The organism is Enhydrobacter sp. (assembly GCA_025808875.1).
Lineage (GTDB): Bacteria > Pseudomonadota > Alphaproteobacteria > Reyranellales > Reyranellaceae > Reyranella.
This window is the reverse complement of sequence record CP075528.1, coordinates 954,203-1,011,141: the sequence shown is the minus strand read 5'-3', so window position 1 is coordinate 1,011,141 and position 56,939 is coordinate 954,203. Positions and strand designations below refer to the sequence as shown.

The 56,939-nt window shown below is 66.5% G+C and carries 56 protein-coding genes and 1 pseudogene (2 of these 57 running past the window's edge); 35 read left to right on the top strand and 22 right to left on the bottom strand.

Going from position 1 to position 56,939, the window contains the following annotated elements; translation table 11 throughout:
• Positions 1-957, bottom strand: the 5' portion of a protein-coding gene (locus KIT25_05070) for a twin-arginine translocation pathway signal protein (protein ID UYN96316.1). The gene continues 18 nt to the left of window position 1, outside the view; 957 of the gene's 975 nt are visible here — the first part of the coding sequence; the start codon lies at positions 955-957; the stop codon falls past the left edge of the window.
• Positions 958-1,027: 70 nt separating this feature from the next.
• Between KIT25_05070 and KIT25_05065 the strand changes: the two genes are divergently transcribed.
• Positions 1,028-1,774, top strand: coding sequence for an SDR family oxidoreductase (locus KIT25_05065; protein ID UYN96315.1), 747 nt, complete (start codon positions 1,028-1,030; stop codon positions 1,772-1,774).
• A gap of 3 nt (positions 1,775-1,777) precedes the next feature.
• On the opposite strand, the gene KIT25_05060 is transcribed toward KIT25_05065, so the two are convergent.
• The 4 genes and pseudogenes from KIT25_05060 to uraD form a co-directional block, all read right to left on the bottom strand.
• Entirely contained in the window at positions 1,778-2,791 is a 1,014-nt protein-coding gene (locus KIT25_05060; GenBank protein ID UYN96314.1) for a tripartite tricarboxylate transporter substrate binding protein, read from the bottom strand.
• A 305-nt stretch (positions 2,792-3,096) separates the two neighbouring features.
• Complete coding sequence (locus KIT25_05055; GenBank protein ID UYN96313.1) at positions 3,097-4,536, bottom strand: NAD-dependent succinate-semialdehyde dehydrogenase; 1,440 nt, start codon at positions 4,534-4,536, stop codon at positions 3,097-3,099.
• A gap of 15 nt (positions 4,537-4,551) precedes the next feature.
• The gene (uraH, locus tag KIT25_05050) at positions 4,552-4,932 is read right to left on the bottom strand and encodes a hydroxyisourate hydrolase (GenBank protein UYN97826.1); all 381 of its coding nucleotides are present in this window, start codon (positions 4,930-4,932) and stop codon (positions 4,552-4,554) included.
• 9 nt (positions 4,933-4,941) lie between these two features.
• Positions 4,942-5,433: pseudogene (gene uraD, locus KIT25_05045) on the bottom strand (2-oxo-4-hydroxy-4-carboxy-5-ureidoimidazoline decarboxylase).
• Positions 5,434-5,500: 67 nt separating this feature from the next.
• Between uraD and KIT25_05040 the strand changes: the two are divergent.
• From KIT25_05040 to KIT25_05000, 9 genes are all read left to right on the top strand, one after another.
• Complete coding sequence (locus KIT25_05040) at positions 5,501-6,751, top strand: ABC transporter substrate-binding protein (GenBank protein ID UYN96312.1); 1,251 nt, start codon at positions 5,501-5,503, stop codon at positions 6,749-6,751.
• 73 nt (positions 6,752-6,824) lie between these two features.
• A complete protein-coding gene (locus KIT25_05035) occupies positions 6,825-7,649 on the top strand; it encodes a branched-chain amino acid ABC transporter permease (protein UYN97825.1) in 825 nt (274 codons plus the stop codon).
• Positions 7,646-8,647, top strand: coding sequence for a branched-chain amino acid ABC transporter permease (locus tag KIT25_05030; protein ID UYN96311.1), 1,002 nt, complete (start codon positions 7,646-7,648; stop codon positions 8,645-8,647). The genes KIT25_05035 and KIT25_05030 overlap by 4 nt, the downstream gene beginning before the upstream one ends.
• Positions 8,644-9,375 carry an ABC transporter ATP-binding protein gene (locus tag KIT25_05025; GenBank protein ID UYN96310.1) on the top strand — a complete coding sequence of 244 codons (732 nt, stop codon included), beginning with the start codon at positions 8,644-8,646 and terminating at the stop codon, positions 9,373-9,375. The genes KIT25_05030 and KIT25_05025 overlap by 4 nt, the downstream gene beginning before the upstream one ends.
• Entirely contained in the window at positions 9,372-10,088 is a 717-nt protein-coding gene (locus KIT25_05020; protein UYN96309.1) for an ABC transporter ATP-binding protein, read from the top strand. Before KIT25_05025 ends, KIT25_05020 begins: the two co-directional genes overlap by 4 nt.
• 154 nt (positions 10,089-10,242) lie before the next feature.
• Positions 10,243-11,337: a transglutaminase domain-containing protein gene (locus KIT25_05015; GenBank protein ID UYN96308.1), complete on the top strand. Its 1,095-nt coding sequence runs from the start codon at positions 10,243-10,245 to the stop codon at positions 11,335-11,337.
• 52 nt (positions 11,338-11,389) lie between these two features.
• Positions 11,390-12,901 carry an adenylate/guanylate cyclase domain-containing protein gene (locus KIT25_05010; GenBank protein ID UYN96307.1) on the top strand — a complete coding sequence of 504 codons (1,512 nt, stop codon included), beginning with the start codon at positions 11,390-11,392 and terminating at the stop codon, positions 12,899-12,901.
• Entirely contained in the window at positions 12,898-14,406 is a 1,509-nt protein-coding gene (locus KIT25_05005; GenBank protein UYN96306.1) for an adenylate/guanylate cyclase domain-containing protein, read from the top strand. The genes KIT25_05010 and KIT25_05005 overlap by 4 nt, the downstream gene beginning before the upstream one ends.
• 4 nt (positions 14,407-14,410) lie before the next feature.
• Entirely contained in the window at positions 14,411-15,601 is a 1,191-nt protein-coding gene (locus KIT25_05000; GenBank protein ID UYN96305.1) for an acyl-CoA dehydrogenase family protein, read from the top strand.
• Here KIT25_05000 and KIT25_04995 read toward each other — a convergent pair.
• Genes KIT25_04995 through KIT25_04985 form a run of 3 tightly spaced genes read right to left on the bottom strand, consistent with a single transcriptional unit; the run spans position 15,558 to position 17,064 of the window.
• Positions 15,558-16,241, bottom strand: a complete 684-nt coding sequence (locus KIT25_04995) for an HAD family phosphatase (GenBank protein UYN96304.1) — start codon at positions 16,239-16,241, stop codon at positions 15,558-15,560. The genes KIT25_05000 and KIT25_04995 overlap by 44 nt on opposite strands.
• A complete protein-coding gene (locus KIT25_04990; GenBank protein ID UYN96303.1) occupies positions 16,241-16,645 on the bottom strand; it encodes an Rrf2 family transcriptional regulator in 405 nt (134 codons plus the stop codon). Before KIT25_04990 ends, KIT25_04995 begins: the two co-directional genes overlap by 1 nt.
• Positions 16,642-17,064, bottom strand: coding sequence for a GNAT family N-acetyltransferase (locus tag KIT25_04985; protein UYN96302.1), 423 nt, complete (start codon positions 17,062-17,064; stop codon positions 16,642-16,644). Before KIT25_04985 ends, KIT25_04990 begins: the two co-directional genes overlap by 4 nt.
• A gap of 87 nt (positions 17,065-17,151) precedes the next feature.
• Here KIT25_04985 and boxC point away from each other — a divergent pair, with 87 nt between their 5' ends.
• The 13 genes from boxC to KIT25_04920 all read left to right on the top strand — a co-directional run bounded on the left by boxC (position 17,152) and on the right by KIT25_04920 (position 31,262).
• Positions 17,152-18,816, top strand: coding sequence for a 2,3-epoxybenzoyl-CoA dihydrolase (gene boxC / locus KIT25_04980; protein UYN96301.1), 1,665 nt, complete (start codon positions 17,152-17,154; stop codon positions 18,814-18,816).
• A gap of 8 nt (positions 18,817-18,824) precedes the next feature.
• Positions 18,825-20,246, top strand: a complete 1,422-nt coding sequence (boxB, locus tag KIT25_04975; protein ID UYN97824.1) for a benzoyl-CoA 2,3-epoxidase subunit BoxB — start codon at positions 18,825-18,827, stop codon at positions 20,244-20,246.
• Positions 20,247-20,314: 68 nt separating this feature from the next.
• A complete protein-coding gene (locus KIT25_04970) occupies positions 20,315-21,859 on the top strand; it encodes a benzoate-CoA ligase family protein (protein UYN96300.1) in 1,545 nt (514 codons plus the stop codon).
• A 45-nt stretch (positions 21,860-21,904) separates the two neighbouring features.
• Positions 21,905-23,083 (top strand): ABC transporter substrate-binding protein, encoded by a 1,179-nt coding sequence (locus KIT25_04965; GenBank protein UYN96299.1) that lies wholly within the window; start codon positions 21,905-21,907, stop codon positions 23,081-23,083.
• A 126-nt stretch (positions 23,084-23,209) separates the two neighbouring features.
• Positions 23,210-24,103, top strand: a complete 894-nt coding sequence (locus KIT25_04960; GenBank protein ID UYN97823.1) for a branched-chain amino acid ABC transporter permease — start codon at positions 23,210-23,212, stop codon at positions 24,101-24,103.
• 32 nt (positions 24,104-24,135) lie between these two features.
• Positions 24,136-25,053 (top strand): branched-chain amino acid ABC transporter permease, encoded by a 918-nt coding sequence (locus tag KIT25_04955; GenBank protein ID UYN97822.1) that lies wholly within the window; start codon positions 24,136-24,138, stop codon positions 25,051-25,053.
• On the top strand, positions 25,046-25,798 hold the full coding sequence (locus tag KIT25_04950; GenBank protein UYN96298.1) for an ABC transporter ATP-binding protein: 753 nt from the start codon (positions 25,046-25,048) through the stop codon (positions 25,796-25,798). Before KIT25_04955 ends, KIT25_04950 begins: the two co-directional genes overlap by 8 nt.
• Positions 25,798-26,499, top strand: coding sequence for an ABC transporter ATP-binding protein (locus tag KIT25_04945; GenBank protein UYN96297.1), 702 nt, complete (start codon positions 25,798-25,800; stop codon positions 26,497-26,499). Before KIT25_04950 ends, KIT25_04945 begins: the two co-directional genes overlap by 1 nt.
• Before the next feature lie 15 nt (positions 26,500-26,514).
• Complete coding sequence (locus KIT25_04940; protein UYN96296.1) at positions 26,515-27,594, top strand: polyamine ABC transporter substrate-binding protein; 1,080 nt, start codon at positions 26,515-26,517, stop codon at positions 27,592-27,594.
• On the top strand, positions 27,537-28,586 hold the full coding sequence (locus KIT25_04935) for an ABC transporter ATP-binding protein (protein UYN97821.1): 1,050 nt from the start codon (positions 27,537-27,539) through the stop codon (positions 28,584-28,586). The genes KIT25_04940 and KIT25_04935 overlap by 58 nt, the downstream gene beginning before the upstream one ends.
• A 4-nt stretch (positions 28,587-28,590) precedes the next feature.
• Positions 28,591-29,430, top strand: coding sequence for an ABC transporter permease subunit (locus KIT25_04930; GenBank protein ID UYN96295.1), 840 nt, complete (start codon positions 28,591-28,593; stop codon positions 29,428-29,430).
• Positions 29,427-30,215: an ABC transporter permease subunit gene (locus tag KIT25_04925; GenBank protein UYN96294.1), complete on the top strand. Its 789-nt coding sequence runs from the start codon at positions 29,427-29,429 to the stop codon at positions 30,213-30,215. Before KIT25_04930 ends, KIT25_04925 begins: the two co-directional genes overlap by 4 nt.
• 9 nt (positions 30,216-30,224) lie before the next feature.
• The gene (locus KIT25_04920) at positions 30,225-31,262 is read left to right on the top strand and encodes an LLM class F420-dependent oxidoreductase (GenBank protein UYN96293.1); all 1,038 of its coding nucleotides are present in this window, start codon (positions 30,225-30,227) and stop codon (positions 31,260-31,262) included.
• A gap of 14 nt (positions 31,263-31,276) precedes the next feature.
• Here the strand turns inward: KIT25_04920 and KIT25_04915 are convergent, their stop codons facing one another.
• Genes KIT25_04915 through KIT25_04890 form a run of 6 tightly spaced genes read right to left on the bottom strand, consistent with a single transcriptional unit; the run spans position 31,277 to position 36,535 of the window.
• Complete coding sequence (locus tag KIT25_04915; protein ID UYN96292.1) at positions 31,277-31,891, bottom strand: ATP-binding cassette domain-containing protein; 615 nt, start codon at positions 31,889-31,891, stop codon at positions 31,277-31,279.
• Complete coding sequence (locus tag KIT25_04910) at positions 31,888-32,589, bottom strand: ABC transporter ATP-binding protein (protein ID UYN96291.1); 702 nt, start codon at positions 32,587-32,589, stop codon at positions 31,888-31,890. Before KIT25_04910 ends, KIT25_04915 begins: the two co-directional genes overlap by 4 nt.
• Positions 32,589-33,332: an ABC transporter ATP-binding protein gene (locus tag KIT25_04905; GenBank protein UYN96290.1), complete on the bottom strand. Its 744-nt coding sequence runs from the start codon at positions 33,330-33,332 to the stop codon at positions 32,589-32,591. The genes KIT25_04910 and KIT25_04905 overlap by 1 nt, the downstream gene beginning before the upstream one ends.
• A gap of 2 nt (positions 33,333-33,334) precedes the next feature.
• Positions 33,335-34,300: a branched-chain amino acid ABC transporter permease gene (locus KIT25_04900; GenBank protein UYN96289.1), complete on the bottom strand. Its 966-nt coding sequence runs from the start codon at positions 34,298-34,300 to the stop codon at positions 33,335-33,337.
• Entirely contained in the window at positions 34,300-35,217 is a 918-nt protein-coding gene (locus KIT25_04895; protein ID UYN96288.1) for a branched-chain amino acid ABC transporter permease, read from the bottom strand. The genes KIT25_04900 and KIT25_04895 overlap by 1 nt, the downstream gene beginning before the upstream one ends.
• A 25-nt stretch (positions 35,218-35,242) precedes the next feature.
• Entirely contained in the window at positions 35,243-36,535 is a 1,293-nt protein-coding gene (locus KIT25_04890; protein ID UYN96287.1) for an ABC transporter substrate-binding protein, read from the bottom strand.
• A 96-nt stretch (positions 36,536-36,631) separates the two neighbouring features.
• Here KIT25_04890 and KIT25_04885 point away from each other — a divergent pair, with 96 nt between their 5' ends.
• Positions 36,632-37,507 carry a MurR/RpiR family transcriptional regulator gene (locus KIT25_04885; GenBank protein UYN96286.1) on the top strand — a complete coding sequence of 292 codons (876 nt, stop codon included), beginning with the start codon at positions 36,632-36,634 and terminating at the stop codon, positions 37,505-37,507.
• A 9-nt stretch (positions 37,508-37,516) separates the two neighbouring features.
• Here the strand turns inward: KIT25_04885 and KIT25_04880 are convergent, their stop codons facing one another.
• Together KIT25_04880 and KIT25_04875 are read right to left on the bottom strand one after the other, a co-directional pair.
• Positions 37,517-38,269: a DUF2182 domain-containing protein gene (locus KIT25_04880; protein UYN96285.1), complete on the bottom strand. Its 753-nt coding sequence runs from the start codon at positions 38,267-38,269 to the stop codon at positions 37,517-37,519.
• A complete protein-coding gene (locus tag KIT25_04875; protein ID UYN96284.1) occupies positions 38,253-38,876 on the bottom strand; it encodes a DUF1326 domain-containing protein in 624 nt (207 codons plus the stop codon). Before KIT25_04875 ends, KIT25_04880 begins: the two co-directional genes overlap by 17 nt.
• A gap of 80 nt (positions 38,877-38,956) precedes the next feature.
• On the opposite strand from KIT25_04875, the gene KIT25_04870 reads away from it, so the two are divergent.
• Both KIT25_04870 and KIT25_04865 read left to right on the top strand, forming a co-directional pair.
• Positions 38,957-40,198: a sulfite oxidase gene (locus tag KIT25_04870; GenBank protein ID UYN96283.1), complete on the top strand. Its 1,242-nt coding sequence runs from the start codon at positions 38,957-38,959 to the stop codon at positions 40,196-40,198.
• A complete protein-coding gene (locus KIT25_04865; GenBank protein ID UYN96282.1) occupies positions 40,195-40,629 on the top strand; it encodes a hypothetical protein in 435 nt (144 codons plus the stop codon). The genes KIT25_04870 and KIT25_04865 overlap by 4 nt, the downstream gene beginning before the upstream one ends.
• Here KIT25_04865 and KIT25_04860 read toward each other — a convergent pair.
• Complete coding sequence (locus tag KIT25_04860) at positions 40,622-40,933, bottom strand: helix-turn-helix transcriptional regulator (protein ID UYN96281.1); 312 nt, start codon at positions 40,931-40,933, stop codon at positions 40,622-40,624. The genes KIT25_04865 and KIT25_04860 overlap by 8 nt on opposite strands.
• Before the next feature lie 64 nt (positions 40,934-40,997).
• Here KIT25_04860 and KIT25_04855 point away from each other — a divergent pair, with 64 nt between their 5' ends.
• A complete protein-coding gene (locus KIT25_04855) occupies positions 40,998-41,543 on the top strand; it encodes a carboxymuconolactone decarboxylase family protein (GenBank protein UYN96280.1) in 546 nt (181 codons plus the stop codon).
• Positions 41,544-41,809: 266 nt separating this feature from the next.
• Here KIT25_04855 and KIT25_04850 read toward each other — a convergent pair whose 3' ends face one another.
• The 3 genes from KIT25_04850 to KIT25_04840 are packed head-to-tail and all read right to left on the bottom strand — an operon-like array spanning position 41,810 to position 45,110.
• On the bottom strand, positions 41,810-42,691 hold the full coding sequence (locus KIT25_04850; GenBank protein UYN96279.1) for an MBL fold metallo-hydrolase: 882 nt from the start codon (positions 42,689-42,691) through the stop codon (positions 41,810-41,812).
• Positions 42,692-42,720: 29 nt separating this feature from the next.
• Positions 42,721-43,875 carry a benzoate/H(+) symporter BenE family transporter gene (locus KIT25_04845; protein ID UYN96278.1) on the bottom strand — a complete coding sequence of 385 codons (1,155 nt, stop codon included), beginning with the start codon at positions 43,873-43,875 and terminating at the stop codon, positions 42,721-42,723.
• Entirely contained in the window at positions 43,872-45,110 is a 1,239-nt protein-coding gene (locus KIT25_04840) for a Zn-dependent hydrolase (GenBank protein ID UYN96277.1), read from the bottom strand. Before KIT25_04840 ends, KIT25_04845 begins: the two co-directional genes overlap by 4 nt.
• Positions 45,111-45,126: 16 nt before the next feature.
• Here KIT25_04840 and KIT25_04835 point away from each other — a divergent pair, with 16 nt between their 5' ends.
• The 3 genes from KIT25_04835 to KIT25_04825 are packed head-to-tail and all read left to right on the top strand — an operon-like array spanning position 45,127 to position 48,280.
• Positions 45,127-46,365 (top strand): CoA transferase, encoded by a 1,239-nt coding sequence (locus KIT25_04835; protein ID UYN96276.1) that lies wholly within the window; start codon positions 45,127-45,129, stop codon positions 46,363-46,365.
• A gap of 11 nt (positions 46,366-46,376) precedes the next feature.
• Positions 46,377-47,255 (top strand): dienelactone hydrolase family protein, encoded by an 879-nt coding sequence (locus tag KIT25_04830; protein UYN96275.1) that lies wholly within the window; start codon positions 46,377-46,379, stop codon positions 47,253-47,255.
• Positions 47,252-48,280, top strand: coding sequence for a histone deacetylase family protein (locus KIT25_04825; GenBank protein UYN96274.1), 1,029 nt, complete (start codon positions 47,252-47,254; stop codon positions 48,278-48,280). Before KIT25_04830 ends, KIT25_04825 begins: the two co-directional genes overlap by 4 nt.
• Before the next feature lie 39 nt (positions 48,281-48,319).
• Here the strand turns inward: KIT25_04825 and KIT25_04820 are convergent, their stop codons facing one another.
• The gene (locus KIT25_04820) at positions 48,320-49,135 is read right to left on the bottom strand and encodes an MBL fold metallo-hydrolase (GenBank protein UYN96273.1); all 816 of its coding nucleotides are present in this window, start codon (positions 49,133-49,135) and stop codon (positions 48,320-48,322) included.
• Positions 49,136-49,263: 128 nt separating this feature from the next.
• Here KIT25_04820 and KIT25_04815 point away from each other — a divergent pair, with 128 nt between their 5' ends.
• Entirely contained in the window at positions 49,264-50,640 is a 1,377-nt protein-coding gene (locus KIT25_04815; GenBank protein ID UYN96272.1) for an MmgE/PrpD family protein, read from the top strand.
• A gap of 21 nt (positions 50,641-50,661) precedes the next feature.
• On the opposite strand, the gene KIT25_04810 is transcribed toward KIT25_04815, so the two are convergent.
• Positions 50,662-51,360 (bottom strand): Crp/Fnr family transcriptional regulator, encoded by a 699-nt coding sequence (locus KIT25_04810; GenBank protein ID UYN96271.1) that lies wholly within the window; start codon positions 51,358-51,360, stop codon positions 50,662-50,664.
• A gap of 142 nt (positions 51,361-51,502) precedes the next feature.
• On the opposite strand from KIT25_04810, the gene KIT25_04805 reads away from it, so the two are divergent.
• From KIT25_04805 to KIT25_04790, 4 genes are all read left to right on the top strand, one after another.
• A complete protein-coding gene (locus tag KIT25_04805) occupies positions 51,503-51,655 on the top strand; it encodes a hypothetical protein (protein UYN96270.1) in 153 nt (50 codons plus the stop codon).
• 116 nt (positions 51,656-51,771) lie between these two features.
• On the top strand, positions 51,772-52,599 hold the full coding sequence (locus tag KIT25_04800) for a hypothetical protein (GenBank protein UYN96269.1): 828 nt from the start codon (positions 51,772-51,774) through the stop codon (positions 52,597-52,599).
• Positions 52,517-54,148, top strand: coding sequence for a DNA polymerase Y family protein (locus tag KIT25_04795; protein ID UYN96268.1), 1,632 nt, complete (start codon positions 52,517-52,519; stop codon positions 54,146-54,148). Before KIT25_04800 ends, KIT25_04795 begins: the two co-directional genes overlap by 83 nt.
• A 6-nt stretch (positions 54,149-54,154) precedes the next feature.
• Positions 54,155-56,939: the 5' portion of an error-prone DNA polymerase gene (locus KIT25_04790; GenBank protein ID UYN96267.1), read on the top strand. 512 nt of this gene lie beyond the right edge of the window; the window shows 2,785 of its 3,297 coding nt (coding positions 1-2,785); its start codon is at positions 54,155-54,157; its stop codon lies off the right edge, out of view.

Here is a 56,939-nt window from a genome sequence, read left to right as displayed (position 1 = left end):
GGCGGCGCGGGCGATGCGGTTCCAGCGCTCGACTTCCAGCCCGATGAAGCGCGCGAAATCGACCCGGCTTTCCAGCTCGACGCGCGCGCCCTGGGCCGCCCACATCTGCCTGATATCGTCGCGTGCGAGGGCCGTCTGCAGCGCACCGTGCAGACGGTCGAGCACCGGTGCCGGCGTGCGCTTCGGCGCGAAGAGGCCGTACCACGAGCTGACGCGGAAGTCGGCCAAACCCGATTCGTGAAAGGTCGGCGTATCGGGCAGCTGCGGATCGCGCCGTCGAGCGGCGATCGCCAGCGCCCGCAACCTGCCCGCCCTCACCTGGCTCACGACTCCGCTGATCGGCGCGAACAGCGCGTCGACGGTGCCGGCCAGGAGATCCTGCATGGCCGGCGCGCTGCCGCGATACGGCACATGGCTGAGCTTGATGCCGGCGCGCGCCTGCAGGAGCTCGACGGCGAGATGCGGCACCGTCCCCAGGCCGGCCGAGGCGATGTCGATCGCGCCCGGCCTGGCGCGCGCCCGCTCGAGGAACGTGGCCAGCGTCGCCCCGTCGAAACGCGCCGGATTGGCGACCAGCACCTGGGCGACGCGGCCGAAGGCGCTGACCGGTTCGAAGTCGCGGGCAAAGTCGAAGCCGGCCTTGGGGTAGATCGCGGGCGCATAGGTATGGCCGGTGTATCCGACGAGCAGCGTGTAGCCGTCCGGCGCCGCCCGCGCGACCGCCGCCGCGGCAAGCGTGCCGCCCGCCCCGCTGCGGCTGTCCATGATCATCGGCCGGCCGAGTTGGCTGGCGAGCTGCGCGCCGAGCGGTCGGGCGAATGCGTCGGTCGGTCCGCCCGGGGGAAACGGCAGGACCCAGACGACGGGGCGTTCGGGCCATTCTGCAGCCGACAGGCGCGTGGCGGCGACGGTCGTCAGGAAGCCGCCGAGGATCGCGCGACGCGGGGGATGGAGCATGTTGCCCACCCTATCTGATGCGTGGCGAGGGCGCTAATCTCGCGCCCTTTCGCGAGAGGAGACGACCGGGATGACGACGACAAGACGAGTGGCTCTGGTCACCGGCGCCGGCAAGAACATCGGCCGCGCCTGCGCGCTCGGCCTCGCCGAGGACGGCTTCGACGTCGCCATCAACGGCTCGAGCGACCGGGCCGCCTGCGAGGCCGTCGCCCGCGAGGCGGAGAAGTTCGGCGTGCAGGCGATCGTCGTCATGGGCGATGTCGGCGAGCCGGAGGAGTGTCGGCGCATCGCCGACGAGGCGATCGCCCGCTTCGGCGCCGTGGATGCGCTCCTGAACAACGCCGCGTTGCGACCGAACAAGCCGTTCCTCGACACGAGCGAGGCCGAATGGCGGCGCGTGCTCGCGGTCGATCTCGACGCCGCGGTGTGGCTGAGCCGTGCCTGCCTGCCCGGCATGGTGAAGAAGGGTTGGGGTCGCATCGTCAACTTCGCCGGCATGAACGCCATCCACGGCCATGCCGGCCGCGTGCCTGTCTCGGTCGCCAAGCACGGCGCCTGGGGCCTGACCAAGGCGCTCGCCATGGAGTTCGGCCCGCGCGGCGTCACCACCAACATCATCTCGCCCGGCCCGATCGCGCCCGACGCGCAGGAGCACAACGCCTCGGTGCAATCGCGCGCCGAGGCGCTGGCGCGGGTGCCGCTCGGCCGCATGGGCACGCCGGTCGAGGTCGCCGCCGCGGCGCGGCTGCTGGTCTCCGACTCGGGCGGCTACATCAACGGCCAGATGATCCAGGTGAACGGCGGTGGCGCGACCTGACGGCTATTCCAGCTTCACGTTGGCGGCACGGGCCATCTCGGTCCAGCGCCGGCTCTCACGCTGCACGAAGTCGACGAAGGCGGCGCGCGGCTCGGGCTCGACCCTCGCCGCCTGTTCGCGCCACAGGCGCTGGATCTCGGGATCGACCAGCGCGGCTTGCACGCCCTCGTGCAAGCGGTCGAGAATCGCCGCCGGCGTCTGGCGCGGCGCGAACACCCCGAACCAGATGGTGACGCGGAAATCTGGCAGGCCCGCTTCCGCCGTCGTCGGCACGTCGGGCAGCATGGGCTCGCGGCGGCGGTTGGCTATGGCGAGGCCGCGCAGGCGTCCGGCCTCGATATGGCCCGCCACCGTGCTGGCGAGGACGAAGGCGGCGCCGATCTGGCCCGACAGCAGGTCCTGCAGCATCGGCGCGCCGCCGCGATAGGGCACGTGGTTCAGCCGGACGCCGGCGCGCTTCTCGAGCAGGGTGATGGCGAGATGGGTGATGCTGCCGAGCCCGGTCGAGCCCATGTCGATGCCGCCCGGCGCCTTCCTCGCCGCCTCGAGGAACGCCTCGAGCGTCGGCACGTCCAGTCGTTTCGCATTGATCGCCAGCACGTAGGGCGCGCGGGCCAGCGCGCTGATCGGCGCGAAGTCGCGCACGAAGTCGTAGTCGGCGCTCGGATAGACGACCGGTGCGTACACCAGCCCGGTGTCGGCGAGCAGCAAGGTGTAGCCGTCGGCCGGCGATCGGGCGGCGACGACCGTGCCGATCGTGCCGCCGGCGCCGCTCCGGTTGTCGATCGGCATCGGCCGGCCGAAGCGCTCGGCGAGACGGGCCGCGATCGGGCGGGCGAACGTGTCGGAACCGCCGCCGGCCGGATACGGCACGATCCACTTGACCGGCCTGCTCGGCCAGTCGTCGGCGTGCGCCGCGCGTGACAATGCGACTGCAAACGTGGAGGCCAGCGCCGTCCGTCGCCCGAAGATGATCGTCACCTTGCCCTCCATCTTGCCCTCGTCGCCACGCGGCACGCGCTGCCGCGCTTCGGATCGCGAATTCCCGCATGCGCCGCAACCGCGGTCATGTACAGATCGCGCCGCGTTGGCGGTGAGTATTGTGGTGGAGGAAATCTCATGAAGAAAGGTGTTGTTGCCGCCTCGCCGGAGGCTCGTCCTCGCGGGCGTGATCGCGCTGTTGAAGGCCGACCCCGGCAAGTGCTCGTTCGCATCGTCGGGCGCCAAGGTCGATTAGAAATCGGCGGCGACGCCGTTGCGTCGTCCCAAACGCAAGAAGCGCCGGACGACCGGCGCTTCTTCTCGTTCCGGCCGCCGTCGGCCTACATGCCGAGCGTGCTGACGAACTTGGTGTTGAGGTAGGCCTCGAGCGCCTCGAGGCCGCCCTCCGAGCCGTAGCCCGAATCCTTGATGCCGCCGAACGGCACCTCCGGCAGGGCGAGCCCGTGGTGGTTGATCGACACCATGCCGCTCTCCAGCGCGGCGCCGACCTGCGCCATGGTCTTGGTGTTCTTCGTGTAGGCGTAGGCCGCGAGGCCCCACGGCAGGCGGTTCGCCTCCTTCATCACGCCGTCGAAATCCTTGAACGGCGTGATCGGCGCCAGCGGACCGAACGGCTCGTCGTTCATGATCTTGGCGTCGAGCGGCACGTCGGTCATCACGGTGGGCTCGTAGAAATAGCCCTTGTTGCCCTTGCGCTGGCCGCCGGTCTTGATCTTGGCGCCCTTGGAGATGGCATCGCTCACGAAAGTGTCCATCGCGTGCAGGCGGCGCTCGGCGACCAGCGGGCCCATCCTGGTGTCGGCCTCGAGTCCGTTGCCCACCTTCAAGTTCTTGGCGAAGGCGGTGAAGCGCTCCACGAACTCCGGGTAGACCTTCTCGTGCACCAGGAAGCGCGTCGGCGCGACGCAGACCTGGCCCGCGTTCCTGAACTTGTTGGCGCCCAGGATGTTGACCGCCTGTTCGAGGTCGGCGTCCTCGAACACGATGGCCGGCGCGTGCCCGCCGAGTTCCATGGTGACCCGCTTCATGTGCGCGCCGGCCAGCGCGGCGAGCTGCTTGCCGACCGGCGTCGAACCGGTGAAGGTCACCTTCTTGATGATCGGATGGGGGATCAGGTATTCGCTGATCTCCGACGGCACGCCGTAGACGAGCTGGATCACGCCCGCCGGGACGCCGGCGTCGACGAAGGCCTTGATGAGCTGGGCGCAGGAGCCGGGCGTGTCTTCCGGTCCCTTGACGATGATCGAGCAGCCGGTGGCGATCGCGGCCGATGCCTTGCGCACCACCTGGTTGATCGGGAAATTCCAGGGCGTGAAGGCGGCGACCGGGCCGACCGGCTCCTTCATGACGAGCTGATGCACGTTCTCGGCGCGCGCCGGCACGATGCGTCCGTAGGTGCGGCGGCCCTCCTCGGCCATCCAGTCGATGATGTCGGCGGCGAGGTTGGTCTCGACCTTGGCCTCGGCGAGCGGCTTGCCCTGCTCCATCGTCATCATGGCGGCGATGTCGTCGAGGCGCTGGCGCATCAGGTCGGCCGCCTTGCGCATGATCTTGTAGCGCTCGTAGGCCGAGACCTTCTTCCACTGTCTGAACGCCTTGTCGGCGGCGGCGAGCGCGCGATCGAGGTCGACCTTCTCGGCGTGGGCGAGCTGGCCGATCACTTCCTCGGTCGCCGGATTGACGATCGGGATCGTGCGGCCGTTGGCGCCCTTCGTCCAGGCACCGTCAATCATCAGGGAGACATCGCTGTAAGTGACCATCGTTTCCTCCGTTCGTCAGCTTCCACGATACGTCGAATAGCTCCACGGCGTACAGAGCAGCGGGACGTGGTAGTGCTCCTCCGGCTCGGCCACGGAAAAGCGCAGCGGCACGATGTCGAGGAACGACGGATCGCCGCGCTCGATGCCCCTGCTGCGGAAATGGTCACCGACGGCGAAACGCAATTCGTAGCGGCCGATTGGTACGGGCCGGCCGGCGATCAATGGCCGGTCGGTGCGGCCGTCGGCGTTGGTGACGGCGCTGGCGATGCGGTGCCAGCGTTCGCCCACGCCCTCGTAGAGCTCGATCGCCATGCCGGCAGCCGGCCGGCCGGCGTGGATGTCGAGCACGTGCGTGCTCAGCCGGCCGTCGACCTTGGGAACGTTCTCGCCCGTCACCTTGGCCACCACGCGCAGCCTCGTGATGCGAAAGACTTCCTGCAGGGCGGCGGCGAACTCGGTCGCGGCGTCGTTGCCCAGCCGCCGCTCGAACTGGGTCAGGATCGAATCGCGCGTGTGCCGGCGCACGCACACGATGAAGGGAAAGCCGAACTTCGCCCGGTAGGCGTCGTTCAGCCGATGGAAACGGGCGAACTCCTCCTCGCTCAGCGTGTCGAGGCCGACGCCCGCCTGCTCGCGGCGGGAATCGTCGGTCACGTCGCCCCGCCGCGCCGCCTTGCCGGCGAGGTCGGGATGTTCCCTCAGGAACGCAAGCTGCGCATCGCGCGGGGCGGCGTGGACGATGCTCATCATCGCCGCATGCAGCTCGCTCACCCCGGCAAAGGGACGCCGGCCGGCCACCGCCCGCGCCACCCAGGGCGCGCGCTCGAAGGTGTCGGCGACCGCGGCTTCGAAGTCCGCGGCCGCCAGCCGGTTTAGGTCAGCTATGCTTACCGTCATGTCTACGAACTAGCATGTCGCCGCAGCCCTCCCTATAGTTCGGTCAGAAAACACTGGGAGGGGTCGCATGACCAACCACAATCGGTACACCCGCCGTCGTTTCGGTCGCGCCGCGCTCGCCGGCGCCACGTTGCTCGGCGCACCGCTGCCGTTGCGTTACGCCCACGGCCAGACGCCGGCCAACCTCAAGGTCGCGCTGCTTCTGCCGACGTCGGGCATCCAGGCCCAGATCGGCCAGGCCTGCCGGCGTGGCGGCGACGTCGCCAACGACGTGTTCGCCGACATGAAGATGCCGGTGAAGCTCGAGATCATGAACTACGACACCGAATCCAAGCCCGATGTGGCGCGCATCCAGGCCGAGAAGGCGATCGACGCCGGCGCGCAGATGCTGGTCGGCGCCTTCGATTCGGGCCAGACGATCGCGATCGCGCAGGTCGCCGAGCAACGTGGCGTGCCGCTCGTCGTCAACATCGCGGCCGCCCCGCAGATCACCGAGCAGGGCTACAAGTTCGTCGTCCGCAACTTCCCGACCGCGCCGATGCTGATCACCGGTGCCCTGGCTTTGCACAAGGAGATATTCAAGGTCGGCGGCGCCACGCCCAAGACGGCGGTGCTGATGAGCATCAACGACACCTTCGGCACGGCGATGATGAACGGCATCAAGGGCCTCTTCCCGAGGATGGAGATGCCCTATCAGATCGTCGACACCATCTCCTACGATCCGGCGGCCAAGGATCTCGCCGTCGAGGTCGGCAAGGCCAAGGCGACCAAGGCCGACATGCTGATGCCGGTGACCCGGCTGAACGACGCCAAGCTCCTGGTCCAGGAACTGGTCAAGCAGCGCTGGGAGCCGATGGTGGTGATGAATCCCGGCGCGCCGGGCCTCTACGAGCAGGACTTCCTCAAGACCATGGGCAAGTACGGCGAGTTCCACATCTCGAACGTGCCGTGGCTCGATCCCAAGGCGGCGATGACGGCTTCGCTGGAGAAGCACCACACCGCCAAGTTCCCGGCCAACCAGCTCGACATCAACGCCGGCTTCACCTTCGAAGGGTTGCTGGTGGCGGCCCACGCCTGGCTGGCGGCCAAATCGACCAAGCCGGACGAGCTCATGGCCGCGTTGAAGGGCATCAAGATCGACCAGCACGTCATCATCGGCGGGCCGATCCAGTTCGATGCCAAGGGCCAGAACGTCAACATCAAGGCATCGGCCGTGCAGAACCTGAAGCGCAAGCCCACCGTCGTGCTGCCCAAGGAATCGGCGGCCGCCGAGCTGGTCTTCCCGATGCCGGGTTGGAACGACAAGCGGCGGACCTGACGATCCGGGCGCTTTGACCCCCGACCTTCTTCTCTCGCTCGCCCAGGCCGTCGCCAAGGGGCTGTTGACCGGCATGGTCTACGGCCTCATGGCGCTCGGCCTGTCGGTGATCTTCGGCGTCATGCGCGTGGTCAACTTTGCGCACGGCGAGATGATGGTGGTCGGCATGTTCCTGGCCTGGCTCGGTTTCGACCAGGCCGAGATCAACCCCATGCTCAGCCTGCCGGCGATCGCCCTGCTCTTCTTCGCCGCCGGCTATGCGCTGCAGCTCGGCGTGATCTCCCCCTTCATCAATCGGCCGGAGCATCAGCAGTTCCTCTTGCTGCTCGCCATCGCCATCCTGCTGGTCAATCTGTGCCTCGCCATCGCCGGGCCGGATGCCAGAGGCGTGCAGCTCGAGGCGCAGTTCGATTCCTACGAGCTCGGACCGCTGGTGTTCGACGCCGTGCGCCTGCATGCCGCCCTCGCCGCCGCGGGCATCACCCTGCTGCTGTGGCTCTTCTTCACGCGGACCCGCACCGGCAAGGCGATCCGCGCCTCGGCCGACAATCACATGGGCGCACTCGTGGTCGGCCTCGACGTGAAGCGCCTCTACGCCTTCACCTTCGGCATCGGCGCCGCCTGCGTCGGTGCCGCGGGAGCGCTCATGATCACGATCATTCCGGTGACGCCCTTCCTCGCCGCCGAATACACACTGCTCGCCTTCGTCATCGTCATCGTCGGCGGGCTCGGCAGCATGACCGGCGCCCTGCTTGGCGGCCTGCTGATCGGCGTCAGCGAGGCGGTGGCGGGCCTGCTGGTCGAGCCGTCGCTCAAGAGCATGTTCAGCTTCGGCCTGCTGATCGTCGTGTTGCTCCTTCGCCCGCAAGGTCTGCTCGGACGGCGGGAGATGCGATGACGCTGGTGCGCCGCCTGGTCGGCGACAGCCCGCCGCGGGCCCTGTGGGCGCTCGCGATCCTGCTTGGCCTGCTGCTGATCGCACCGGCGCTGGTCGGCAAATACGGCCTATCGGTCCTGATCCTGATCCTCTACTTCGCCTATATCGGTCAGGCTTGGAACATCCTGATGGGCTTCGCCGGCCAGCTCTCCCTCGGCCACGCGCTCTATGCCGGGCTGGGCGGCTATGTTGCGGCCGGCCTCTTCTTTCACTACGGCATCGGGCCGTGGATCGGCGTCCTGGCCGCCATCGCGGCGGCCGTCGCGGCCGGTGCGATCGTCGGCTATCTCGGCTTCCGCTTTTCACTGGCCGGCGTCTACTTCGCCCTGCTCACCATCGCCTTTGCCGAGTTCACGCGCATCGCCTTCGATCACTGGCAGTGGGCCGGCGGTTCGGCTGGCCTGTTCCTCAGAGTCGAGCGCGACGTCGTCGACCTCGCCAATCTGCGCGGCGGGCCGGTGCTCTTCTACTATGTGATCCTGGCGCTGGCCGTGGGCGCCTTCATCCTGTGCCGGGCTTTGCTGGAAAGCCGGCTCGGTCGCTATTGGCTGGCCATTCGCGAGGACGCCGAGGCGGCGCAGGCCGTCGGCGTGCCGGTCCTGCGCTGCAAGATGCTGGCGATGATGATCTCGGCGGGGCTGACGGCCGTGGCCGGCGTGTGGAACGCTTTCTACTACAACAACCTCTTTCCGGAGACCGCCTTCGCCATCGGCCGGTCGATCGAGATGACGCTGGCGCCGATCATCGGCGGCCTGGGGACGCTGTTCGGCCCGATCGTCGGCGCGGTGGTGCTCACCGGCCTCGGCGAGATCTTCACCGATGCCAGCGAGTATTTCCACATCCCCGGCATGAAGCAGATCTTCTATGGCCTCGCCCTGCTGGTGATCGTCATGTACCGGCCGGCCGGGATTTGGCCGTGGCTGGCCGGGAAGCTCGGCATGACGGAGCGCCGGCGATGAACGGTGCCCGGCTCGAACTCGCCGGCGTGGCCAAGAGTTTTCGCGGCCTGCGCGCGGTGCACGATGTCAGCTTCACCGTGCCGGACGGCGCCGTTCACGCCCTGATCGGCCCGAACGGCGCGGGCAAGACGACGATCTTCAACATGATCGCGGGCGTGTTCGCGCCGAACGCCGGGACGGTCATGCTCGACGGCCGGCGCATCTCGGGGCTGCGGCCCGACCGGGTCTGCGCCGCGGGTGTCGGCCGCACTTTCCAGATCGTCAAGCCGTTCAGGGGGCTGAGCGTGCTGGAGAACGTCACCGTGGGTGCATTGCACCACCTTCGGCGACTCGACGATGCGCGCACCAAGGCCGATGCCATCCTGGACAGGCTCGGCCTGCACGACCGTCGGCATCACCTCGCCGAAAGCCTCACCCTGCCCGACCGCAAGCGGCTCGAAGTGGCACGCGCCCTCGCCACCGAACCCAAGCTCCTGTTGCTGGACGAGGTGATGGCCGGACTTCGACCGACCGAGGTCGACGTCATGGTCGCCTTCCTGCGTGACCTCAATCGGCAGACCGGCATCACCATCCTGCTCATCGAGCACGTGATGCGCGCGGTCATGGCGCTCGCCGCCGAGATCGTGGTGGTGAGCTACGGCGAAAAGATCGCCGAAGGCACACCGCAGCAAATCTCGCGCAATCAGGCGGTGCTCGACGTGTATCTCGGCGACGAGGAGGCGCTGTGAACACGCCCCTTCTCCAGGTCGCCGACCTCGACCTCTACTATGGCGACGCCCAGGCGCTGGCCGGCGTCTCGCTCGACATCGCGTCCGGCGAGATCGTCGCCATTGTCGGGGCCAACGGCGCAGGCAAGAGCTCGCTGATCCGCGCCATCCATGGCATCGAGAAACCCAGGGTCGGGCGGGTCACGTTCGACGGCAGCGACATCACCGGCTGGCCGAGCCATCGTGTCTGCGAGGCGGGCATAGGCCATGTCGCCGAAGGCCGGCAGGTCTTCCCCAATCTCAGCGTCCTGGAGAACCTCGAGATGGGCGCCGTGCTCAAACGCTCGCGTGCCGCCGAGAAGGCCACGCTGGAGCGTGTGTTCGGGCTCTTTCCGCGGCTCGCCGAGCGGCGACGCCAGGCGGCGGGCACCCTCTCCGGGGGCGAGCAGCAGATGCTGGCCATCGGACGCTGCCTCATGGGGCAGCCGCGGCTCATCATGTTCGACGAGCCCTCGCTCGGCCTCGCCCCGACGATCGTGCACGAGGTCTTTCGCATCGTGCATCGGCTGAACGAGGAAGGGCTCACGCTGCTGCTGGTCGAGCAGAACGTGATGGCGTCGCTCAGGATCGCCAATCGCGGCTACGTGCTCGAGAACGGCCGCATCGAACTGTCCGGGCCGGGCGCGGAGTTGCTGGCCAACGATCGCGTGCGGCAGGCCTATCTCGGCCTGTGATCGGTTGACGACTCCGCCCTTCGTCTTCACTGTTCGCGTCTTCGGTACAGACCGCTGCCGCGTGCGGCGCGGGTCGGTCCGGGATGGACCCGAGGCAGCCCGACGCCGGTCTGCCTCAACCTCTCCGGTCGTTCGGGACTTCGGGAGGAACATTGTGAATCGTCGTGACATCCTGAAATCCGGCCTCGCCGCCGGCATGGTCGGCCTGGCCCCGCGCCTGGCCACCGCGCAATCCACCTTCGCGCCCACGCCTCGAGGCTGGCGCAGCTTCATCCTCACCGTACAGGTGGAGCCCGCCAATGGCGCGACCAAGGCATGGATACCCCTGCCGACCTTTGCCGCCGACGACTGGCAGCGCCCCGGCAAGGTGACGTGGACCAGCAACGCGCGCCTCGCCGAGCGGGTGCGCGACCCCAAGTACGGTGCCGAGATGCTGCGCGTCGAATGGGCCGCCGATCAGCAGTCGCCGCGGGTCGAGGTGACGACCGAAGTGCAGACGCAAGACCGTGCCGTGCGCCTGGGAGCACAACGTTCCGTACCCGCACTCGGCGAGGCGGAACGCAAGCTCAACCTGATGGCAACCGATCTGCTGCCGACCGACGGCATCGTGCGCGACACCGCGCGCGACATCGTCAAGGGCAAGCAGGGCGACCTCGCACAGGCGCGGGCGCTCTACGACTGGGTCGTCGAGCATACCTTTCGCAATCCGAAGGTACTGGGCTGCGGCATCGGCGACGTCGCGACAATGATCCGGACCGGCAATCTCAACGGCAAATGCGCCGACCTCAACGCGCTCTTCGTCGCCCTGGCGCGTTCGGTCGGCCTGCCGGCACGAGACGTCTACGGCATTCGCGTGGCGCCGTCGAAGTTCGGCTACAAGGCACTCGGCACCTCGGGCGCCGAGAACGTCACCAAGGCCCAGCACTGCCGCGCCGAGGTGTGGTTGGCGGGCAGCGGCTGGACGCCGGTCGATCCGGCGGACGTGCGCAAGGTCGTGCTCGAGGAGCCGCCGACCAATCTCGGCATGACCGATCCCAAGGTGGTCGCGGCGCGCAACGGACTGTTCGGCTCGTGGGAAGGCAACTGGCTCGCCTTCAACGTCGCACACGACCTGAAGCTGCCTGGCTCCAAGGAAGACCCCATTCCCTTCCTGATGTATCCCCAGGCCGAGAACCGCCGCGGCTTTCTCGATTCGCTCGATCCGGACAAGTTCAAGTACCGGATCGTGACGCGCGAAGTGGCCGCCTGAATCGCGCGGGCGGGGCATTCCGCCCCGCCCCGATCCGCTCTATACCCGCCGCATGACGGTGGCCGACATGTCGGGGGCGAAAGGGGCGATCGATTCGACGGCGCGCCGCATTCTCAACCGCTACTACCTCGCGATGGCGGTGCCGTTCGTCGTCGACCTGATCACCTCGACGGTCTACGCGACCGTTCATTCGCACCTGCCCGTTCTGCCGCCGATGATGGCGATGTCGGCCTTGTTCCTCGTCGCCGGGATCGGCGTTGGCGCCCATGTGCTGCTCCGCCCGGTGCACCGGTTCCTCGATGGCCGCGCTTCCTTCGCCGAGATCCAGGACCGGCTGGCCAGTCTGCCCCGCCATTCGGCGATCCTCGTCGCCGCATTCTTCGCTCCGATGCTCGCCCTGCGCCTGCTGTCGCCGCGCCTCGGCATCACCTTCGGCGCGACGATCGAGATTCCGGCCTGGATCGACGCCATCGCCACTTTCGTCGTGCTCACCAGCTTCAACGTCGTCCTGGTCTTCTTCGTCGTCAGTGCCTTTCTCGAAGGTCTGTGCGTACATCTCTTTCGCACCCGCGGCGTCAATCTCGACCGCTTCTCGGGATCGTTCAGCCGGAAGGTCGGCGTCGGCGTGCTGTTCCTCGCCTTCGCCGCGCTCATCCTGCTCGCCGCCGACGTCGCGAGTTACGACGGCGAGCGCCTCCTCAAGGAAGCGTCGGTCGACGTCGTCGCCTCGATCGTCGGGGCGGTCACCATCTACCTGTGGATCGCGCGCGCCCTGACGGCCGCCGTCGTGCGCCTCGATCACGGCATGAAGCGGGTCGCCGACGGGGACCTCGAGGTCAGGTTGCCGGTGACGTCGGACGACGAAGTCGGTCATGCGACCAGCGGCTTCAACCAGATGGTCACAGGGCTGGCCGAGCGGCAATATCTGCGCGACACGTTCGGCAAGTACGTGCACGAAAGCGTCGCGGCCGACATCCTGGGCAACCAGGAGCGGCGCGGGCGTGCCGCCGACCGGCTGGCCGAAGCGACGCTCATGTTCACCGACATCGAAGGATTCACCGGCCTTTCCGAAAGCCTCCCGCCGGAAGAGGTGGCGCGGGTCCTCAACATCTACTACGCGGCCATCGTTCCGGTGATCCATCGCCACAGGGGCGTGGTCAACAGTTGCATCGGCGACGGCCTGTTCGCGAGCTTCAACCTGCCGTTGCCGCTCGCCGACCATGCCGCCGCCGCGGTGCGCGCGGCAATCGAGATGCAGCAGGAGCTGGCCGGCGCCACATTCGCCTCGGGCCTTCGTATCCGTACCCGGATCGGCATCAACACCGGGCCAGTGATCGGTGTCACCATCGGCACGTCGGACTGGCTGAGCTACACGCTGCTGGGCGACGCGGTGAACGTCGCCTCGCGCGTCGAGCAGCTCAACAAGACCTTCGGCACGTCGATCCTCGTTACCGAGGGTGCGATGCGGGCGGCCGGCCAGGAATTCCGCTGGCGGCGTCACGGTGCAGCCGACGTGCGCGGCCATCAGGGCGACGTCGTGGTCTACTCCCCCGTGTCGCCATGACCGCACCCGCCGCCGACATCGCCGCCATCCGCCGGCGCTATCTCCTGACGGCGACGTCGTGCGCGTGGCTCGACCTCGTGTTCACATCGATCTTCATCGTGATGACGGCGGCATGGTGGTTCGCGCCGCGCTCGCTGGGCGGCGGGCTCCTGTTGCTGCTCGGCGTCAACTGGTTCGTTTCGTCGCTGCGCTTTCGGCCGATCGAGCGCTACCTCAAGGGCGAGACGAACTTCGAGGACGCGCAGCGACGCCTGACGCAGCTTCCGCTGCTGACGTCGCAGCATGTCTTCCTGCTCGTGCTGATTCTCACCCTGTTCCGGCTGGGGTCCAGCTACTTGCTCGAATTGCCTGACAGCCATGTGCCGCGCCCGGCGCTTGCCGACTTCATCGCCCTCACCGTCATCCTGCCGATCTTCTACTTCACCTATACCTACTTCGCGGTGAGCGACTATCTCGCCGACCTCTGCTCCTTCATCCTCGAACGCTACGGACGCAATCTGGGCCTGTTCTTCGGCCGCTACCGTTTCAAGCTGCTGGTCGGTCTGGGCGTAATCTCCATCGCGCCGCTGATCGCCATCATCGTCGATCTCTTTTCCTACGAGGGTGAGCGGCTACAGTTCGAGATCAGCAACAACGCCGCCGTCGCCCTGATGGGCGTGGCCATCACGGTGTTCTTCATCACCCGCTCGCTGCTGCGGCCGATCCGCAACCTGTCGGCCGCGATGGGCAAGGTGGCCGAAGGCGACCTGAGCCAACGCGTGCCCGTCACCTCCAACGACGAGGTCGGCCAGTTGACCGGCCAGTTCAACGACATGGTCGAGGGCCTGCGCGAGCGCGAGCGGATCCGCGAGACCTTCGGCCGATACGTCGACGAGAACGTGGCCGCCACCATCCTGCGTCGGCAGGGACAGGGTGTACTAGCCGGCGAGACCGGCGAGGCTACCATCCTGTTTACCGACATCGCGGGCTTCACGACCATCGCCGAGTATCTCGCCCCGCATGAACTGGTTGCAGGCCTCAACGAGTATCTCGAGACCGTCCTCGAGCCGATCCGCGCCCACGGCGGCGTGGTCAACACCTTCATCGGCGATGGCCTGTTCGCCTCGTTCAACATGCCTCTCGCCTGTGCCGATCACGCGACCTGCGCGGTGCGCGCCGCCATCGACATCCAGCGCGCCGTCGGCGGACGCACCTTCGGCGACCAAGGCGTCGCCTTCGCGACGCGTATCGGCATCAGCACCGGCGCCGTCATCGGCGGGTCGGTCGGCGCCGGTCAGCGGCTGAGCTTCACCCTGCTGGGCGACACCGTAAATCTCGCGGCGCGGCTGGAAGAGTTGAACAAGCAGCACGACACACGCATCCTGGTCTCCGAAAGCACGCGGGCGGCCTGCGGCGATGTTTTCGCGTTCATGCCGCTCGGCACGGTGCTGGTACGCGGACGCACCGACCAGGTCGCCATCTTCAGCATCGATCCCCTTCGCCAAGTCCCAGCCGCCAAGGAATGAGTTCATGAGCGTCTCCGCCCTCTCCGCCGACCAGATCAAGCTGCAGGCCCGCGTCCGCGAGCTCGCCAGCGGTCCCGTCGCCCGGCGTGCCGCCGAGGTCGACCGCACCGAGCAGTATCCCTGGGACAATGTCGAGCTGCTGAAGGATGCCGGGCTGCTCGGCCTCACGATCCCCCGGCAATATGGCGGCCAAGGCAAGACATGGCTCGACGCGGTACTGGTGATCGAGGCGCTGTCCGCCGCCTGCGCCGTCACCGGCCGCATCGCCGTCGAGACCAACATGGGCGCGATCAGCGCCGTCATGGCCTACGGCTCGGATGAGCAGAAGAAGCTCGCCGCCTCGATGGTGCTGGCGGGCGACAAGCCCGCCATCTGCATCACCGAGCCCGAGGCCGGTTCCGATGCCAACGGCATGACCACGCGCGCCGACAAGAAGGGCAACCGCTATGTCGTGAACGGCCGCAAGCACTGGATCACCGGCGGCGGCGTCTCGCGGCTGCATTTGATCTTCGCCAAGGTCTACGACGAGAAAGGCGATTTCGAGGGCATCGGCGGCTTCCTCGCCATTCGGGACGAGACACAAGGACTCAAGATCACCAAGCGCGAGCCGACCATGGGGCTGCGCGGCATTCCCGAGGCGGTGATCGACTTCGAGGAGATGGAGCTGCCGCCGTCGGCGCTCGTCATGCCGCCGCGCGGCCTCAAGAAGGGCTTCGCCGACCTGATGACCGCCTACAACAGCCAGCGCGTGGGCGCCGCCACCGTGGCTCTCGGCATCGCCGAGGGCGCCTATCGGCTGGCACTCGACTGGTCGGAGGAGCGCCGTCAATTCGGCAGGCCGATCAACGAGTTCCAGGGCCTGCAATGGAAGCTGGCCGACATGTCGATCAAACTCCGGGCCGCGCAGGCGCTGGTCTATGACGCCGCGCGCTCGGGCGAGGGCGGCTTTCCCGACATGCTGCTCGCCGCACAGGCAAAGGTCTTCACCTCCGAAAGCGCGATCCAGGTGGTGAATGACGCGCTGCAGTTCTTCGGCGCCCGTGGCTACAGCCGCGAGCTGCCGCTCGAGCGCATGGCGCGCGACGTGCGCATGTTCACGATCGGCGGCGGCACCGCGGAGGTGCTACGCAACGTCGTGGCCAGCGCCCTCCTCAAGAAGAAGCTGCCGCAGACGCGGGACGGCTGGACGAGATAAGCGCCACGACTTCGTGGAGGCTTGCCAGGATCAGGCACAGCCGGGCGATCTCCTGCGTCGGCCGGACGCGGTCGGGCACCATGACGGTCATCATGCCGGCCGCGGCGGCGGAACGAACGCCATTGGGAGAATCTTCCAGGGCAAGGCAATCGCGCGGATCGACTCCGAGTCTTTCCGCTACACGCAGGAAAGGCTCGGGTGCGGGTTTGCCCATGGCATAGTCGCCCTCGGCGACGATTGCGTGAAAACGGTCCCCGAGGCCGTGGGCGGCAAGATGATGGCGCACGGTGGCATGCGAGGACGATGTCGCGATGGCTCGCGGCAGGGCGAGTTCGTCCAGCCAGGTCAACAACTCGAGTGCGCCGGGCTTCAACGTCAGTTCGCGATCGGCGAGGAGCTTGAAATGGGCCACCCAGATCTCGACCAGTCGATCGGCCGGGTAGCCGGCGCCATACCGCCCGAGGAGGCGCCGTCGCGTGTCGGGCCACGGCGTGCCCACCATGGCCTGAAACGAGTCGGCATCCATCTCGCAACCGATCTCCGCCGCCGCGGTGAACAATGCCTTCTCGTAAAGCGATTCGGTGTCGAACAGCAGACCGTCCATGTCGAACACCACGGCCGCCACGGGACGGGACAACATCAAACCGACTTCCTGACGCTGGACAGCATCGTCTCCAGGCTGATCGATCGCAACGTCGCCTCGGCGATTTCGTCGATCTCGACCAGGACGAGCCGCAGGGCAGTGCCGATGTCGGTGTCCTCGCCCGCTTCCTTCGGCCGGCTGCCGGGAGCCGGCTCGAACAGGGCGACGATATCCATGAGCGTCGTGCGCTTGCGATTGCCCACGAATCGATATCCGCCCGAAGCTCCGCGCTCTCCTTCCAACAGGCCCGCACTGGCCAGCGTGCGCAGCACCTTGGCGAGGTGATGCGCCGAGACGTCGAAGCGGCTGGCAAGCTCGCCGACCGACAGTGTGCGCTTCGGATCGCGCGCCAATTCGAGCGCCGCGTAGAGACCCAACCGTGTCGCGGTCTGCAGCTTCACGAGACGTCCTTGTCGAGCTGCAGCGACGGGCCCGCCACCATGCCCTGGGCGCGGAAGAAGGACAGGATCAGATGATCCCGGCGATCGACCAGCGTGCGCACGCGCGTCACGCCCGCCGCCTTGAAGCGCTCGACCAGCGCGTCGAACAGCGCCGTGCCGACGCCCTTGAGGCGCTGCCTGGGCTCGATCTGGATGGCGAACACCCAGCCCGCCGCCGGCTGGCCGAACTCCCAGGCACGCACCTCGCCGGCAATGAATCCCGCGAGGACGCCCTTCTCTGTCTTTGCCACCAGGAAATGACGCTCGGGAACATCGAGCATGAACTGCCAGTAGTCGGGCTTGTCGGTCCCCGTCAGCCGGGCATCCAGGGCGGAAACGGCCGGCAAATCAGAGGCTTGGGCGGGACGAATGGCGACCATCGGCGTTGGATTAAGAATGCCCTTGCGACTCGGAAAGTAAATACGTATTTGAGTACCGAATTACTCGAATTCTAAACAGGAAACGCCATGGCTGAAGCCGCGCCCATCGACTTCCGCACATCGCCCGATCGCTACCGCCACTGGAAGCTCTCCTTCGAGGGACCGGTCGCCTATCTGACGATGGACGTGAACGAGGATGGCGGCCTGCGGCCCGGCTACAAGCTGAAACTCAACAGCTACGATCTCGGCGTCGACATCGAGCTCGCCGATGCGGTGCAGCGCCTGCGCTTCGAGCATCCGGAAATCGGCGCCGTGGTGATCCGCAGCCAGCGCGATCGCATCTTCTGCTCGGGCGCCAACATCAACATGCTCGGGCTGAGCTCGCATGACCACAAGGTGAACTTCTGCAAGTTCACCAACGAGACGCGGCTGGCCATCGAGGATGCCTCGCAGAACTCGGGGCAGAGCTACATCTGCTCTATCAACGGGATCGCCGCGGGCGGCGGCTACGAGCTGGCGCTGGCCTGCGAGCAGATCCTACTGGCCGACGACGGCTCGAGCGCCGTGTCGCTGCCCGAACTGCCGCTGCTCGCCGTGCTGCCGGGCACCGGCGGCCTGACGCGGCTGGTCGACAAGCGCCTGGTGCGGCGCGACCACGCCGACTTCTTCTGCACCACCGCAGAAGGCGTGCGCGGCAAGCGCGCCCAGCAGTGGCGGTTGATCGACAGGCTGGTGCCGCCCAGCAAGCTCGCTGACGAAACCAGGAAGATTGCCGAGGACATCGCGACCAAGTCGAAACGACCGAACGACGCCAAGGGGATCGCGCTGCCGCAGGTCGAACGCACGATCGACGGCGACGCCATCCGCTACGGCACGCTCAGCGTCGAGATTGACCGCACCCAGCGGGCCGCACGCCTGCGCGTGAATGGTCCCGCCGGAGCGCCACCCACCGACGCCGCCGGCATCCAGGCGCAAGGCGCGGCGTTCTGGCCGCTGGCGCTGGCGCGCGACCTTGACGATGCGATGATGCATCTGCGGCTCAACGAGACCGAGATCGGCACCTGGGTGCTGGCGAGCCAGGGCGACGTCGCGCTGGTCGAGGCCCATGACGCGCTGCTCGCCAGGGAGAGCGCGCACTGGCTGGTGCGCGAGATCGTGCTCTACTGGAAGCGCACGCTGAAGCGGCTCGATGTCAGCTCGCGTAGCCTGATCGCGCTGGTCGAGCCGGGTTCCTGCTTCGCCGGCTCGCTGTTCGAACTCGTGCTGGCGGCCGACCGTTCGTACATGCTGGACGGCACCTTCGCAGGCTCCAACCAGCCGGCGGCCGCCATTCGGTTGACCAGCATGAATTTCGGCCCCTACCCCATGGGCAACGGCCTGACGCGGCTCGCCACACGCTTCCTGGCCGAGCCCGCGCATGTCGACGAATTGAAGGAAGAGATCGGCGAAGCGCTCGACGCCGAAGCCGCGGAGGAACTCGGCCTCATCACTTTCATCCCCGACGACATCGACTGGGAGGACGAAGTGCGGCTCGCCATCGAGGAGCGCGCCGGCTTCTCGCCCGACGGCCTGATCGGCATGGAGGCGAACCTGCGCTTCGCCGGGCCGGAGACCATGGAGACCAAGATCTTCGCCCGCCTCTCGGCGTGGCAGAACTGGATCTTCCAGCGCCCCAACGCCACCGGCCCTGAGGGCGCGCTGAAGCTCTATGGCACGGGCAAGCAATCCAAATACGACCGGAAGCGGGCTTGAGGAGACCCATCATGGCCATCGACTACAGCCAACTCATCCCTAACAACGTCGACCTCGCCAGCGACCGCCGCCTGCAGCGCGCGCTGGAAAACTGGCAGCCGCGTTTCCTCGACTGGTGGAAGGGCATGGGACCGGACGGCACGTCGAACTTCGACGTCTACCTGCGCACCGCCGTGTCGGTCGACGCCAACGGCTGGGCCAATTTTGGCCACGTGAAGATGCCGGACTATCGCTGGGGCATCTTCCTCGCCGGGCAGGATCCCAACCGCCAGATCGCCTTCGGCGACAACAAGGGCCAGGCGGCATGGCAAGAGGTGCCGGGCGAACTGCGCTCGACCCTGCGCCGCCTGATCGTGACGCAGGGCGACACGGAGCCCGCGAGCGTCGAACAGCAGCGCCTGCTCGGCAAGACCGCGCCCTCGCTCTACGACCTGCGCAACCTCTTTCAGGTCAATGTCGAGGAGGGCCGGCACCTGTGGGCCATGGTCTACCTCCTGCACGCCTATTTCGGCCGCGACGGCCGCGAGGAGGCCGAGATGCTGCTGGAGCGCCATTCCGGCGATCCCGACAAGCCGCGCATCCTCGGCGCCTTCAACGAGCAGACGCCGGATTGGCTCTCCTTCTTCATGTTTACCTACTTCACCGACCGCGACGGCAAGTATCAGCTCGCGTCGCTCGCCGAGTCGGGCTTCGATCCGCTGGCGCGCTCCTGCCGCTTCATGCTGACCGAAGAAGCGCACCATATGTTCGTGGGCGAATCGGGCGTGCAGCGCATCGTCGAGCGCACCTGCCAGCTGATGAGGGAGCACAAGACCGACGACGTGCGCGCGCTGGGCGCCATCGATCTCGCGACCATCCAGAAGTATCTCAACTTCCACTTCTCGGTGTCGCTCGACCTGTTCGGCCAGGAAGCATCCACCAACGCCGCCAACTACTACACGATGGGGCTGAAGGGCCGATACCTCGAGACGCGCATCGAGGACGACCACCTGCTGACCAGCGCCGCTTACGAGATGGAGACGGTCGAGGATGGCCGCATCGTCCAGAAATCGGTGCCCGCACTGCAGGCGCTGAACGAGCGGCTGCGCCAGGATTATATCGACGACTGCGCGCGCGGCGTCCGGCGCTGGAACAAGGCCATCGAGAAGGCGGGCGTCGCCTTCGAGCTCAAGCTGCCGCACCGCGGCTTCGACCGGCAGATCGGCGCCTTCGCCGGCCTCAGGGTCTCGCCCGACGGCAGGCTGATCAGCGAGGCCGAGTGGACGGCCAACGAAGGCAAATGGCTGCCGACAGTCGAGGACCGCGCGTTCGTGACCTCGCTGATGGGGCCTGCCGTGACCGAGCCCGGCAAGTTCGCCAACTGGATCGCGCCCCCGGCCCGCGGCATCAATGGCCAAAGCGTTGATTTCGAGTACGTGCGGTTCAACTGAGTATGTCGTGGAACGTCACCACAAGAGCGACGGGCGAGAGCCGAAGGACAAAGGGAGGCGAAGGGACGATGACGACTGGCGTCTCGTTCGGTCCGGACCACAAGGTCCGGTTACCTGATCGTTTCAATGTCGCAGCGCCGTTCATCGATCGGCACGTGGGTGAGGGTCGCGGCGCCAAGGCTGCGATCGTCACCACGCAGGAGACGGTGACCTACGCCCAGCTTGCCGAGCGCGTGAACCGCGCCGGCAACGCGCTGCTGGCGTCCGGGCTCAAGCCCGGCGACCGCGTGCTGATGGTGGTGAAGGACTGTCCGGCGTTCTTCTATCTCTTCTGGGGAGCCATCAAGGCCGGGATCGTGCCGGCTCCCCTCAACACCCTGCTCCGTGCCGCCGACTATGCCTATATGTTCGAGGATTCGGGCTGCAAGCGCGTAATCTATTCGACCGAGTTTGCGGGCGAGGTCGAGCCGGCGCTGAAGCAGGCGCCGGTCGAGGCGCTCACCGTGGATTCGTTCCTCGCCGACCTCGCCAAGGCCTCATCGTCGCTTGAGGCCAGGCTTGCCGCGCCGACCGACGATTGCTTCTGGCTCTACTCTTCCGGCTCGACCGGGCGGCCCAAGGGCGCCGTGCACTGCCAGCGCGACATGGTGGTGACGAGCGAGATGTTCGGCGTGCGTGTGCTGGGCATCCGGGAAGACGATGTGAGCTTCTCCGTCGCCCGCCTGTTCTTTGCCTACGGCCTGGGCAACGCCATGACCTTCCCGCTGTGGACGGGCAGCACCGCGATCCTGGACGACCGCCGCATGACACCCGACGTCATTTTTGAGACGGTCGAACGTTTCAGGCCGACCGCCTTCTACTGCGCGCCGACCGTCTACGCCGGCATGCTGGCCACCCTGGAGAAACGCACCTGCGATTTCTCGAGTGTGCGCTTCTGCAGCTCCGCCGCCGAGGCCCTCCCGGCCGACATCTTCCGCCGCTGGAAGGAGAAGACCGGCACGATCATCCTCGACGGAATCGGCTCGACCGAGTGCCTGCACGTCTTCATTAGCAACCGCCTCGACGACTACCGGCCGGGCACGTCGGGCAAGCCGGTGCCGGGCTATGACGTCAAGATCGTCGACGAGAACGGCGCGCCGGTGCCGAAGGGCGAGCGCGGCCGCCTCTGGATCCGCTCGGAATCGGCGGCCAAGTACTACTGGAACAAGCCGGAGAAGACCGCCGAAACCATGGTCGGCGGCTGGCTGAACACCGGCGACACCTATCGCCAGGACGACGACGGCTATTTCATCTACGACGGCCGCAGCGACGACATGATGAAGGTGAGCGGCGTCTGGTGCTCGCCGATCGAGATCGAGAACTGCCTGATCGAGCACCCGGCGGTGTTCGAGGCCGCGGTCGTGCCCAAGGCCGACGAGCACGACCTGATCAAACCCAAGGCCTTCGTCGTGCTGAAACAGGGCGGCACCGGCAGCGCCGGGCTGACCGAGGAACTGATGGCGGTCTGCAAGAAGACCCTGGCGCCCTACAAATATCCGCGCTGGGTGGAGTACGTGACCGAGCTGCCCAAGACGGCGACCGGCAAGATCCAGCGCTTCAAATTGCGTGCGTAGGCGTTTTCAGCTTCTATACGGCAACGTGAACAGGGAGTGGGGCTCATGACCAGGATATTGTTTGGCATCGCAACGATCGCCGCTCTGGCGTTCGGACTGCAGCCGGCGATGGCGCAGCAAACCATCAAGATCGGCTTCATCAGCACTTTCTCGGGACCGCAGGCCGTGATCGGCGAGGACATGCGCCGCTCGGTCGAGCTCGCCAAGGAGCATCTCGGCGGGAAGATGGGCGGCAAGCCGTTCGAGATCATCTATGAGGACGACCAGTTCAAGCCCGATGTCGGCAAGGCGCGCTCCGAGAAGCTCGTCCAGCAGGACAAGGTGAACTTCGTTTCGGGCTACATCTGGTCGAACGTGCTGCTGGCTTCGCTCAAGACCGTGGTCGAGGAAGGCGATACCATCCTGATCGGCGCCAACGCCGGGCCCTCGCAGATCGCGGGCGATCTCTGCAACAAGAACTTCTTCTCGACCTCGTGGCAAAACGACCAGACGCCGATGGCGATGGGCGAATACCTGAACCAGAAGGGCGTGAAGAGCCTCTACGTGATGGCGCCCAACTATGCCGCCGGCAAGGACATGGCGGCGGGAGTCAAGCGCACCTTCAAGGGTAAGATCGTGGGCGAGGACTACACCAAGTGGCCCGACGGATTGGACTTTTCGGCCGAGCTCGCCAAGATCGGCGCCGTCAAGCCGGACGGCATCTTCATCTTCTACCCCGGCGCGCACGGCGTGCAGTTCCTGAAACAGTACGCGCAGTCGGGCCTCAAGGGCAAGATTCCGCTCTATCAGGTGTTCTCGATCGACGCGATAACCCTGCCGCAGCAGGGCGAGTTGGCGCTCGGGACTCTCGGCGCCCAGGAATGGGTGAACGACCTGCCGAACGAGCAGAACAAGCGCTATGTTGCCGACTTCAAGGCCAAGCACAAGGTCTACCCGTCATTCTACGGCGCGCAGAGCTACGATGCCATCATGCTGATGGCATCGGCGGCCGACGCTCTGAAGGGCGACCTTTCGGACAAGAACAAGGTGCGCGCCGAGCTCAAGAAGGCCAACTTCAAGTCGCTGCGCGGCGGCTTCAAGTTCAACACCAACCAGTTCCCGATCCAGAACTTCTACATTCAGGAGACGGTGAAGGACGCCGAGGGCATGATGACCGTCAAGACCATTGCCACCGCGGTCAAGGACGGCAAGGACTCGTTCTACGAGAAGTGCCCGATGAAGTGACACCGGCGCACCGGTATCAGCCCGAACGAAACGAGGGATCTTGCCCTGCCGGGAAAGATCCCTCGCCACGCTCGGCATGTCAGATCGTCCTTTGACTGACGGAACGTGGAATACTTTCTCATCCAGATGCTGAACGGCCTGCAGCTTGGACTGCTGATGTTCCTGCTCGCCGCCGGCCTGACGCTGACCTTCGGCATCATGGACCTGGTCAACCTGGCGCACGGTTCTCTCTACATGATGGGTGCCTATTTCGCCTGGACGTTGATCGGCTGGACCGATTCGTTCGTGCTCGGCGCGTTGCTCGCACTGCCCGCTGCCTTCCTGCTCGGCATCGTCGTCGAGATGGTGGTGGCGCGACGGCTCTATGCCCGCGATCACCTCGACCAGGTGCTGGCGACGTTCGGGCTCATCCTCTTCTTCAACGAGCTCGTGCGAGCGGTGTGGGGTCCGGCCGGCCAGAGCATCGCCGTGCCGCCGTTCCTCGCCCATACGATCGAGATCATGCCCGGCATGCTCTATCCAGCCTACCGATTCGCCCTGATCGTGGTAGGCGCGGCGGTGGCGATCATCCTGGCTTGGCTGGTGGCACGCACGCGCGTCGGCATGCTGATCCGGGCCGGCGCCTCGAACCGCCGCATGATCGCGGCCCTCGGCATCAACATCGAGCTGCTCTTCACGCTGGTGTTCGGGCTCGGCGCCGCTTTTGCCGGTCTCGCCGGCCTGATGGCCGCTCCGATCTCGTCGGTCAAGATCGGGATGGGTGACGACATCCTGATCCTCGCCTTCGTCATCATCGTCATCGGCGGCATCGGCTCGATCAAGGGCGCCTTCGTCGCTGCCCTTGTAGTCGGGCAGATCGACATCGTCGGGCGCGCCTTCCTCCCCGATCTGCTCAAGACCTTCCTCAGCGCCAATGCCGCCTCGACCGCCGCGCCGGCGATCTCGCAGGTCCTGGTCTACATCGTCATGGCCGGCGTGCTGGTGTGGCGGCCGACCGGCCTGTTCGGGCAACGGTCGTGACACCTCGCGCCCTCGCCGCGGGCACGGTGCTGATGGGACTAGCCGTGTTGCCCCTGCTCACCGAGGCCTTCGATCAGCGCTACATCCTGTCGATCGCCACCCGGGTCGTCATCTGGTCGATCGCCGCGGTCAGCCTCAACATGATCTTGGGTTACGGCGGCATGGTGAGCTTCGGCCATGCCGTGTTCTTCGGCATCGGCGGCTACACGGTCGGCATATTGGCGCACCACGGCACGAACATCGGGTGGATACAGTGGCCGCTCGCCGTCCTCGCCGCGGCGGCGTGGGCCGCCGTGGTCGGCGCCCTGTCGCTGCGCACGCGCGGCCTCTACTTCATCATGATCACGCTGGCCTTCGCACAACTCGTCTTCTACGTCTCGGCAGGACTGTCGGAATATGGTGCGGACGATGGCCTCAACATCAGCCGCAGCCGCTTTCCCGGAGTCATCGACCTGCGTGACAAGTCTTCGTTCTACTGGCTGTGCTTCGCGCTGTTGTGCATCACGCTCTGGTTCTGCCATCGCTTCTCCAACTCTCGCTTCGGCTTGGTCATCCGCGGCGCCAAGTCGAACGATCTGCGCATGACAGCTCTCGGCTTCCCCGTGTTCCAATACCGGCTGGTCGCCTTCGTGATCGCCGGCGCCTTCGGCGGCCTCGCCGGCATCCTGCTCGCCAACGAGGGCGCCTATATCTCGCCCGCGATGATGTCATGGGTGAAGTCGGGTGACCTGATCGTCATCGTCGTACTGGGCGGCATGGGCACGCTGTTCGGGCCGCTGTGGGGCACCATCGCCTTCTTCGTCGTCGAGGAATCGCTCAAGCCGCTGATGGACCTGATCGGTCATGGCTGGGGCGAGTACTGGCAAATCGTCTTCGGACCCATGCTGGTGCTGATCGCGCTCTACGCGCGCGGCGGCATCGACTCCCTGTTGGGGCGCCGCCGTGGCTGAACCGCTGCTTGCCACGGACCGTCTGGTCAAGCGCTTCGGCGGTCTGGTCGCCACCGATTCGGTATCAATCGACGTGCGTGAAGGGGAAATTCACGCCTTGATAGGACCCAACGGCGCCGGCAAGACTACCCTGGTAAGCCAGCTCACCGGCATTCTGCGGCCGGATTCGGGGTCCATTCGCTTCGCCGGCCGAGACGTCACCCGCCTGCCGACCCATGCAAGGGTACGCCTCGGTCTCGCGCGCTCGTTCCAGATCACGGCTGTGTTGCGCGACTTCACGGCGCTCGACAACGTGGCCCTGGCCGTCCAGGCGCACGCTGGCCACTCCTTTCGTTTCCTGCGCGACGCACGCGCCGAGCGCAGCCTGCGGGAGCCGGCGTTGCGCGGCCTCGAGGCGGTTGGGCTCGGCTCTCGCGCCGGCAGTCTCGCAGCCGAGCTAAGTCATGGAGAGCAGCGCCAGCTCGAGATCGCCATGGCGCTTGCCGGAGACCCGCGGCTGCTGCTGCTGGACGAGCCGACAGCGGGGATGGGCGTCGAGGAATCGCACCGCATGGTCTCTTTCCTGCGCGAATTCAAGGGCAAGCGCGCCATCCTGCTGATCGAGCACGACATGGATGCCGTCTTCGCTCTGGCTGATCGCGTGACGGTGCTGGTCTATGGCCGCGCCATCGCCAGCGGGTCGCCCGAGGAGATTCGCTCCGACCCTGCCGTGCGCGAGGCCTATCTCGGCGAGGAGGCGGGCTGATGCTTCGCGTGCGCGAGCTCGAAGCCTTCTATGGCGCCAGTCAGGCCCTGTTCGGGATGGAACTCTCGGTCGATGCCGGTGAGGTGGTCACGTTGATGGGCCGCAACGGCATGGGCAAGACGACCACGGTCAGCGCTGTCATGGGTCTGTTGCCGCAGCGGCGGGGTGCCATCGAATTCGAAGGCCGCCGGGCCGAGAGGTTGCCGTCCTTCCGCATGGCCCGACTCGGACTCGGCCTCGTGCCGGAAGGTCGGCAGATCTTTCCCAATTTGTCGGTCCGCGAGAACCTGCTGGCAGCAGCAGCCAATCGCGACAACCGCGCCAACCCGTGGACCCTGGAGCGCGCCTTCGCCTTCTTTCCCCGGCTCTCCGAGAGACAGGGCAACCGCGGCAACCAGCTGTCGGGGGGCGAGCAGCAGATGCTGGCGATCGGCCGCGCGCTGATGACCAATCCGAAACTGTTGATTCTCGACGAAGCCACCGAAGGACTGGCGCCGTTGATTCGACAGGAGATATGGTCGTGCCTGGGGCGCCTCAAGGCCGAGGGCCAGGCGATCCTGCTGATCGACAAGAACCTCGGGCCGCTTCTCGCCCTTGCCGACCGCCATCACATCGTCGAAAAAGGCCGCGTCGTCTGGACCGGAACTTCCGGCGCCCTGGCCCGCGACAGTGACCTTCAACGCCGATATCTTGGCGTCTGATCCGGAGTGCCGTCGATGCGTCTCAGCGCCCTTGCCTGCCTGCTCACCCTCGTGACCACGCCCGCGTTCGCCCAGGGCCAGGTCAACGTCTACAACTGGTCCGACTACATTGCCGAGGACGAACTCAAGCGGTTCGAGTCGGAAGCCGGCATCAAGGTCAACTACACGACCTACGACAGCAACGAAATCCTCGACGCCAAGCTGCGTGCCGGCCGCTCGGGCTACGACGTCGTCGTCCCGACCGCCTCGCCCTTCTTCGTGCGCCAGCTCGCGACCGGCCTCTACCACCCTCTCGACCGCAGCAAGCTCACGAACTGGAAGAACCTCGATCCCAAGGTCCTGGAATCGCTGGCCAAGTACGATCCGGGCAACGTCCATGGCGTGCCGTGGATGTGGGGCACGATCGGCATCGGTTACAATGTCGCCGAGATCAGGAAGCGCATGCCCAACGCGCCAGTCGATTCACTCGCCATGATCTTCGATCCGGCCATCGTCTCGCGTTTCCGGGACTGCGGCGTGATGGTGCTGGACAGTGCCACCGACGTGATCCCGGCGGCGCTCAAATACCTTCTGCTCAATCCCGATTCCAAGGACCCCGCGAATCTCGAGAAGGCCGGCAAGGTGCTGCAGGCCATCCGCCCCTACATTCGCAAGTTCCATTCGTCGGAGTACATCAATGCGTTGGCGAGCGGAAACATCTGTCTCGCCTTCGGGTACTCGGGCGACATCCTTCAGGCGCGCGACCGTGCCGAAAAGGCCGGTGGCCGCGAGATCGCCTACCGGATCCCGAACCAGGGCTCGATGGTCTGGATCGATGTGGCAGCGATCCCCAAGGATGCCCCCAATCCCGACGCCGCCCATCGCTTTATCGACTTCATGCTCGACCCCAAGGTCGCGGCAGCGTCGAGCGAGGTGACCGGGTACGCCAATGCCAACCTGCCGGCAACCGCGCTCCTCGACAAGTCGATCGCGGACAATCCGCTGATCTATCCCAATCAGGACGACCGGGCGAAGTTCTACACCATCACTCCGGGGACATCCGAGCAGATTCGCGAACGCACCCGCCTCTGGACGTCGATCAAGACCGGCCGGTGAGCGGACTGATCGTCGAGACGCGCGGCCTGGTGAAGCGCTTCGGCGCGATCGCGGCGGTCGACGGCGTCGACCTCGCGGTAGAACGCGGCGAACTGTTCGCCCTGCTGGGCGGTTCCGGCTGCGGCAAGACCACGCTGCTGCGTCTGCTGGCGGGCTTCGAGACTCCCGACACCGGACGCATCCTGATCGACGGTCGCGACGTGACGGACGTGCCGCCTTATCTGCGCCCCGTCAACATGATGTTCCAGTCCTATGCCCTCTTCCCGCATATGGATGTCGCGGCCAATGTCGGCTACGGCCTGCGCCGCGAAGGCGTGGCGCGGAACGAGATCGACCGGCGCGTCGCCGACGCTCTCGGCCTGGTGCAGATGCAGGACTACGCGGCGCGACGGCCGGCCCAACTCTCGGGCGGCCAGCGCCAGCGCGTGGCGCTGGCCCGCGCCCTGATCAAGCGGCCCAAGCTGCTGCTGCTCGACGAACCTCTGGCGGCGCTCGACCGCAAGCTGCGCGAGGGCACGCGATTCGAGCTGGTCCGCCTGCAAGAGCAGCTCGGCCTCACCTTCATCGTGGTCACGCACGACCAGGAAGAGGCGATGTCGATGGCGAGCCGGCTCGCCGTGATGGATGCCGGGCGCATCGTCCAGACCGGCACCTCGCAGGATCTCTACGAACGTCCGGCCAATCGCTTCGTCGCGGACTTTATCGGCATCGCCAATATCCTCGACGTCGCGCCGGGCCGCTGGATGGCGCTGCGACCGGAGAAGATCGCGCTCTCCGCCGAACGGCCGACGGCCGACCACGTCGTCCGCGGTGAGATCGTCGACGTCGCCTACGAGGGCGATCGCTCGCTCTATCGCGTCGAGACGGCGGAGAAGGGCGTCCTGCGGGTTTCAACGACCAACGTGCGGCGCAGCGGCCCACCGCCCTTCCGGCGCGGCGACCAGGCCTGGCTCGCGTGGTCGGACGAGTCCGGACAGCCGCTCGTGGAGTGACGCCATGCGCGCCGTCCTGTTGCTGCCTTACGCCTGGCTAATCCTCTTCTTCCTGCTGCCGTTCGCCGTCGTGCTCGCCATATCGCTCGGCACGTCGTCGTTCGAATCGGTCCCGCCGTTCGATCTGGGCTTTGACCTCGGGAACTACCGGCTGCTGTTCGGTGACGATCTCTACGTCGCGGCCTGGCTGAGTTCGCTGCGCATTGCCGCGACCTCGACCCTGCTGGCCTTGATGCTCGGCTATCCCATGGCATATGCCATCAGCCGCGCCGCGCCACGCCGCCGGCCGCTCCTGCTGATGCTTGTCATCCTGCCGTTCTGGACGTCGTTCCTGATCCGCGTCTACGCCTGGATGGGGCTGCTGGCCGAGAACGGCATCCTCAACCAGTTTTTGCGTTGGAGCGGGGTCGCCGAATCGCCTGGCTCCATCATAGGCACAGAATGGGCCGTCCATCTCGGCATCGTCTACGCCTACCTGCCGTTCATGGTGCTGCCGCTCTATGCAACGCTGGAGAAACTCGACCGGAGCCTGCTCGAGGCGGCGGCGGATCTCGGCGCGCGGCCGCTCGAGGCCTTTCTCACGGTGACTCTGCCGTTGTCGGTGCCCGGCATCGTCGCGGGCTGCCTATTGGTATTCATTCCGTCGATCGGCGAATTCGTCATCCCCGATCTCCTGGGCGGCACCGAGACTTTGATGATCGGCAAGGTGTTGTGGGACGAGTTCTTCACCAATGCCGACTGGCCGCTCGCGTCGGCGGTGGCGATCGGCCTGCTCGCTCTGCTGGTCGGTCCGATCGTCTTGTTCCAGCGCCAGCAGGCGCCAAACCCGGAGCGACACCGGTGACCGGCCGGGCGCGGTTCGCTTTCTCAATTCTCGCCTTCGGCTACGCGTTCCTCTACCTGCCGATCGCGCTGGTCATCGTCTATTCGTTCAACGAATCGCGCCTGGTCACGGTTTGGGCGGGATTCTCCACCAAGTGGTGGTCGGCATTGCTGGCCAATGACGCGATGCTGTCGGCGGCCTGGCTGTCGCTGCGGATCGCCTGCGTGAGCGCCACCCTCGCGGCGGTGCTGGGGCTAGCGGCCGGCTACGTGCTCGCGCGGGCCAGGTTTTCCGGCCGTGCTCTCTTCGGCGCGCTGGTCGTGGCCCCCATGGTCATGCCCGAGGTCGTCATGGGCATCTCCCTGTTGCTGCTGTTCGTCGGCGTCGACCGGTTCCTGTTCGCGCTCGACCGCGGTTTCCTGACCATCGTCGTCGCCCACACCACCTTCTCGCTCGCTTTCGTGGCCATCGTCGTCCAGGCCCGGCTGGCCGACTTCGACCGTTCACTCGAAGAGGCGGCCATGGATCTCGGCGCCACGCCGTGGGTCACCTTCCGCACCATCACCCTGCCGTTGATCGCTCCGGCGGTGATCTCGGGCTGGCTGCTCGCTTTCACCCTGTCGCTCGACGACCTGGTCCTCACCCAGTTCGTCGCCGGCGCGCAATCGCAGACCCTGCCGATGCGGGTCTATTCCAGCGTGCGGCTCGGCGTCGACCCGCAGATCAACGTGCTGGGCACGATCGTGGTGGCGGTGGCGGCCTCAGCCCTTATCCTCTCCGGCTGGATGACACGGCGAAAGACATAGGGGAACGGCATGAAGCTCGGCCTGGCGATCGGCTACTCGCGCGCGCATCTCGACATTCCGGTGAAGCTGATCCAGCGCGCCGAGGAGCTGGGCTACGATTCGGTCTGGACGGCCGAGGCCTACGGCTCGGACGCCGTCACGCCGCTCGCCTACATCGCCGCCCTCACCACCCGCATCAGGCTCGGCACCGGAATCATGCAGCTCGCCGCACGCACGCCCGCGAACGCCGCCATGTCGGCCGCTACGGTCGACGCCATGGCCGGCGGCGGTCGCTTCATCGCAGGCCTCGGCGTGTCGGGCCCGCAAATCGTCGAAGGCTGGTACGGCCAGCCCTGGGGCCGTCCCTACTACCGCATGAAGGATTACGTCGCGATCATGCGCAAGATCTTCGCGCGCGAAGCGCCCGTGACGCACGACGGCAAGGAGATCGCGCTGCCCTACTCCGGGCCGGGATCGGCCGGCCTCGCCAAGCCGCTCAAGTCGATCCTGCACATGAATCCTCGCATTCCGATCTATCTCGCCACAGGAAGCGAGACCACAGTCAAGCTCACGGCCGAGATCGCCGATGGTTGGCTTCCCATGGGCTTCGTGCCCGGAGCGATGAATGAGTACAGACCGTGGCTCGAAGAGGGCTTTCGTCGGGCGGGCAACGGCAAGGGCTTCCACAACTTCGCGATCCAGGCCTCGGTCCATGTCGAGGTGGACAATGACGTGAAGGCGGCGCTGCAGCGGCTGAAGCCCGAGGTAGCGCTCTATGTCGGCGGCATGGGCCACAAAACCAAGAACTTCCACAACGACATCATGGTGCGCCGCGGCTTCGGCGACGCCGCCAGGCGCATCCAGGAGCTCTACCTCGCCAAGCACAAGGACGAGGCGATCGCCGCCGTGCCCGACGAGTGGGTCGACCTCAAGTCGCTGATCGGGCCGCCGGCGCGCATCATCGAACGCTATCGTGCCTGGCAGGACAGCGGCGCCGATTCGCTCAGCGTCCGCTCGCGCCAGCCCGAGGCGATCGAGGTGATGGCAAAGGCGGCGCGGCTCAACTGAAGGCACCCGTGTCGCTATGGAGCCAGAGCTCCAAGGTAGTTCCGGACATCAGGTTGCCCCGCCATCTCTGCGAAGGTCGAGAAGCGGGTGGCCCGACCTCCGCTCACGAAAACGAAGCTCTCGCAAACCTCGTTGAGGAGCTCCAGATGCAACACCGCCGTCGGGTGCAAACAGATGAAGACAAGCCTGCCCTCCGCGCGTAGATGGCGGAAGAAGTCGAGCATGAACCCTATATAGCCGTCCTGGGTGTTGAACTGCGGTTCGTCGAACAGGTGCACCCTCGGATAGGAGCTGCTGGCCCTTTCCAGCATGAAGCTCGGCCAAGTGCGCGCGAAACGGCGCACCTGGTATGACTGGTGGTAATGGATGGCAAGTCGGTCGCGCTCGGCGTAGCGCACGCGCTGAATGTCACTGCCCGCCACCGTCACGCGCCCCGCGCTCGGCACGTTCGAACCGGCGATCATCTCGAACAGTGTCGTCTTTCCCGCGCCGTTGGGGCCCATGACGCCTACGATCGCAGGCCCATCGAAACGCAAGTCGACGTCGAGCCGAAAGGCCGTTACACGCCGCACGATCCCGCGTCGATAGACCTTGCTGACGCCCTCGAGCGCGAGCAACGGGGCGCTCATGGCAACCCTCCCAGCAATCTGGGCTTCAGCGCGGGGTCGGCGGCAAGCGCGGCTGCGTCTCCCGCCCATGCGACGGCGCCATGCGACAACACAACGACCTTGTCGGCAACCGACAGCGCGATATCCACATTCTGCTCGACCACGATCGACGCGATACGTTCCGCCTTGAGGCGGTGGATGACGGCCATCACGTCGTCGACGATCTTGGGCGCGAGCCCCTGGCTCGGCTCGTCGAACAGCACGAGACCCGGCGAGCCCAGGAGAGCACGGCCGATCGCCACCATCTGCATCTCGCCGCCCGACAACGTCTCAGCCTCGCGCGACATCAAATACTTCAACGCCGTGAAGATGTCCGTGACCTCGGACATCGACCACGCACGGAAAGTCGTGCGCTTGAGTCCAAGAGCGAGGTTCTTGGCGACATTGAGCGTGGGACAGAGCCTCCGGTCGTCCGGTACCCAGCCTATGCCCGCGCGCGCGATCTCATGAGTGGCGCGCCCCGAGATCGTGCGGCCCTCGAAAGCGATCTCGCCGCGACGCGGGCGGGTGAGGCCGAGGATCGAGCGCAACACGGTGGTCTTCCCGGCCCCGTTGGCCCCCAGCAGCGCCAACACTTCGCCCGCGCCAACCGACAGCGAAACGTCAAACAGCGCCTGTGTTTCCCCGTAGTAGGTGTCGATACCCTGGACCTCGAGCATCAGGCGAGATTCCCCAGGTTGGAGTTCTTGACCCAAGGATTGGTGCGCAGCTCGCCTGGGCTGCCGCGGGCGATCACCTGGCCCCAGTGGATCACCGAGATCTCGTCCGCCAGCGAGAACAGAAATTCCATGTCATGCTCGATCACGACGACCGTCACTTGGCCTTTCAGACGGCGGACAAGCGCGGCCAGCCGGGCTCGACCATCGCTGCCCAACCCGGCGGTTGGCTCGTCGAGGAACAGGAGCTTGGGACGCGAGGCCAGCGCCACCGCGATCTCCAGCGCCCGCCTCTCGCCGTAGGGCAAGGCCTTGGCGACTTGATCGGCGCGTTCGCCGAGCCCTACCGTATGCAGGACGTTGCGCGCTTCCGCGATCAGTGCAGGGTCACCGTAGGCCTGGCCGAAAGCATCGCGGCCGCGCCGACGCGTCTCGGGCATGGCAACCGCCACGTTCTCGAAGACGGTAAACTCGTCGAACAGGTTCATGAGCTGGAACGACCGGGCAATACCGAGGCGCGCGATAGCCTGCGGGGAACGACCGGTTATGTCCGCACCATCAAACAGCACACGTCCCCGCTCGGGGCGGTAACGGCCAGTCAGGACGTTGAAGCAGGTCGTTTTGCCCGCGCCGTTCGGTCCCATGATGCCGGACAGCCGCCCCGCCTCGAACGACAGCGAGATGTTTTCCAGCACTACGCGATCGCCGAAGCGCAGGTGCAGTTCGTGGGCCTCGAACAGCGCCACGGCTACTTCACCCGGGCCGAACGCAGGAACATTCCGCCGAGTCCTTCCGGCCTGTAGATGACCAGCGCGACGAACAGCAGGCCGAACCATAGCATCCAGCCGGTGGTGAAGGCGCCGATGACGTCGCGCGCCAGGAGAAACACGATGGCCCCCAGGACCGGGCCCCAGAAGGTGACGAGGCCGCCGCCCACCAGGACCATCATGACGACATAGCCTGAGTAATGCAGGCTCATGACGTCGGGAAAGGCCGAGCTCTGCGCCATCGCGAACAATCCGCCGGCAAGGCCAGAGAGTCCCGCGGACAGGACCAGCACCGCGGCCTTGTAACGCCAAACGTCGTAACCCACGAAGCGGGCGCGCGTTTCGTTCTGCTTGATCGCCTTCAGGACGCGACCAAACGGTGAATGAACGAGGCGCCAAAGCATCAGTGAGACAACAACGAACACCGCCAGAGCGAAGTAGAACAGCGCGACGTTGTGGGAGATGTTGAAGGTCACCACGCCAAGCTGCACGGGCAGGCGTGCGATCTTGAGCAACCCGTCCTCGCCACCCGTGATGGCGTGTGACTTGATGGCAATGAACCAGAAGATCTGGCCGAACGCGATGGTGAGCAGTGCGTAGTAGATGCCCCGGCGATGGGAGATGAAGGCCGCGACGATCGCTCCGCACGCCGACGCCGCCAGGATCGCCGCGCCCAGGCAGAACCAGAGGTCGGCAGCCACGTGGAATTGCGCCAAGCCGAAGCCGTAGGCACCCAAGCCGAAGAAGGCGCCATGTCCAAACGAGGGAAGGCCGCTGTGACCCAGGACCAGATTGTAGGCCAGCGCATAGGTTGCGAAGATCAGGATCTCGACGCCGAGATACTGATAAAGACCGACCCTCTCGATCCACAACGGCACCGTCGCGAACGCCAGCCAGATGACGATCATGGCAGGGGTCACAACGGGGACAGGCTTGTCCGCGCGCATTACGCCTCCAGCACGCTCTTCTTGCCGAACAGGCCACGCGCCCGGAACGTCACGACGCCGATCAGCAGGAGGTACATCGACAGCATCGACCATTCGGAGGCATAGGCGCCGCTCAGGCCAACGACGACGCCAACCAGGATGCCGCCCAGGACGGCCCCCCAGAAACTGCCGACGCCACCCAACACGATGATGAGGAAGGCCGGCACGACCGCATCGACTCCCATGTGTGGGCGGATACCCCAGACCGGTGCCAGGATGACGCCGGCAACGGCCGCCATCATCGTGCCCATGACGAACACCCAGACGCGCAGCTTCTCGAGGTCGTGGCCCAGCGCCTGCACGATCTCGCTGTCGTGCGCACCGGCTTTGACGAGAGCGCCGAACCGGGTACGTTCGATCACGAGCCAGACCAGCGCCATTGCCACCACGGCGAACGCTGCGGCCCAGAAGCGGTAGGTCGACCAGATGAGGTCGAGCATCACGAAGCCGCCGGATATTCCGCGGGGCACCGGCAACATGTAGTCGCGCGTGCCCCACACGACCCGGATCAGCTCCTCGATGACCATGGCGGCGCCGAAAGTGAGCAACAGGCCGTAGAGTGGGTCACGACCATAGGTCCGGCGCATGAGCCGCTCCAGCACGACCCCGAAAGGCGCCACCAATACGGGCGCCAGGAACATCGCGACGGTGAAGCGCCAGCCAAGCGGCACTTGTGCCCATGCCTCGAGCCAGTCCGGCGGCAACGGCAGCCGCGCGGCGGTGATGGCATAGGCGAAGTAGGCGCCGAGCGCGAACAACGAGCCGTGCGCGAGGTTTATCTGCTCCATCAAGCCCAGGATCAGCATGAACCCCAGGGCCAGGAGGGCGAACAGCAGGCCGAGCGCCAAACCGTTCACCAGGTGGGGCAGAAGTGACACGCCTACTCTCTACGCCAGCCGAATGTCACTGCTCGTAGGTCGGAACCTCGGCGTAGGGCTTGAGCTTGCAGGCCGTCAGCGAAGCAGCGTCGAGCGCCTGCTCGGGCGTCGCTGCGCTGACGATCTGGAACAGGTCGGTATTGTCCACGGGCTTCGGATTGCGCCGCGCGAGGTAGATCGTCTGCTGCACCTGGTGGGTGACCGGGTGGATGTAGGCGTCATAGGCCTGCATTCGATCGACTGCACTCATCTTGCGGCCTTCGAGCGCTTTGATGATGCCGATGTTGTTGGTTGAGCCCGTCTGCTCGATGACGCGCAGCAGCTCACGCGTCGCCATGTATCCGTTGTACGAGACGTTGCCCGGCACCGGGATCGGCGACTTCGGATAGGCGGTCTGCCAGCGCTTCACGAACTCAGCCACGCCGGGCAAGGGAAGCTTGTGGTACCAATTGGTGCCGAAGACGCCGAACAAGGTCTCAGGCACACCCCAAACGTCCGGCCAGTCCTGCTGGTTGTTGATCCAGGCCGCCTTGTCCTCGAGCTTCAGCTCGGCGATCTGCTGACGCAGCGCCTTGATGTCGTCACCGCCGATCGCCATGGCGACGACGTCCGGCTTGATCTGCTGGACCTTGAGCAGGTAGGCGGTGAAATCGCGGGTGTTCTGCGGCACCAACAGGTTGTCGACGATGTGGCCGCCCGCCTTCTCGACTTCGGTCTTGGTCGCGGCCGATGTCGTGTGGCCCCACACATAGTCGTTGGTGAGAAGCAGCCATTTCTTGCCGATCTTCTGCACGGCATTGGCGACCGCCGCCTTGGAAAAGTTGGTGCCGTTGCCATCCCATACGAACTTGATACGGCTGCAGTTCGCACCCGACTCGCTGGGGGCCGACGAGTTGGTGTTCATGTAGATGGTGCCGTACTTGCTGGCGACCTGGGTGATCGCATTGGCGACACCCGAGTGCACCGCGCCGAGCAGGAACCCGCATTGTTCCTGGGCGATGAAGCGCTCAGCCACGCGCGTGCCGGTCGCCGGATTGGTTTCCGTGTCGGCGGTGATCCACTCGATCTTGCGACCCAGCACACCGCCCTTCGCGTTGAACTCGTCGATGGCCAGACGCATGCCCTGCATGTCGTCCTGGCCGCTGTTGCCGTATTGGCCGCTGGCGTCGCAGGTCAGGCCGAGCTTGATCGGCTTCTTTCCCTGCGCCCAAACGCGGTTATGGCGCCAGGGACCAAAAAAACTGGCGGTGCCGGCAGCTGCAGCGCCCATAAGGCCGGCCTTCAAAGCGGTGCGTCGCGTCACGCGTGACTTCGTCATGGGTCTCCTCCAAGTATCGAGAACGGCAATTTCAATTGCTCTTGGAGAATAGAATGAACATTCTAATCAATCATGTAAAGTGGAATGGATGATTCAGTGAGCAGGACAAGGAAGGCTGCCGCGGTCAAAACCGCGGCCAGGACCAACGGGGCGGACCCGGGGGCCTATGAGCGGCTGCGCGCCGACATCGCCGCGCGACACGACCGGCTGTCGGACAGGCTGCGCAACATCGCGGAGTTCGCGTTGGAGTACCCCACCGACATGGCGCTGGGCACCGTGGCCGAGGTCGCCGCCCGCGCCGGCGCACAACCCTCGGCCATCGTGCGTTTTGCCAACACGCTGGGCTTCGACGGCTTCACCGAAATGCAGCAGGTCTTCCGCCAGCGCCTCGTGGCAAGCCTCGCCCCCTCCTACAAGGAGCGCATCGAGCGGCTGCGACGGGACGGGCCGTGGCGCGGCGGCGATACTCCGCGCGACGTGCTCAGTCGCTTTGTCACCGAGGGCATTGCGTCGCTCGAAACCCTGAATACCGTGGCGCGCGAGCCTGACCTCAAGCGCGCCATCGACATCCTGGGGTCGGCGGAGACGATCTATCTGCTGGGGCTGGGCGGATCCTATCCGGTCGTCGCCCACCTCGCCTACGTGCTGCGCAAGCTTGGCCGCCGCACGGTCCTGCTCGACGCCATTGGCGGCGGCCTGCGCGAGCAAGCGGTCTCGGCGACGCGCAGCGACGCACTGCTCGCTGTCAGCTTCAAGCAGTACAATGCGGACACGGTGCGCCTCTTTCCCGAGCTGGTGGCGCGTGGCATTCGTGCCGTCTCGATCACCGACAATCTCCTCAGCCCGATTGCGCGCGGTGCAGAAGTCGTGTTCGAGTTGCACGACATGGCCGAACCTGCCTTTCGCACGCTCGTCGCGCCAATGTCGCTCGCCCAGACGCTCGCAGTTGGACTGACGTTAGGGCAAGAGTGAGCCTCGGACCTAGAACGCCAACAGCCAAACGCCATAGCCAATCGCAAGCGCGCCTCCCGTGCGGGCGATCCATGGGCCTGCTGGAAAGAGTTTCTCGGCCAGCACTACGAGGGTGAGCAACGCCACCCAGGCGAGGTTCATCACGCCGACCGCGAACAGCAGCGCCATCAGGATCCAGCAGCAGCCGAGGCAGTAGAGTCCGTGCGACCAACCCATGCGCAGGGCGCCGGCCGCGCCGTCGCGCCAGCGGTTGAGGATGAAGTCGAACGGCGACCGGCAGGAGCTGAGGCAGGCCTGCTTGAGCGGCGTGAACTGGTAGAGGCCGGCGGCGATGAACAACAGGCCGCCGATCAACGGGCTGGTGGTCTGCATCGTCATCGGCGCAAAGAGGCTCGCCCGCTCTAGGCCGGCCTGAGCGAGCGTGGCCGCGACACTGAAGCCGCCCCAGGCCAGCAGGTAACCCGACGCGAACAGCGACGTCGGCGTGTAGGCCCGGCCGCGGGCGCGCTTGTTGTTGTTGATCGTGGCGAAGGTCAGGATCATCGGCGCGGCGCTCGGCAGCATCATGCCGATCATCATGATCCACCACATGGCGAACAGCAGCGCGAACTCGCGGAGATCCTTCGGCGGCATCGCCATGTCGGGATCCATCGCCGCCATGACGCGCGCCTCGTCGGCGAGGTAGAGCCACGCGACGACGACCAGGCCGCCCAGCGCAGCCAGGATCGCCGTCCGCTGGAGGAACTCAGGCCGCCCAGGCAAAGGGCGCGTAGTGGCCGTTGTTGCCCCTGCCGACCATGCTGAGGTCGAGCCCGAAGCCTTTCACTTCCGTCTTGCTGGCGCGGGCGAGTGCGAGCCGGCGGTTGGCGGGATGGGCGGTGTTGTCAATGTAGTACGGCTCGCCGGAGCGGTTGCGCGAGGCGACACCCTCGATGGCGAAGGCGAGGATGCCCGGAATTTCGGTGATGCGTTTCAGACCGTCCATCGTGAAGTCGATGCGCCGGAACTCGACGCCGCGGAAGTCGCTCACCAGGTTGTCGCGGATCATCTGCGGCGGCCCGCCGACCCTGCCGCTCACGATGTCGCCCAATACCTTGCGCTGCGGCTCGGTCGCCTTTTCGTCGACGACCACGCCGAACACCCAGCCGCCGTCGGCCATGATGCGCTTGGACCGGATCACCAGGGCGAACTTCAGCCCATCCAGGGAGACGTCGCCATGCCGGCCGCGATCGATGCGGTAGACCATCAGCGCCGTGCAGTGTTCGTGCGTCGCCTCACCTTGCGGATTGGTGAAGATGCAGGGACAGACATAGTCGCAGTTGCAACTCTCCATGTATTCGCCGCTCAGCTCCCAGACCTTCTGCGCCATGGCGATCACTCCCTCTTGAAGGGAGTGTACGCTGACGCAGGAAAAATTTTGAGCTAGAAAACACAGAAAGGGAGAAGGAAATGCCACGAATCGGAACTGTCAGCGCATCCCGTCGTTCCCTGCTCAAAGGGGCAGGAATGGCAACAGTTGCTGTGACTTTACCGCCGGTCGGATCGGCCTTCGCCCAGGGCGGTGCCGCAGGCGGCGCGCCCAAGGGCCCCAAGCTGCTCGAGATGGACGGCAAGGCCAAGCTGGTGGTCCTGGGCGACAAGCCGCTGGTCGCCGAGACGCCCGCAGAGATGCTCGACGATCCGGTGACGCCGACCGACAAGCTGTTCCTGCGCAACAACGGTCTGTTTCCCGATGTTGCCGGCGATGCCAAGGCGTGGAAGATCAAGATCGACGGTGAGGTGAACACGCCGATGGAGATCACGCTGGGCGACCTCATGGGCCGGTTCTCCAACGTGACCTACCAGCTCATGCTGGAATGCGGTGGCAACGGCCGCGCCTTCTTCTCGCCCGAGGCGCGCGGCAACCAGTGGACCAACGGCGGCGCGGGCTGCCCGCAATGGACCGGCGTGCGGCTGGCCGACGTGTTGAAGGCCGCGGGACTGAAGCCGAGTGCGGCGTACACCGGCCACTACGGCGCCGACCCGCACCTGTCGGGCGATGCGACGAAGCCGTCGATCTCGCGCGGCGTGCCGATCGCCAAGGCGATGGAAGAGCACACGCTCATCGCCTTCAAGCTGAATGGGCAGGACTTGCCGATGATTCACGGCGGCCCGGTGCGGCTCGTCGTGCCGGGCTGGGCCGGATCTACCTCGGCCAAGTGGCTGACCCGTATCTGGGTCCGTGACAAGGAGCATGACGGGCCCGGCATGGGTGGCTTCTCCTATCGCGTGCCCAAGACGCCGATCGTGCCGGGCAGCAAGGGCGACGAGAAGGACACGCAGATCCTGGAGGCGATGCCGGTGCGTTCGATCGTCACCTTCCCCGCCGACGGCACGCGGCTGGCGGCGGGCACGCGCAAGCTCGATCTGCGCGGCCACGCCTGGGCCGGCGACAACGACGTGAAGTCGGTCGACATCTCGACCGACTATGGCGTGACCTGGAAGAGCGCCAGGGTCGACGCACCCGCCAACAAGTACGCTTGGCAGCGCTTCACCGCCTCGGTCGACCTGCCGAGCGCCGGCTACTACGAGATCTGGGCCAGGGCGACCGACACCAAGGGCGTGACCCAGCCTTTCGTTGCCGGCAACTGGAACCCGCAGGGCTACGGCGGCAACCCCGTCAACCGCATCAGGGTGCTCGTGCAGTCTTGACGTCTCCCATCGGTATCGGCGGCGTCTGCACTATCTCGTTGACGGCGGTCTTCCTGTTGCTCGCCGCCGACAAGGCGGGCGAACTTCGCAAGGATCGCTATGTCTGGGCGCCGCCGTCCAAGGCCGCGCCTGCTCCACCGGCCGAGATCGCGCCCCGGCTGCCCCAGCACAACGACACCGTCGAGGACCTGCCCGACGGCAGGGGACGCGAGACCACCTTCTATACCTGCACGGCCTGTCATGGTGTGGCGCTGATCAAGGCCCAGGGCCTGACGCGCGACCTCTGGGATTCGACCTTCGATCTGATGCTCGAAAAGCACCGCATGGCGCCGGTCAAGCCGGAGGAGCGTGCGGAGATCCTCGACTATCTTTCCGAGCAGTTCCCGCCGCGCCGGCGCGGCCGTGGTGCCGACAATCCGTTCCTCAGGTGACGGACTTCACCCATCGCTCGGACCAGCGATGCAGCGGCATGAAGAGCTCGAAGAGCTCACGGCCGAGCGGCGTCAGGCGGTAGCCCGCGGCCTCGTCGAGCTCGACCAGCCGCGCCTCCCGCAACTCGGCCAGGCGGCCGTTGACGATGGTCGGGCTCGCACCGGTCGCGTCCTGCAGTTCGCGGAAGCGCCGGGGCTCCTCGCGCAGCTCCCAGATCAGCCGCAGCGCCCAGCGCCTTCCCAGCAGGTCGAGCAAAACCATGATCGGACGGCCGGTCGTCGAGCCGCGGATGCGCTTCACCATCTATTTCGCCCTGTTACTACATTTTATGTAGCGTCGACAATGATGCCACTACAGAATAAGTAGCATGTCGCGCATCGCTCCGGACACCCCGCCCTACGAGCCGGCCGTCGCCGCCGAGCTCGCCCGCATCATGCCGCCCGGCGTCGAGCCGCTGCTGCTGTTCCGAACCATGGCGCGAAGCCCGCGCGTCTTCACGAAGTTGTTCGCCGGTGGATTGCTGGACAAAGGCCCGCTCACGTTGCGCCACCGCGAAATCGTCATCGACCGTACGACCGCGCGGCTCGGCTGCGAGTACGAATGGGGCGTCCATATCGCCTTCTTCGCCAGGCGCGTCGGATTCGAGGCGGAGCATGTCGCGGCGATCGTGCACGGACCCGCGAGCGCGGACTGCTGGTCGCCCGCCGAGCAGGCGCTGATCGCGCTCGTCGACGATCTCGTCGACCGGCGCACGATCGCCGAAACGACCTGGCAGGCCTTGCGCACGCACTTCAACGAGGCGCAGGCGCTCGAGGCGATCGCGCTGACCGGCTACTACCACACGATCAGCTTCCTCTGCCGCGGGCTCGACCTGCCTCTCGAGCCCTACGGCGCGCGCTTCCCCGCCGTCTAGAATCGTTCGGCCCGGAACGTCCGTACGGCGGCACCCGCGGCGTCCTCGGTGCGTCCACGCCCCGTGGACGGGTTGGATGCCGATGGCATCGGCATCCGAGGCGATTCGTCCACGAATCCTCACAGTCCCCTGCCTCCTCGGTGTCCACTCATCCACTGGCCGATGTCTCACCCGGTGAGACATCGCAAGCCATTGGCTCGATTGGGTATTCACCCGAACCGGGAACTGCCCGTCTCCCGCCGGCGATGCGACAGACCGGAGAGACTCTATGGATTTGGCCTGCGGTTGGCTTGGACCATGCGGTACATGCCCTCGATGTTGAGCGGGCTCATCTGCTCGAACCCGCCCCACTCTTTGTACTTCGACAGGTCGACGCTCTTCTTGGTCTCCTCGAGGGACTTGCCGGCGCGCGCGGCGGCGAGCACCTGGGCCCGCAGGTCTTCCATGTAGCCGCGAAAGGCCGCGACGCTCGCCTTGTCGCCGAGGGGACCATGGCCCGGCACGAAGACGTCGAACTCCAGCGCCTCGACGCGGCGCAGCGACTCGATCCACTCTTCGAGATAGGCGTCGGGAAAGTCGCGGAACGCCACCGCGCGCACCGGGACGAAATCGACCGCGAAGGCGAGTTTCTCCCGAGGAAAGCGCATGACGACCGAGTTGTTCGAATGGTTGCGCCCGACATAGTGCAATTCGACGACCGTGCCGCCGAGTTCGAGAGTGGCCGCATCGGAGAATGTCACCTGCGGCACCGCCGTCGGCCGATTCTCGCCGACGATGACGTCCTTCGCGTTCTGGTGCGCCACCACGATTGCGGTATCGGCCCACACCTCGCCGCCCGAAATGTGGTCGGCATGATCGTGGCTGTAGATCACAAACCTGATGGGCCGATCCGGCCAGCGCTTCCTCATCTCGTCCTTGAGCCAGGTCGCCGCTCCGGCATTGATCGGGTCGGTGGCGATGATGCCGGCCGGCGTCACAGCGAAAATCGAGTAATGGTTGTTGTTGCGGAATCGATAGATCTCGCCGGCGATCCTGGTGATCTCTCGTACCGGATTCTGCGCCGACGGCGTCACCGGCGCCTGGGCCCGGCTCGCGACCGGCAGTACGAACATCGCTGCGGCGAGCAGCGATACGGCGATCCTGTTCATCAAGCTCCTCCCTCGATGGCGGGAGCCTGTCAGCGCCTCAGGATACGGTCCAATCCCAATATCGCGAGGCCGGCGATCAGGCCCCAGAAGGCAGAGCCGACGCCTGCCAATGTCACGCCCGACGCGGTGACGGCGAGCGTCGCCGTCGCCGCCAACCGACCACGCTCCTCCGCGAGGGCCGTGCCCATGGCACCGGCGAGCGATCCCAGCAGCGCCGTGCCGGCAACCGTCGCCAGCAGGGCCGGCGGCAGCGCCCCGAACAGGCCGACCAGCGATGCACCGAACAAGGCGATCAGCCCCCACCACAGGGCATAGAACGGGCCGGTGATCCAGCGCCTGGCCGGATCAGGATGGGCATCGGGCCCGGTGCAAAGTGCCGCCGAGATCGCCGCCAGGTTCGAGGTATGTGAGCCGAGGAACGCCGTGCCGAGCGACAGCGCGCCGGTGACCGCCAGCACCGGCTGCGTCGGCGGCTGGTAGCCGGAGGCGCGCAGCACGGCGAATCCCGGCAGATTCTGCGACGCCATGGTGACGAGGTAGAGCGGCAGGCCAAGCCCGACCAACGTCGCGAGGTCCCAGCCCGGCGCGACGATCACCAGCTCGGAGAGCCCGACACCGTCGATCGGCTGGACCATGCCGAACGCCCAGGCAAGCGCCGCGCCGACCGCGAGCACGACCAGCGACGACAGTGCCGGCCAGAAGGTCCGCACCACGAAGAAGAGCGCGATCAGTGGCAGCACGAGCTGCGGCGCGCCAGGCGCGAATTCGACCATGGCAATCACCAGGCGCAGCAGGATGCCGGCCAGCATGGCCGCGGCAATACTGGCCGGAATGCGCTCGATCAGCCGGCCGACCGGGCGGATGGCCGCCGTCAGCAGGATCAGGAGGGCCGCCAGCACGAAGGCGCCAACGGCGGCGTTGAACGACGGCACGCCCGAGGTCGAGGCGATCAGCGCCGCGCCGGGTGTCGACCAGGCGGCGATGATGGGCATGCGGTAACGTACGCTCAGGACCAGCGACCCGAGCGCGGTGGCAAGGGCGAGGCCCACCACCCATGAACTGGTCTCGGCCGGCGTGGCGCCGACGGCCTGCGCCGCGGCGAGGACGATCGCCAGCGTACCCCCGGCACCGGCCACCGTCGCCACGAGCGCGGCGCTGGCGGCAGAAACTTGCCCGCGAATCACGCGTTGGCCCGTTCCACCATGGCCTGCAGCAGGATCTGGCAGCCGGCCCCCACGTCCGCCTTCGTGGCATCCTCGACTTCATTGTGGCTGATGCCGTCTTTGCACGGCACGAAGACCATGGCCGTAGGGGCGACGCGAGAGACGTAGCAGGCGTCGTGCCCGGCGCCGCTCACGATATCCATGTGCGGGTAGCCCGCCTGGCCGGCGGCGCGGCGCACCGACTCGACCAACTCTCCCGCGAAAGGCGATGGCGGGAAGTACCAGATCTGCTCGATCGCCACGTCGAGGCGGTGACGCCTGGCGATGTCGGCGGCGGCGGCGCGCATCTCGGCGTCCATCCTCGTCAGCTCACCGTCATCGGGATGGCGGAAATCGACCGTCATGAAAACGCGGCCCGGAATGGTGTTGCGCGACTGCGGCTGGCTCTCGATCACACCCACCGTCGAGCGGCCGTTCGGACGATTGCCGATGCGGCGACACTCGACGATCAGCTCGGCGGCCCCTACCAGCGCGTCGCGACGGCCTTCCATCGGCGTCGTGCCGGCATGACTCTCCATGCCGGTCCAGGAAATCTCATACCAGCGCTGCCCCTGCGCACCGGTCACGACGCCGATCGTCTTCTTCTCGCGTTCGAGGATCGGACCCTGCTCGATATGCGCCTCGAAGAAGGCGCCGACTTTGCGGCCGCTGACCGGCTCCTTGCCGTCATAGCCGATCTGCTTCAACGCCTCGCCGAAGCTCACGCCATCGCGGTCCCTGATGGACAACGCATGCTCCAGCGTGAAGGCGCCGCCGAACACGCCCGACGCCACCATGGCTGGGGCGAAGCGGCAGCCTTCCTCGTTCGTCCACACCGCGACCTCGATCGGCGCCTCGGTGACGTAGTTGGAATCGTGTAGCACGCGCAGAACCTCGAGCCCCGCCATCACGCCGTAGGCACCGTCGAACTTGCCGCCGGTCGGTTGGGTGTCGAGATGGCTGCCCGTCATCACCGGCGGCTTGGCCGGATCGCGGCCCTCACGTCGCGCGAAGATGTTGCCGAGCTGGTCGACCTTGATGGTGGCCCCCGCCTCCTTCGCCCAGCGCACGAACAGGTCGCGGCCCTGGCGATCGAGATCGGTGAGCGCGATGCGGCAAACGCCACCCTTCTCCGTACCGCCGATTCGCGCCAGCTCCATCAGGCTCGACCAAAGGCGATCGGAATCGATCCTGAGATTGGGGCGGTCGGCGGTCATTCGGTACTCCCTGGCAATGGCTGCGAAACGTAGCATGGCCGCGCTGTGGCGCACCCTCGGCAAAGGCGCTAGTCCTCACGGCATGCTGCCTCTCTCCGACACGCTGGTCCTCGATCTCACTCAAGTCATTGCCGGCCCGACCGCCGGCCAGATCCTGGGCGACATGGGCGCCGACGTCATCAAGGTCGAGCCGCTGAACGGCGAGCATTTCCGGCCGCATTTCGGCGGCGCCTGGGTGCCCTCGATGAACCGCAACAAGCGCGGCCTCGCCGTCGATCTCAGGACCGAGGGCGGCCGCGACGTGCTGATGCGCCTCGTCCGCAAGGCCGACGTCTTCATGGAGGCCTTCACGCCGGGCGTGATCGACAAGCTGGGTTTCGGCTGGGACGTGGTGTCGAGGGAGAATCCGCGCATCGTCTATGCCTCGGTGTCGGGCTACGGTCAGACCGGCCCCTACTCCCATCGCGCCGGCTATGACCCCTGCATCCAGGCCGAGATCGGCCTGATGGACGCCACCGGCCCTTATTTGGGCGAGATGTGCCGCGTCGGCACCGCACCCATCGACTACTGCACCGGCTCGTTCTGCGCCGCCGGCATCGCCTTCGCCCTGCTCGGACGACACAAGACCGGCAAGGGCCAGCGCCTCGACCTCTCGCTGTTCGACGTCGGCATGCACATGATGAGCCACTGGATCACCCATCACGGTCTGACGGGCGAGAATCCGGAGCGCATGGGCACGTCCAACACCATCATCTGCCCGTTGCGCGTCTTTCCGACGAAGACGCAGCCAGTGTTCATCGCCGGCACCAACGACGCTTTCTGGAAGTTGCTCTGCACCGCCCTCGGCAAGCCCGACTGGCTGGCCGACGTTCGTTTCGCAACGAACAAGGACCGGGTCGCCAACCGCGCCATCCTCGAGCCGATGATCGAGGCGCACTTCCTGCAGCACACCGCCGACGAACTGCTCGACCGGCTGATTCCGGCCGGCATGCCCTGCTCGGCTGCCTACAAGATCAGCGACGTCGTCGCCAATGCCCATACCGAGGCGCGCGGCAGCGTGATCGAGGTCGAGTATCCGGACATCGGACCGGTGAAGTCGGCCAACAACCCGATCAAGCTCTCTGACACGCCGGTCGAGGTGAGGCGCAAGGCGCCGATGGTGGGCGAGCACACGGTCGAGGTCCTGCGCGAAGTCGGCTATAGCGATGCCGAGATCGCAACCCTCAGGCAGGCCAGGGCGATCGCGGGAGGCTGAGGAGACAACGGATGGACGGACTGACGGCCTGGATCGACCAGCGCATCTTCGATCTCTACGACGAATACTGCCACGGCCGCATCGACCGGCGCGCGTTCCTCGTGCAGGCGGCAGCCGTGACGGCCGGCGGCCTCGCCATGGCGCAGGCGCTGATGCCGCGCTACGCCAACGCACAGACCATCTCCTTCACCGATACCCGCATCAGGGCGCAGTACGTCACCTATCCGTCTCCGGGCGGCAATTCCGGCACCATGCGCGGCTACCTCGTTCAGCCACGCGGCAACGGGCCGTTCCCGACCGTCCTGGTGGTTCACGAGAATCGCGGCCTCAACCCCTACATCGAAGACGTCGCCCGCCGCGCCGCTGTCGAGGGTTTCCTGGCACTGGCGCCCGACGGGCTGTTCCCGGCCGGCGGCTATCCCGGCAACGACGACGACGGCCGCACCCTGCAGGCCGGTCTCGACCAGGCCAAGTTGCGCACCGACATGCTGAACAGCGCGCGCTACCTGAAGGCGCATGCACTCTCTTCCGGCAAGATCGGCGCGACAGGATTCTGCTGGGGCGGCGGCACGACCAACTATCTCGCCGTGACCATGGGCGCCGATCTCGGCGCCGCCGTGCCGTTCTACGGCGCTGCCGCGCCGGCCGCAGAGGCGCCGCGCATCAAGGCGCCGCTCCTGATTCACTACGCCGAGAACGACGAGCGCATCAACGCCATGTGGCCGGATTTCGAGACGGCCCTCAAGAGCGCCGGTGTTCCCTACGAGGCGCACTTCTATCCAGGCACCCAACACGGCTTCCACAACAACTCGACGCCGCGCTACCAGGAGGCTGCGGCCAGGCTCGCCTGGGAACGCACCGTCACCTTCTTCAGGAAGAACCTCGCGTGAAGCTCGTCTACTCCGACCGCCATGCCGGCCATGACCCGCAGACCTTCTTCGTGCGGGGCGTGAAGCAGAGAAGCACCGAGCAACCCGAGCGCGCCGATCGGCTGCTCGCCGCCGCCCGCGGCGCCGGCCACGAGGTCATCGCACCCGGCACCCACGGCATTGCGCCCGCGGCCTCGGTGCACACCCCCGAGTATCTCGACTTTCTGCAGGTCATCGCGCGTGAATGGGCCGAGCTGCCCGGCGCCGGCCCCGAGGTGGTGCCCAATGTCCACCCCGCGCGCTATCCCGCGACCTACCCAAAGGCACTCGCCGGCCGCGCCGGCTGGCATCAGGTCGACATGGCCTGCCCGATCGGGCCGGGCACATGGGATGCCGCGCTCGCCGCGACCGAGGTCGCGACGACAGCCGCCGATCTCGTGCTCGACGGCGCCGGCGAGGCCTATGCCCTCTGCCGGCCGCCCGGCCACCACGCCTATGCCGACATGGCAGGCGGCTTCTGCTTCCTCAACAACACGGCGATCGCCGCCCAGCGGCTACGCTCCCGCCATGCTCGCGTGGCGGTGCTCGATGTCGACGTCCACCACGGAAACGGCACGCAGGGCATCTTCTGGGAGCGAGCCGACGTGCTCACCGTGTCGATCCACGCCGACCCGGCCTACTACTATCCCTATTTCTGGGGTCACGCCCACGAGCGCGGCGCGGGCAGCGGCGAAGGCTGCAACCTCAACCTGCCGCTGCCGCTCGGTTCCCCCGACACGCCCTGGCTCGAAGCGGGCGACGCCGCGCTGGCCCGCATCAGGACCTTCGCGCCCTCCGCGCTGGTCGTGGCGCTGGGGCTCGACGCCAGCGAGAGCGATCCGCTGCAGGGGCTGAAGGTGACGGGTGCGGGCTTTCGCGCCATGGCGGCGAAGATCGCCGGCCTCGGCCTGCCGACGGTGCTGGTGCAGGAAGGCGGCTATCTCAGCGACGATCTGGGCCGCAACCTCGTCCAGTTCCTCATGGGATTCGTCGAAGGGCGCCGTTAGGGAGCCGAACCGGGGGCAGGCGAGATTCGCCGCGCCGTTTCAGTCGCCGCCATCGCCGCCGAGAGGCATGATGGTGAGCTTTTGCGGCAGCGCCTCGCGCGCCACCTCCATGGTGCGCTTGTCGGGCCACACCACGTCGGCGTCGAGTTCGGAGGCGAGGCCCAGGAAACGCTCGAGCTGGTGACGACCCCAGTAGTGCATCGGCAGGACGATGCTGGGCTGGATCTGGCGAATGACCTCGACCATCAGCGGCTGGCCCATGGTGAAGGAGCCGTCGATCGGCACCATCAGCACGTCGATGCGGCCGAGCTCGTCGAGATGGTCGCGCGTGAGACGATGATGCAGGTGGCCGAGATGGGCGATGCAGAGCTCGCCGATGGCATAGATGAAGATCGAGTTGCCGTTGATGCGCGCCCCGCCGCCGCCCCAGTCGCGGGCGTTGGTCGGCACATTCCACACCTTCATGTCCTTGAGCTGGATGTCGTGGTTCGCCTCGGTCTCGCCGGGCTTGCTCGGCCAGCCGCGCAGGACGTAGGTGATGCCCTCCTCCGGTTCGTCGGTGAAGTGCGTGGTGTGCGCGTTGTTCATGGTGACGATGTCGGGCCGGCGCCCGAAACCGTTGACGCCATTGTAGTCGGTGATGGCACGCACGCCCTGCGGTGTGTCGATCTGGTAGCTGGCGTGACCGAGGAAGGTGATGTTGGCGCGATTGGGCGAATCGGCGCTCACGAACCGGAGCCCGTCCAGCGAGGCGAGCTGCACGCCGGGCGGCAGCACCCTGTCGACCAGGTTCTTCGAGCAACGCGCCAGCGCGGGTCCGCCCAGCGCGGCGAGGGCGACGATGAGCAGAGCCATCAACGGAACGCGGCAGGACACGCGGCACCTCCCTCGCAAGCCGGACGATGATGCGTCGGTCTTCCGTCGACTCGCAAGCGCCGTGCCGGGTGCCCCGGGATATCCGACCATGAGGTAGAATGGCCGGCATGCCTGACCCCGTCGCCGCCCGCTTCGCCGAGCATGCCCTCGGCACGCGCTTTTCCGACCTTCCGCCGGCCGCCGTCGAGCGCGCCAAGACATTCATCCTCGACAGCCTCGGGGTCGGCATCGCCGGCTCGTCCGTGGAGGGCGCCGAGAACCTTCTGCACGTCGCCGCCGCATGGGGTGAGCCGGCCCTGCCCGCTGCCGCCGTTCCCGTCTGGGGCCGTTCGCGGTGCCTGTCGGCACCCGCCGCGACCCTGCTGAACGTCTGGCAGATGCACAACCAGGAATTCGACGGCCTGCACGAGGGTGCAGTGGTGCATGCCATGGCCACCGCGCTGCCCGCCGCATTGGCCGCGACCGAGCTGGCCGGAGGCGCCAGCGGCGCCGAGCTGATCACCGCCATCGCGGTCGGCGTCGACATCGCGGCCGGCCTTGGGCTGGCCTCGCGTTCCGGTTTTCGCTTCTTCAGGCCCGGCACGGCTGGCGGCTTCGGCGCGACCGCGGCGGCCGCCCGCCTGCTCGGCCTCGACCGCGCCGCCCTGCAGCGCGCCTTCGCCTGGCAGCTCGCCCAGGCGAGCGGCACCATGCAGGCGCATGTCGAGGGCAGTCCCATTCTGCCGGTGCAACTCGCCTTCAATGCGCGCGCCGCGCTCCAATCCTGCGCCCTGGCCCACCTGGATTTTGCCGCAGCCCAGGGCGTGTTCGAGGGCGCCTTCGGCTACCTGCCGCTGTTCGAGGGCGACTTCGCGCTCGAGCCGATCCTGGATGGGCTGGGCCGGGATTGGCGCATCGTCGAGTTCAGCCACAAGCCGTTCCCGGCCGGACGAGCCACTCACGGCGGCATCGAAGGCGTCCACGTCCTGCAGCAGCGCCATGGCTTCGCCGCGGACGACGTTGCCGCAGTCGAGGTGTCGGCGCCGCCGCTGATCGTGCGCCTGGTCGGCCGGCCGCCACGGCCCGATGCCGTCGCGAGCTACCTGCGACTCTGCCTGGCGTTCGGCGTCGCCAAGGTGCTGCAGAACGGCAGGCTCGACCTCATGGATTTCCGCGGAGCCGCGCTCACCGATCCGGCAACGCACGACATCGCGCGCCGGGTCCGCGTGTCCAGCGACGGCAATCCCGATCCCAACGCCCTGGCGCCGCAGCGCGTCGTCGTGCGGCTGCGGGACGGCACGCAACACGCCTGGTCATGCGAGACGATGCTCGCCCATCCGGCGCGCGCCCTGACACGCGACCAGCATCTGGCCAAGTTCCGTCGCTGCCTGGAATTCGCCGCAGACCCATTGCCGCCGGACCGGGCGCCGCAGCTGATCGACCTGGTCGATCGGCTGGAGGGCCTGCCGGATGTGCGGATCCTCGGCGCCATGACCGGACGATAGGCGCGCCCCGCCGGCGCGATCTCAGCCCCCGCCGTCGGGCCGACGCAGCTTCTCGACGTCGAGGATGCTGATCTGACGGCGGCTCACTTCGAGCAGGGCCTCGGTCTCCAGCCGGTTGAACTCGCGTGTCACGGCCTCGCGATGCGAGCCGATACGGGCAGCGATCTCATAGTGCGTCGGCGCGGGCTTGATGACGATCATCTTGCCCTGGCGACGGCCATCGGTGGCGAGGCGCAACAGCTCGCGGCGCAGGCGCTCGCGCACCGAGAGGGCGCTCACCTCGAACACGCGCTCCGACATGGCGCGGATCTTGGCGACCAGCAATTCGACCAGCCGCGCTGAAACCGCGCCGTTGGCGCGCAGCAGCTCGAAGAACTTCCTCGATGTCATCTTGGCGACGGTGCAATCGGTGACGGCGAACACCGCGGTCGAGCGCGGCAGGCCGTCGACCGCCGAGAATTCGCCGAAGATCGCGCCGGTGCCGATCTCCGAGTAGATGACCTCCCGCCCCTCCGGACTGATGGTGTTGGCGCGCACCACGCCGTCGAGAATGAAGAAGACGTCGGTCGAGCTGTCCTTGTCGCCGAAGATCTGGGCGCCCTTCTCGTAGGTTCGGGTAGTGCAGTTCGCGGCGATGGCCGACAGGTCGGCATCGCCCAGCTCCTCGAACAGCGAGATCACGCGCAGGCGCGCCTGCGTCGAAGAGAGAGAAGCCGGCATGGGCGCGGACTATACGCCCTTCTTTTTGGCTTTGTGCGAAATGCCACTGTGCCCGCCGGACGGCGCGCCCACTGTTCGCGTCGTCGAGGATGCCGTGAACCTTGGGGGAAGCAAGGGTTTGGGGACGAACATGGAGGGGTACATGAGTGGCATCACCCTGATCGACGTGATCGTCGTGGCGCTCGTCTATGTCGGGCTCAGCCTCGTCTGCGCCCTGGTCAGCCGGTTGCTGTCGTTGTTCAAGCGGAACGATCGGTTGGATGGCCGCGAGTCGTGGCATATGTGGGGACGATAACCCGCAAGATATTGTGATGGCGGGGAAAAACGCGATGCTCGATTGACTCCCAGCGGCCTGTTCCGTTAAGAACAAAGCAGGAACATCAAAAACCGCAGAGAGTTTTCGAGGGGATGATGCCCGTCATTTCCCCAAGCACTTTCGCTCCCCCTGTCGCCAACGACAGGGGGGCGCTTGCCCTGTCGACGCTGCGCGAGCAGGTCCGCCGGCTGGAACGGACGAACAGTGCGGCGCGGGCCGGCCGCGATGCCATCCCACTCGGCGTGCCGCAGATCGACACCCTGCTGCCGGGCGGCGGGATGCCGACCGGCGCGCTGCACGAGATCGAGGCCGGCCCCGGCCCATCGGGTCGCGTGGCCGCACATGACGGCGCCGCCCTCGGCTTTGCCGCCTTCCTGATGGGCCGCTTCGGAAGCGGTACGCTACTGTGGTGCCGACGGGCATCGGGAGCATTCGACGCGTCACCCTATGCGCCGACGCTCGCCAACTGGTTCGATCCGGCGCGGCTCCTGATGGTCACGGCACGGCGCGACGACGATCTCTTCTGGGCGATGGAGGAAGGGCTGCGCTGCCCGGGCATCGCCGTCGTTTTGGGAGAAACGCGCGCCGCGGACCCGACCGCCGGGCGCCGGCTGTCGCTCGCTGCCGAAAAGAGCGGCATCTCCGCCCTGCTGCTCAGGCCCGAGCCCGCGCCGCCACAAGGCATGTGCGCCACGCGCTGGCGCGTGGCTTCGGCGCCATCGCCCGAAATACCAGGTCACGAAGCCGTGGGAGCGGCGCGCTGGCAGGTTGAGCTCCGACGCAATCGCTTCGGCATGCCATCGGTCGAGGAAATGCCGTCCTGGCTCCTGGAGTGGAACAATGAAACGCATCATCTCGCTGTGGTTCCCCAAGCTCGCCATGGATCGCCTGGGACGCACTGGACGGACAGACTGGCGGGATAGGGCCGCCGCAACCACTGCCTGGCGCGAAAGCTGCCCGCGCCTCGCTTCCGTAAATGCCCATGCCCGTGCCGCCGGTCTGCGCGTGCACATGCGGCTGGCCGATGCCCGCGCCCTCCTGCCCGATCTCGTCACGACGGAAGTCGAGCGCGAAGCCGATCGCGCGCTGCTCGAAAGCATCGCCAGCTGGTGCGACCGCTACACGCCCTGGGTCGCGATCGATCCGCTGGGCGCGGCACAGGCCGAAGAAAACGCCTCGCAAATCTGCAGTGCCGGCGGCTTCGGCGGCGATGCCGGCCTGTTCCTCGACGTCACCGGCTGCGGCCATCTCCATGGAGAAGGGGAAGCGGGCGAGCGCAGGCTGCTGGCCGATCTCATGCAGCGTCTCTCGAACCACGGCTTCACCTGCCGCGCCGCAATTGCCGATACCGCAGGCGCGGCCTGGGCATTGGCACGCCACGCCGCGAAGCACGCCGATCTCTTCTGCTCGATCGGCGGACAGCGCGATGCACTCGCCTCCCTGCCCGTCGATGCGTTGCGGCTCGATCTGCCGATCCTCGAAACCTTTCTGAAGCTCGGCCTGCGCCGCATCGGCGATCTCTACCCGCTGCCGCGCGCACCGTTGTCGCGCCGCTTCGGCGAGCAGCCGCTCATGCGTCTCGATCAGGCACTGGGACGGATCGACGAACCGGTCGAGCCGCGCCGTATGCCGCCGGCCTTCCGGTCGCGCCTGTCCTTCGCCGAACCGATCGGCCGGACCGAGGATATCGCCGCCGCCACCGGCCGCCTGATCGCCGCGCTCTGCGTTCAATTCGAGCGGGCGAGCGTCGGCGCCCGCAAGCTCGAGCTTGCGCTCTATCGTGTCGACGGTTCGGTCGATCGCACGGCAATCGGCACCAGCCGGCCCAACCGCGACAATCCCGGGCTGACGAAGCTCCTCGGGGAAAGGCTCGGCGAGCTCGATCCAGGGTTCGGAATCGAGCTGATGATCCTGTCGGCACCCGAGGTCGAGGAATGGACCGGGTCGCAGGACCATCTGCCCGAAACAGGCACGCCGGCACGCCCGTCGTGGGCCGAGGACGGCACCATCGACCTCGCCGACCGGCTGGCTTTGCGGCTCGGTGCGGAGAACGTGGTGCGGCTTGCGCCACGCGACAGCCACCTGCCGGATCGCACGCAAATCCGCGTGCCCTTCGCGACGCCGGTGGCGGAAGGCGCCTGGGCGAGGCTGGCCTCGATGAAAGGCACGCGCCCGACGCGACTGCTACAGCGCCCCGAACCGGTCGATGTCACCGCCCAGATGCCCGACGAGCCGCCGCGCCAGTTCCAATGGCGCCGCCACGTCCATCGGATCGTGCGAGCCGAGGGACCGGAGCGCGTTGCCGACGAATGGTGGCGGCCGCGACCCAATGGCAGGATGATGCCGGCCAACATCGTGCCGCCGGTGCGCGACTATTACCGAGTCGAGGACACTGACGGCAGCCGCTTCTGGCTGTTCCGAGACGGCAGCCACAACGCCACCAAATGGTTCCTCCACGGCTTTTGCGCGTGACCCCTCATGCGATACGCCGAGCTGCAGGTCACCACCAATTACAGCTTCCTGCGCGGCGGCTCGCATCCGGGCGAGCTGGTCCATCGGGCCGCCCAACTCGGCCATGACGCGATCGGCATTGCCGACCGTAATAGCCTGGCGGGTGTCGTGCGGGCCTACACGGCCGTGAAGGAGTTCTACGAGGAGACCGGCCTTCCCCGGGAAAACTGGATCAAGCTGCTGGTCGGAGCGCGGATCGAAACCCTCGACGGTTATTCGCTCCTCGCCTATCCGATGACTCTCGACGGCTACAAACGGCTGTCGCGCATGCTGAGCGAGGGCAACAAGGAAGCCGCCAAGGGCGAGTGCGCACTCACCTTCGCCCATCTCCAGAAACATGCCGAGGACATCCTCGCCATCGTCCTGCCGCCCCGGAGGGTCGAGGATCCCGCCTTCCATGAGAGGCTGCGCAACCTCGCCCATCTCTATCTCGGCCGTTGCCATCTCGCCGCCACCATGCTGTTCCGCGGCAACGATGCCGGGCGGCTGGCGTATCTCGACAATCTCGCGACACAGACCGGGGTGAGGCTGGTCGCAACCAACGACGTGCACTATCACGAGCCCGAGCGGCGTGCCCTGCACGACGTCGTCACCGCCATTCGCCTGAAATGCACCGTCGAGGAACTGGGGTTCCGCCGCTTCTCCTCGGCCGAACGCCACCTGAAATCGCCGGAGGAGATGCACCGCCTCTTTCGCAGGCATCCCCATGCGCTGGCATGCATCCAGGAGATCGTCGAGAGGTGCCAATTCTCCCTCGATCAACTCACCTATCAATACCCGGTCATGTACGAGGGTGGCGAAACGCCGATGCAGAAACTCGAGCGACTCACCTGGCAGGGCGCGGCCTTTCGCTATCCGGAGGAGATTCCCGAAAAGATCGTCAGGAACATCCAGAAGGAGTTCGCCCTGATCGAGGAGAAGGGAATCGCGCCCTACTTCCTGACCGTGCACGAGATCACCGAGAAGTCGCGTGAGCTCGGGATTCTCTGCCAGGGCCGCGGCTCGGCCGCGAACTCCACGGTCTGCTACTGCCTGCGCATCACCGAGGTCGACACCAACCAAAGCGACGCGCTGTTCGAGCGCTTCCTGTCGAACGAACGCAACGAACCGCCCGACATCGACGTCGATTTCGAGCACGAGCGGCGCGAGGAAATCATCCAGTGGATCTACAACGAGAAAGGTCGGGAACGGGCGGCGCTCGCCGCCACCGTGATCTCCTATCGCAGCCGCAGCGCCATCCGTGACGTGGGCAAGGCGCTCGGCCTCTCGCCCGACACGCTGGACGTGATGGCCAACACGATCTGGGGCAGCAGCGGCAGCGGAGTCGATTTGCGCCACATCAGGGAGGCAGGCCTCGATCCCGACGATCCGCGGCTGATGCTCGCCCTCGAGCTGTCGGGAACCCTGATCGGCTTCCCGCGCCATCTTTCGCAGCATGTCGGCGGCTTCGTCCTGACGGACGGCCGCCTCGACGAGCTGATCCCCATCCAGAACGCCGCCATGGAGGACCGTACCGTCGTCGAATGGGACAAGGACGATCTCGACGCCCTCAATATCTACAAGGTCGACGTGCTGGCGCTTGGCATGCTGACCGCGCTGCGCAAGAGCTTCGCGCTGATCAAGCGGCATTACGGCGAGGACCACGACCTCGGCATGCCTGCAACCGACCCCGAGGTTTACGACATGCTGGGCAAGGCCGATTCGGTCGGTGTCTTCCAGGTCGAGAGCCGGGCGCAGATGTCGATGCTGCCGCGGCTCAAGCCCAGGGACTACTACGACCTCGTGGTCGAAGTGGCGATCGTGCGACCGGGTCCGATCCAGGGTGGCATGGTGCACCCTTACCTGAAGAATCGCGACCTTCCGGACGGCGAGATCGAATACGCCAGCGACAAGCTGAGAAAGATCCTGGGCCGTACCAAGGGGGTGCCGCTCTTCCAGGAACAGGCGATGCAGATCGCCATCGACTGCGCGGATTTCAGCCCTGCCAAGGCCGACAAGTTGCGGCGCGCCATGGCGACGTTCCGTCGGGCGGGAACCATCCATACTCTCAAGCAGGAGTTCATCGACGGGATGGTGAAGAACGAATACGAGAGGGAATTCGCCGAGCGCTGTTTCAAGCAGATCGAGGGCTTCGGCGAGTACGGCTTCCCAGAGAGCCATGCCGCGAGCTTCGCGATCCTGGTCTACGTCTCGTCCTGGGTGAAATGGTACTACCCTGAAGTCTTCTGCGCCGCGTTGCTCAATTCGCAACCGATGGGATTCTATGCGCCGGCCCAGCTCGTGCGCGATGCACGCGAACATGGTGTCGAGGTGCGCCCGCCCGACGTCAACGCCAGCGAGTGGAACAGCACGCTGGAAGGGACTGAGGCCGCTCGCCATGCCCTGCGGCTGGGCTTCCATCAGGTCGCGGGCCTCAAGGAAGAAGACATGAAGCGCTTCGTCGCGCGGCGCACGACTCCCTATCGCGACCCGGCCGACGTGTGGCGACGCGGCGGCCTCGGCAAGCGGCAAATCCTGGCTCTGGCACGAGCCGATGCCTTCGCCTCGATGGGATTGTCGCGCCGCGACGTGCTGTGGGCGGTGCGCGCCTTCTCCGAGGCGCCTCTGCCGCTTCTCGATCAGCGCCCGGCCGTTCGCGATCTCGAACCGAAAGTGACGCTGCCCCGGCTGACCCTTGGCGAGCAGGTCGTCGACGATTACTCGACCCTATCCATGTCACTGCGCGCCCACCCGCTTGAACTTCTGCGTCCGA

Bases quoted from the DNA above. Each gene is read 5' to 3' on its own strand.
- KIT25_05040 (UYN96312.1), top strand. From the start codon at position 5,501: ATGACCAACCACAATCGGTACACCCGCCGTCGTTTCGGTCGCGCCGCG.
- KIT25_04795 (UYN96268.1), top strand. From the start codon at position 52,517: ATGAAACGCATCATCTCGCTGTGGTTCCCCAAGCTCGCCATGGATCGC.
- KIT25_04940 (UYN96296.1), top strand. From the start codon at position 26,515: ATGCGTCTCAGCGCCCTTGCCTGCCTGCTCACCCTCGTGACCACGCCC.
- KIT25_05025 (UYN96310.1), top strand. From the start codon at position 8,644: ATGAACGGTGCCCGGCTCGAACTCGCCGGCGTGGCCAAGAGTTTTCGC.
- KIT25_04870 (UYN96283.1), top strand. From the start codon at position 38,957: ATGCCACGAATCGGAACTGTCAGCGCATCCCGTCGTTCCCTGCTCAAA.
- KIT25_05055 (UYN96313.1), bottom strand. From the start codon at position 4,536: ATGGTCACTTACAGCGATGTCTCCCTGATGATTGACGGTGCCTGGACG.
- KIT25_04840 (UYN96277.1), bottom strand. From the start codon at position 45,110: ATGACCGCCGACCGCCCCAATCTCAGGATCGATTCCGATCGCCTTTGG.
- KIT25_05010 (UYN96307.1), top strand. From the start codon at position 11,390: ATGACGGTGGCCGACATGTCGGGGGCGAAAGGGGCGATCGATTCGACG.
- KIT25_04835 (UYN96276.1), top strand. From the start codon at position 45,127: ATGGCTGCGAAACGTAGCATGGCCGCGCTGTGGCGCACCCTCGGCAAA.
- KIT25_04970 (UYN96300.1), top strand. From the start codon at position 20,315: ATGACGACTGGCGTCTCGTTCGGTCCGGACCACAAGGTCCGGTTACCT.
- KIT25_04860 (UYN96281.1), bottom strand. From the start codon at position 40,933: ATGGTGAAGCGCATCCGCGGCTCGACGACCGGCCGTCCGATCATGGTT.
- KIT25_04815 (UYN96272.1), top strand. From the start codon at position 49,264: ATGCCTGACCCCGTCGCCGCCCGCTTCGCCGAGCATGCCCTCGGCACG.
- KIT25_04855 (UYN96280.1), top strand. From the start codon at position 40,998: ATGTCGCGCATCGCTCCGGACACCCCGCCCTACGAGCCGGCCGTCGCC.
- KIT25_04955 (UYN97822.1), top strand. From the start codon at position 24,136: ATGGGACTAGCCGTGTTGCCCCTGCTCACCGAGGCCTTCGATCAGCGC.
- KIT25_04805 (UYN96270.1), top strand. From the start codon at position 51,503: ATGAGTGGCATCACCCTGATCGACGTGATCGTCGTGGCGCTCGTCTAT.
- KIT25_04800 (UYN96269.1), top strand. From the start codon at position 51,772: ATGCCCGTCATTTCCCCAAGCACTTTCGCTCCCCCTGTCGCCAACGAC.
- KIT25_05065 (UYN96315.1), top strand. From the start codon at position 1,028: ATGACGACGACAAGACGAGTGGCTCTGGTCACCGGCGCCGGCAAGAAC.
- KIT25_04945 (UYN96297.1), top strand. From the start codon at position 25,798: ATGCTTCGCGTGCGCGAGCTCGAAGCCTTCTATGGCGCCAGTCAGGCC.
- KIT25_04850 (UYN96279.1), bottom strand. From the start codon at position 42,691: ATGAACAGGATCGCCGTATCGCTGCTCGCCGCAGCGATGTTCGTACTG.
- KIT25_04920 (UYN96293.1), top strand. From the start codon at position 30,225: ATGAAGCTCGGCCTGGCGATCGGCTACTCGCGCGCGCATCTCGACATT.
- KIT25_04985 (UYN96302.1), bottom strand. From the start codon at position 17,064: ATGGTCGCCATTCGTCCCGCCCAAGCCTCTGATTTGCCGGCCGTTTCC.
- KIT25_04965 (UYN96299.1), top strand. From the start codon at position 21,905: ATGACCAGGATATTGTTTGGCATCGCAACGATCGCCGCTCTGGCGTTC.
- KIT25_04875 (UYN96284.1), bottom strand. From the start codon at position 38,876: ATGGCGCAGAAGGTCTGGGAGCTGAGCGGCGAATACATGGAGAGTTGC.
- KIT25_05035 (UYN97825.1), top strand. From the start codon at position 6,825: ATGGTCTACGGCCTCATGGCGCTCGGCCTGTCGGTGATCTTCGGCGTC.
- KIT25_04830 (UYN96275.1), top strand. From the start codon at position 46,377: ATGGACGGACTGACGGCCTGGATCGACCAGCGCATCTTCGATCTCTAC.
- KIT25_04930 (UYN96295.1), top strand. From the start codon at position 28,591: ATGCGCGCCGTCCTGTTGCTGCCTTACGCCTGGCTAATCCTCTTCTTC.
- boxC (UYN96301.1), top strand. From the start codon at position 17,152: ATGGCTGAAGCCGCGCCCATCGACTTCCGCACATCGCCCGATCGCTAC.
- KIT25_05000 (UYN96305.1), top strand. From the start codon at position 14,411: ATGAGCGTCTCCGCCCTCTCCGCCGACCAGATCAAGCTGCAGGCCCGC.
- KIT25_04960 (UYN97823.1), top strand. From the start codon at position 23,210: ATGCTGAACGGCCTGCAGCTTGGACTGCTGATGTTCCTGCTCGCCGCC.
- KIT25_05030 (UYN96311.1), top strand. From the start codon at position 7,646: ATGACGCTGGTGCGCCGCCTGGTCGGCGACAGCCCGCCGCGGGCCCTG.
- KIT25_04890 (UYN96287.1), bottom strand. From the start codon at position 36,535: ATGACGAAGTCACGCGTGACGCGACGCACCGCTTTGAAGGCCGGCCTT.
- KIT25_04910 (UYN96291.1), bottom strand. From the start codon at position 32,589: ATGCTCGAGGTCCAGGGTATCGACACCTACTACGGGGAAACACAGGCG.
- KIT25_05005 (UYN96306.1), top strand. From the start codon at position 12,898: ATGACCGCACCCGCCGCCGACATCGCCGCCATCCGCCGGCGCTATCTC.
- KIT25_04995 (UYN96304.1), bottom strand. From the start codon at position 16,241: ATGTTGTCCCGTCCCGTGGCGGCCGTGGTGTTCGACATGGACGGTCTG.
- KIT25_04915 (UYN96292.1), bottom strand. From the start codon at position 31,891: ATGAGCGCCCCGTTGCTCGCGCTCGAGGGCGTCAGCAAGGTCTATCGA.
- KIT25_04810 (UYN96271.1), bottom strand. From the start codon at position 51,360: ATGCCGGCTTCTCTCTCTTCGACGCAGGCGCGCCTGCGCGTGATCTCG.
- KIT25_04900 (UYN96289.1), bottom strand. From the start codon at position 34,300: ATGCGCGCGGACAAGCCTGTCCCCGTTGTGACCCCTGCCATGATCGTC.
- KIT25_04820 (UYN96273.1), bottom strand. From the start codon at position 49,135: ATGGCTCTGCTCATCGTCGCCCTCGCCGCGCTGGGCGGACCCGCGCTG.